Source organism: Leucobacter muris (assembly GCF_004028235.1).
GTDB classification, from domain to species: domain Bacteria; phylum Actinomycetota; class Actinomycetes; order Actinomycetales; family Microbacteriaceae; genus Leucobacter; species Leucobacter muris.
Genome location: NZ_CP035037.1, coordinates 625,377 through 681,037, shown reverse-complemented (window position 1 = coordinate 681,037; position 55,661 = coordinate 625,377). Strand labels below are relative to the sequence as shown.

57 protein-coding genes and 1 pseudogene (2 of these 58 cut by a window edge) are annotated in these 55,661 nt (G+C 70.1%); 23 read left to right on the top strand and 35 right to left on the bottom strand.

Annotation, left to right across the window (positions count from 1 at the left end; translation table 11 throughout):
* Positions 1–11, top strand: partial view of a metallophosphoesterase gene (locus Leucomu_RS03095; protein WP_128386303.1) — the final stretch only. 814 nt of this gene lie to the left of the window's left edge; 11 of the gene's 825 nt are visible here — the last part of the coding sequence; its start codon lies beyond the left edge, outside the window; the stop codon is at positions 9–11.
* The gene (locus Leucomu_RS03090) at positions 1–1,026 is read left to right on the top strand and encodes an ABC transporter substrate-binding protein (RefSeq protein ID WP_128386302.1); all 1,026 of its coding nucleotides are present in this window, start codon (positions 1–3) and stop codon (positions 1,024–1,026) included. The genes Leucomu_RS03095 and Leucomu_RS03090 overlap by 11 nt, the downstream gene beginning before the upstream one ends.
* Positions 1,010–2,686 carry an ABC transporter permease gene (locus tag Leucomu_RS03085; protein ID WP_194294578.1) on the top strand — a complete coding sequence of 559 codons (1,677 nt, stop codon included), beginning with the start codon at positions 1,010–1,012 and terminating at the stop codon, positions 2,684–2,686. Before Leucomu_RS03090 ends, Leucomu_RS03085 begins: the two co-directional genes overlap by 17 nt.
* An 8-nt stretch (positions 2,687–2,694) precedes the next feature.
* Complete coding sequence (locus Leucomu_RS03080) at positions 2,695–3,942, top strand: ABC transporter ATP-binding protein (protein WP_128386300.1); 1,248 nt, start codon at positions 2,695–2,697, stop codon at positions 3,940–3,942.
* On the top strand, positions 3,939–4,448 hold the full coding sequence (locus Leucomu_RS03075; protein WP_228407235.1) for a histidine phosphatase family protein: 510 nt from the start codon (positions 3,939–3,941) through the stop codon (positions 4,446–4,448). Before Leucomu_RS03080 ends, Leucomu_RS03075 begins: the two co-directional genes overlap by 4 nt.
* A gap of 122 nt (positions 4,449–4,570) precedes the next feature.
* Here Leucomu_RS03075 and Leucomu_RS03070 read toward each other — a convergent pair whose 3' ends face one another.
* The 16 genes from Leucomu_RS03070 to tilS form a co-directional block, all read right to left on the bottom strand.
* Complete coding sequence (locus Leucomu_RS03070) at positions 4,571–5,515, bottom strand: serine hydrolase domain-containing protein (protein ID WP_228407233.1); 945 nt, start codon at positions 5,513–5,515, stop codon at positions 4,571–4,573.
* On the bottom strand, positions 5,440–5,790 hold the full coding sequence (locus Leucomu_RS15400; protein ID WP_228407231.1) for a hypothetical protein: 351 nt from the start codon (positions 5,788–5,790) through the stop codon (positions 5,440–5,442). Before Leucomu_RS15400 ends, Leucomu_RS03070 begins: the two co-directional genes overlap by 76 nt.
* 21 nt (positions 5,791–5,811) lie before the next feature.
* A complete protein-coding gene (locus Leucomu_RS03065; RefSeq protein WP_128386299.1) occupies positions 5,812–6,813 on the bottom strand; it encodes a hypothetical protein in 1,002 nt (333 codons plus the stop codon).
* Positions 6,814–6,903: 90 nt separating this feature from the next.
* Positions 6,904–8,385 carry a cardiolipin synthase gene (cls, locus tag Leucomu_RS03060; RefSeq protein WP_128387760.1) on the bottom strand — a complete coding sequence of 494 codons (1,482 nt, stop codon included), beginning with the start codon at positions 8,383–8,385 and terminating at the stop codon, positions 6,904–6,906.
* Between the two features lie 92 nt (positions 8,386–8,477).
* Positions 8,478–8,657 (bottom strand): hypothetical protein, encoded by a 180-nt coding sequence (locus tag Leucomu_RS03055; RefSeq protein ID WP_128386298.1) that lies wholly within the window; start codon positions 8,655–8,657, stop codon positions 8,478–8,480.
* 150 nt (positions 8,658–8,807) lie between these two features.
* Positions 8,808–10,346, bottom strand: coding sequence for a lysine--tRNA ligase (gene lysS, locus Leucomu_RS03050; protein WP_128386297.1), 1,539 nt, complete (start codon positions 10,344–10,346; stop codon positions 8,808–8,810).
* Between the two features lie 285 nt (positions 10,347–10,631).
* A complete protein-coding gene (locus Leucomu_RS03045; RefSeq protein ID WP_017882928.1) occupies positions 10,632–11,348 on the bottom strand; it encodes a DUF2520 domain-containing protein in 717 nt (238 codons plus the stop codon).
* The gene (locus tag Leucomu_RS03040) at positions 11,345–13,234 is read right to left on the bottom strand and encodes a PH domain-containing protein (RefSeq protein WP_128386296.1); all 1,890 of its coding nucleotides are present in this window, start codon (positions 13,232–13,234) and stop codon (positions 11,345–11,347) included. Before Leucomu_RS03040 ends, Leucomu_RS03045 begins: the two co-directional genes overlap by 4 nt.
* Complete coding sequence (locus Leucomu_RS03035) at positions 13,231–13,749, bottom strand: PH domain-containing protein (RefSeq protein WP_017882926.1); 519 nt, start codon at positions 13,747–13,749, stop codon at positions 13,231–13,233. The genes Leucomu_RS03040 and Leucomu_RS03035 overlap by 4 nt, the downstream gene beginning before the upstream one ends.
* Before the next feature lie 160 nt (positions 13,750–13,909).
* Positions 13,910–14,428 (bottom strand): DUF3180 family protein, encoded by a 519-nt coding sequence (locus Leucomu_RS03030; protein WP_017882925.1) that lies wholly within the window; start codon positions 14,426–14,428, stop codon positions 13,910–13,912.
* The gene (gene folK, locus Leucomu_RS03025; protein ID WP_128386295.1) at positions 14,415–15,002 is read right to left on the bottom strand and encodes a 2-amino-4-hydroxy-6-hydroxymethyldihydropteridine diphosphokinase; all 588 of its coding nucleotides are present in this window, start codon (positions 15,000–15,002) and stop codon (positions 14,415–14,417) included. The genes Leucomu_RS03030 and folK overlap by 14 nt, the downstream gene beginning before the upstream one ends.
* Positions 14,999–16,315 carry a dihydropteroate synthase gene (gene folP / locus Leucomu_RS03020; RefSeq protein WP_128386294.1) on the bottom strand — a complete coding sequence of 439 codons (1,317 nt, stop codon included), beginning with the start codon at positions 16,313–16,315 and terminating at the stop codon, positions 14,999–15,001. Before folP ends, folK begins: the two co-directional genes overlap by 4 nt.
* On the bottom strand, positions 16,312–16,914 hold the full coding sequence (gene folE / locus Leucomu_RS03015) for a GTP cyclohydrolase I (protein ID WP_128386293.1): 603 nt from the start codon (positions 16,912–16,914) through the stop codon (positions 16,312–16,314). The genes folP and folE overlap by 4 nt, the downstream gene beginning before the upstream one ends.
* A 3-nt stretch (positions 16,915–16,917) precedes the next feature.
* Positions 16,918–19,182 carry an ATP-dependent zinc metalloprotease FtsH gene (gene ftsH, locus Leucomu_RS03010; RefSeq protein WP_128386292.1) on the bottom strand — a complete coding sequence of 755 codons (2,265 nt, stop codon included), beginning with the start codon at positions 19,180–19,182 and terminating at the stop codon, positions 16,918–16,920.
* A 110-nt stretch (positions 19,183–19,292) separates the two neighbouring features.
* Positions 19,293–19,844 carry a hypoxanthine phosphoribosyltransferase gene (gene hpt, locus Leucomu_RS03005; RefSeq protein ID WP_128386291.1) on the bottom strand — a complete coding sequence of 184 codons (552 nt, stop codon included), beginning with the start codon at positions 19,842–19,844 and terminating at the stop codon, positions 19,293–19,295.
* Positions 19,845–20,108: 264 nt separating this feature from the next.
* Entirely contained in the window at positions 20,109–21,356 is a 1,248-nt protein-coding gene (gene tilS / locus Leucomu_RS03000) for a tRNA lysidine(34) synthetase TilS (protein WP_128386290.1), read from the bottom strand.
* A 112-nt stretch (positions 21,357–21,468) separates the two neighbouring features.
* Between tilS and ppa the strand changes: the two genes are divergently transcribed.
* A complete protein-coding gene (ppa, locus tag Leucomu_RS02995) occupies positions 21,469–21,960 on the top strand; it encodes an inorganic diphosphatase (protein ID WP_128386289.1) in 492 nt (163 codons plus the stop codon).
* A gap of 153 nt (positions 21,961–22,113) precedes the next feature.
* Here the strand turns inward: ppa and Leucomu_RS02990 are convergent, their stop codons facing one another.
* The 3 genes from Leucomu_RS02990 to Leucomu_RS02980 form a co-directional block, all read right to left on the bottom strand.
* Positions 22,114–23,436: a murein hydrolase activator EnvC family protein gene (locus tag Leucomu_RS02990; RefSeq protein ID WP_128386288.1), complete on the bottom strand. Its 1,323-nt coding sequence runs from the start codon at positions 23,434–23,436 to the stop codon at positions 22,114–22,116.
* A gap of 104 nt (positions 23,437–23,540) precedes the next feature.
* The gene (locus tag Leucomu_RS02985; protein WP_164884593.1) at positions 23,541–24,722 is read right to left on the bottom strand and encodes an acyl-CoA dehydrogenase family protein; all 1,182 of its coding nucleotides are present in this window, start codon (positions 24,720–24,722) and stop codon (positions 23,541–23,543) included.
* 152 nt (positions 24,723–24,874) lie between these two features.
* Entirely contained in the window at positions 24,875–25,339 is a 465-nt protein-coding gene (locus Leucomu_RS02980; protein ID WP_017882915.1) for an Lrp/AsnC family transcriptional regulator, read from the bottom strand.
* Between the two features lie 208 nt (positions 25,340–25,547).
* Here Leucomu_RS02980 and Leucomu_RS02975 point away from each other — a divergent pair, with 208 nt between their 5' ends.
* Entirely contained in the window at positions 25,548–26,816 is a 1,269-nt protein-coding gene (locus tag Leucomu_RS02975; protein WP_017882914.1) for an MFS transporter, read from the top strand.
* A gap of 7 nt (positions 26,817–26,823) precedes the next feature.
* On the opposite strand, the gene Leucomu_RS02970 is transcribed toward Leucomu_RS02975, so the two are convergent.
* Positions 26,824–27,585, bottom strand: coding sequence for a FadR/GntR family transcriptional regulator (locus Leucomu_RS02970; RefSeq protein WP_017882913.1), 762 nt, complete (start codon positions 27,583–27,585; stop codon positions 26,824–26,826).
* 293 nt (positions 27,586–27,878) lie between these two features.
* Here Leucomu_RS02970 and Leucomu_RS02965 point away from each other — a divergent pair, with 293 nt between their 5' ends.
* The 5 genes from Leucomu_RS02965 (at position 27,879) to Leucomu_RS02945 (ending at position 34,638) form a co-directional block, all read left to right on the top strand.
* The gene (locus Leucomu_RS02965) at positions 27,879–29,399 is read left to right on the top strand and encodes an ABC transporter substrate-binding protein (RefSeq protein WP_128386285.1); all 1,521 of its coding nucleotides are present in this window, start codon (positions 27,879–27,881) and stop codon (positions 29,397–29,399) included.
* Between the two features lie 100 nt (positions 29,400–29,499).
* Positions 29,500–30,447, top strand: a complete 948-nt coding sequence (locus tag Leucomu_RS02960) for an ABC transporter permease (RefSeq protein WP_128386284.1) — start codon at positions 29,500–29,502, stop codon at positions 30,445–30,447.
* Between the two features lies 1 nt (position 30,448).
* A complete protein-coding gene (locus tag Leucomu_RS02955; protein ID WP_017882910.1) occupies positions 30,449–31,360 on the top strand; it encodes an ABC transporter permease in 912 nt (303 codons plus the stop codon).
* The gene (locus Leucomu_RS02950; RefSeq protein ID WP_128386283.1) at positions 31,357–33,159 is read left to right on the top strand and encodes an ABC transporter ATP-binding protein; all 1,803 of its coding nucleotides are present in this window, start codon (positions 31,357–31,359) and stop codon (positions 33,157–33,159) included. Before Leucomu_RS02955 ends, Leucomu_RS02950 begins: the two co-directional genes overlap by 4 nt.
* A gap of 75 nt (positions 33,160–33,234) precedes the next feature.
* Positions 33,235–34,638 carry an amidase gene (locus Leucomu_RS02945; protein WP_128386282.1) on the top strand — a complete coding sequence of 468 codons (1,404 nt, stop codon included), beginning with the start codon at positions 33,235–33,237 and terminating at the stop codon, positions 34,636–34,638.
* A 104-nt stretch (positions 34,639–34,742) separates the two neighbouring features.
* Here Leucomu_RS02945 and Leucomu_RS02940 read toward each other — a convergent pair whose 3' ends face one another.
* Positions 34,743–35,534 (bottom strand): SDR family NAD(P)-dependent oxidoreductase, encoded by a 792-nt coding sequence (locus Leucomu_RS02940; protein ID WP_128386281.1) that lies wholly within the window; start codon positions 35,532–35,534, stop codon positions 34,743–34,745.
* Positions 35,535–35,619: 85 nt separating this feature from the next.
* A complete protein-coding gene (locus tag Leucomu_RS02935; protein WP_128386280.1) occupies positions 35,620–37,113 on the bottom strand; it encodes an aldehyde dehydrogenase family protein in 1,494 nt (497 codons plus the stop codon).
* A gap of 172 nt (positions 37,114–37,285) precedes the next feature.
* On the opposite strand from Leucomu_RS02935, the gene Leucomu_RS02930 reads away from it, so the two are divergent.
* Complete coding sequence (locus Leucomu_RS02930; protein ID WP_128386279.1) at positions 37,286–38,416, top strand: 3-isopropylmalate dehydrogenase; 1,131 nt, start codon at positions 37,286–37,288, stop codon at positions 38,414–38,416.
* A 46-nt stretch (positions 38,417–38,462) separates the two neighbouring features.
* On the opposite strand, the pseudogene Leucomu_RS02925 reads toward Leucomu_RS02930, so the two are convergent.
* The 4 genes and pseudogenes from Leucomu_RS02925 to Leucomu_RS02910 all read right to left on the bottom strand — a co-directional run bounded on the left by Leucomu_RS02925 (position 38,463) and on the right by Leucomu_RS02910 (position 41,725).
* Positions 38,463–39,368, bottom strand: a pseudogene (locus Leucomu_RS02925) (DUF808 domain-containing protein).
* 179 nt (positions 39,369–39,547) lie between these two features.
* Positions 39,548–39,802, bottom strand: a complete 255-nt coding sequence (locus Leucomu_RS02920; protein WP_128386278.1) for a hypothetical protein — start codon at positions 39,800–39,802, stop codon at positions 39,548–39,550.
* A gap of 117 nt (positions 39,803–39,919) precedes the next feature.
* The gene (locus Leucomu_RS02915; RefSeq protein WP_128386277.1) at positions 39,920–41,041 is read right to left on the bottom strand and encodes a fatty acid desaturase family protein; all 1,122 of its coding nucleotides are present in this window, start codon (positions 41,039–41,041) and stop codon (positions 39,920–39,922) included.
* A 141-nt stretch (positions 41,042–41,182) separates the two neighbouring features.
* Positions 41,183–41,725, bottom strand: coding sequence for a YaeQ family protein (locus Leucomu_RS02910; RefSeq protein WP_017882901.1), 543 nt, complete (start codon positions 41,723–41,725; stop codon positions 41,183–41,185).
* Here Leucomu_RS02910 and Leucomu_RS15395 point away from each other — a divergent pair.
* Positions 41,724–42,062, top strand: a complete 339-nt coding sequence (locus tag Leucomu_RS15395; RefSeq protein WP_017882900.1) for a hypothetical protein — start codon at positions 41,724–41,726, stop codon at positions 42,060–42,062. The genes Leucomu_RS02910 and Leucomu_RS15395 overlap by 2 nt on opposite strands.
* Positions 42,063–42,149: 87 nt before the next feature.
* Here Leucomu_RS15395 and Leucomu_RS02900 read toward each other — a convergent pair whose 3' ends face one another.
* The 3 genes from Leucomu_RS02900 to Leucomu_RS02890 form a co-directional block, all read right to left on the bottom strand.
* A complete protein-coding gene (locus tag Leucomu_RS02900) occupies positions 42,150–43,118 on the bottom strand; it encodes a diacylglycerol/lipid kinase family protein (RefSeq protein WP_228407229.1) in 969 nt (322 codons plus the stop codon).
* 105 nt (positions 43,119–43,223) lie between these two features.
* Positions 43,224–44,324 carry a fatty acid desaturase family protein gene (locus Leucomu_RS02895; RefSeq protein WP_017882898.1) on the bottom strand — a complete coding sequence of 367 codons (1,101 nt, stop codon included), beginning with the start codon at positions 44,322–44,324 and terminating at the stop codon, positions 43,224–43,226.
* A gap of 36 nt (positions 44,325–44,360) precedes the next feature.
* Entirely contained in the window at positions 44,361–44,909 is a 549-nt protein-coding gene (locus tag Leucomu_RS02890; protein ID WP_164884501.1) for a hypothetical protein, read from the bottom strand.
* 172 nt (positions 44,910–45,081) lie between these two features.
* Between Leucomu_RS02890 and Leucomu_RS02885 the strand changes: the two genes are divergently transcribed.
* The 3 genes from Leucomu_RS02885 (at position 45,082) to Leucomu_RS02875 (ending at position 46,420) form a co-directional block, all read left to right on the top strand.
* On the top strand, positions 45,082–45,339 hold the full coding sequence (locus tag Leucomu_RS02885; protein WP_017882896.1) for a hypothetical protein: 258 nt from the start codon (positions 45,082–45,084) through the stop codon (positions 45,337–45,339).
* A 194-nt stretch (positions 45,340–45,533) separates the two neighbouring features.
* Entirely contained in the window at positions 45,534–45,947 is a 414-nt protein-coding gene (locus Leucomu_RS02880; RefSeq protein ID WP_128386275.1) for a DUF4383 domain-containing protein, read from the top strand.
* A gap of 83 nt (positions 45,948–46,030) precedes the next feature.
* A complete protein-coding gene (locus tag Leucomu_RS02875) occupies positions 46,031–46,420 on the top strand; it encodes a hypothetical protein (protein WP_128386274.1) in 390 nt (129 codons plus the stop codon).
* Between the two features lie 59 nt (positions 46,421–46,479).
* Here Leucomu_RS02875 and Leucomu_RS02870 read toward each other — a convergent pair whose 3' ends face one another.
* Positions 46,480–47,124 (bottom strand): Pr6Pr family membrane protein, encoded by a 645-nt coding sequence (locus tag Leucomu_RS02870; protein ID WP_128386273.1) that lies wholly within the window; start codon positions 47,122–47,124, stop codon positions 46,480–46,482.
* 164 nt (positions 47,125–47,288) lie between these two features.
* Between Leucomu_RS02870 and Leucomu_RS02865 the strand changes: the two genes are divergently transcribed.
* Together Leucomu_RS02865 and Leucomu_RS15665 are read left to right on the top strand one after the other, a co-directional pair.
* Entirely contained in the window at positions 47,289–48,029 is a 741-nt protein-coding gene (locus tag Leucomu_RS02865; protein ID WP_128386272.1) for an SDR family oxidoreductase, read from the top strand.
* A gap of 157 nt (positions 48,030–48,186) precedes the next feature.
* Entirely contained in the window at positions 48,187–48,312 is a 126-nt protein-coding gene (locus tag Leucomu_RS15665; protein WP_017882891.1) for a hypothetical protein, read from the top strand.
* Positions 48,313–48,367: 55 nt separating this feature from the next.
* On the opposite strand, the gene Leucomu_RS15120 is transcribed toward Leucomu_RS15665, so the two are convergent.
* Complete coding sequence (locus Leucomu_RS15120) at positions 48,368–48,472, bottom strand: hypothetical protein (protein WP_164884500.1); 105 nt, start codon at positions 48,470–48,472, stop codon at positions 48,368–48,370.
* Between the two features lie 34 nt (positions 48,473–48,506).
* On the bottom strand, positions 48,507–48,893 hold the full coding sequence (locus Leucomu_RS02860) for a DUF1304 domain-containing protein (RefSeq protein ID WP_128386271.1): 387 nt from the start codon (positions 48,891–48,893) through the stop codon (positions 48,507–48,509).
* Between the two features lie 300 nt (positions 48,894–49,193).
* Here Leucomu_RS02860 and Leucomu_RS02855 point away from each other — a divergent pair, with 300 nt between their 5' ends.
* Complete coding sequence (locus Leucomu_RS02855; protein WP_128386270.1) at positions 49,194–49,385, top strand: hypothetical protein; 192 nt, start codon at positions 49,194–49,196, stop codon at positions 49,383–49,385.
* Positions 49,386–49,424: 39 nt separating this feature from the next.
* On the opposite strand, the gene Leucomu_RS02850 is transcribed toward Leucomu_RS02855, so the two are convergent.
* The gene (locus Leucomu_RS02850; protein ID WP_017882887.1) at positions 49,425–49,763 is read right to left on the bottom strand and encodes a DUF7882 family protein; all 339 of its coding nucleotides are present in this window, start codon (positions 49,761–49,763) and stop codon (positions 49,425–49,427) included.
* Positions 49,764–50,329: 566 nt separating this feature from the next.
* The gene (locus Leucomu_RS02845; protein ID WP_228407227.1) at positions 50,330–50,944 is read right to left on the bottom strand and encodes a hypothetical protein; all 615 of its coding nucleotides are present in this window, start codon (positions 50,942–50,944) and stop codon (positions 50,330–50,332) included.
* A gap of 835 nt (positions 50,945–51,779) precedes the next feature.
* Between Leucomu_RS02845 and Leucomu_RS02840 the strand changes: the two genes are divergently transcribed.
* The 3 genes from Leucomu_RS02840 (at position 51,780) to Leucomu_RS02830 (ending at position 55,050) form a co-directional block, all read left to right on the top strand.
* On the top strand, positions 51,780–52,973 hold the full coding sequence (locus Leucomu_RS02840) for a tyrosine-type recombinase/integrase (protein WP_164884499.1): 1,194 nt from the start codon (positions 51,780–51,782) through the stop codon (positions 52,971–52,973).
* A 90-nt stretch (positions 52,974–53,063) separates the two neighbouring features.
* Positions 53,064–53,624, top strand: coding sequence for a hypothetical protein (locus Leucomu_RS02835; RefSeq protein WP_128386268.1), 561 nt, complete (start codon positions 53,064–53,066; stop codon positions 53,622–53,624).
* A gap of 748 nt (positions 53,625–54,372) precedes the next feature.
* Positions 54,373–55,050, top strand: coding sequence for a helix-turn-helix domain-containing protein (locus Leucomu_RS02830; protein ID WP_128386267.1), 678 nt, complete (start codon positions 54,373–54,375; stop codon positions 55,048–55,050).
* On the opposite strand, the gene Leucomu_RS02825 is transcribed toward Leucomu_RS02830, so the two are convergent.
* Positions 55,036–55,661 (bottom strand): IS3 family transposase gene (locus Leucomu_RS02825; RefSeq protein WP_128387728.1) (it continues 597 nt past the right edge of the window). Within the gene, positions 55,036–55,661 belong to an annotated coding region that runs on past the window's edge; the region does not span the whole gene. The two genes, Leucomu_RS02830 and Leucomu_RS02825, sit on opposite strands and share 15 nt — an antisense overlap.

The following is a 55,661-nucleotide window of genomic DNA, read 5'->3' as shown; positions in this document are numbered from 1 at the left end:
ATGTCTCGTAACCGTTCCCTCGGCGCCGTCGCGGCGCTCTCCCTCTCAGCACTCGCGCTCACCGCATGCTCGGCGCCGGCCGCCGACGCCTCCCCCGACGCCGCCGAGACGGAGGCCGCGAGCCTCACCCTCTACACCTCCGAACCCCAGGAGAAGATCGACGAGCTCATCGCCGCCTTCACCGAGCAGCACCCCGAGATCGACGTCGAGGTGTTCCGCGCCGGCACCGGCGACCTCACGGCCCGCATCGCCGCGGAGGAGAAGGCCGGCGACATCGGCGCCGACCTGCTGCTCGCCGCCGACGCCCCCACCTTCGAGGACTACGCCGAGCGCGACCTGCTGCTCGAGTACGAATCGCCCGAGGCCGCGAGCATCCAGCAGGATCTCATCGATCCCGAGCACTTCTACGTGGGCACGCGCCTGCTGCCGACCGTCATCGCGATCAACACGAACACGATCGCCGACGCGCCGACCTCGTGGAACGATCTCACCGACCCGGCCTACGCCGGCAAGATCGCCATGCCCAACCCCGACGTCTCGGGCGCGGCGGCCTACAACGCGGCCGTCTGGCTCGACGAGCCGAAGCTCGGCCTGAGCTGGCTCGAAGGCCTCGCCGCGAACCGCCCCCTGATCGCCGAGAGCAACGGCCCCGTGTCGCAGGCGGTCGCCGAGGGCAGCAGCCCCGTGGGCATCGTGGTCGACTCGCTCGTGCGCGACCTCGCCGCCGCGGGTTCGCCGATCGAGGCCGTCTACCCCGAGGAGGGCGTGCCATTCGTCTCGCAGCCCGTCGGGATCTTCGCCGACACCGAGCAGCCCGAGGCCGCGAAGCTGCTCGTCGACTTCCTGATCAGCAAGCAGGGCCAGGAGATCGCCGTCGCCCAGTCCTACCTGCCGATCCGCGACGACGTGCAGAGCCCCGAGGGCGCGCCCGAGATCTCGGACATCGTGCTGCTGAACCCCGAGCTCGAGAAGATCCGCGCCACCCAGGCCGCCGCGGTCGAGACCTTCAATAGCCTCTTCCAGTAGCCTGCTCGCCCCCGCGGGACCGGCCGTCGCCGGTCGGCCCCGCGGGGGCGCCGCGCGCCTCGACGGCCTCGGCGCCGTTCGCGGCGCGCTGTGGGTCGCGGTCGGCGCCCTCGTGCTGCTGCCGATCGCGGCGATCGTGGCGCTCGCCGCGACGGGCGGCGGATGGACCCAGCTCGCCGACCCCGCCGTGCTCGACGCGGCGGTGAACTCGCTCGTCTCGGCAGCCCTGTCCGGGGCGCTCGCCGTGGTCGTCGGCACCTCCCTCGCCCTGCTGCTCGAGCGCACCGACCTGCCGGGTCGCCGGGCGCTGCGCCTGCTCGCCCTGAGCCCGCTGCTCATGCCGCCGTTCGTCGGCGCGATCGCGTGGCTGAGCCTGCTCGGACCGAGTTCGCCGGTCAACGCGTGGTGGTCGGCCCGCTTCGGCGCCCCGCTCTGGAACCTCTACGGCGGCGACGGCGTCGTCTTCCTGCTCGCGGTGCACGGCTATCCCGTCGCCATGATGATCGTCACCGCGGCGCTGCGGCGCGTGCCGGCCGACCTCGAGCAGGCGGCGCGGATCGCGGGCTCCTCCGCCGGGCGCGCGATGACGGCGATCACGCTGCCGCTGCTGCGCCCCGCCATGCTGTCGTCGTTCACGCTCATCGCCGTCTCGAACCTCGCCGACTTCGGCATCCCCTCGATCATCGGCCTGCCCGAGCGCTACGTCACCCTGTCGACCCTCGTCTACCGCTACCTCCAGTCGGGCACGGTCGACGACCCGCTCGCGGTGGTCGCCGCGATCGGCTTCGTGCTGCTGGTGATCGCACTGCTCGGCGTGGTGGTCGATCTGCTCCGCTCGCGCACGCGCGTCGAGCTCGACGGTCAGGCCGCGGCGCCGGATCGGCTGCCGCTCGGCCGGGCGCGCATCCCGGTGGGGATCGCGGCCTCAGCGCTCGTGCTCGCGATCACCGTGCTGCCCCTCGTCACCCTGACCGCCCAGTCCCTGCTGCCCGCTCCCGGTGTGCCGTTCACGCCCGAGAACATCACCCTCGCGAGCTTCGAACGCGCCCTGACGGCGTCGGGCACGCTCACGGGCATCGGCAACTCGGTGATGCTCGCCGTCTCGGCGGCGGTCGTCTGCGGGCTGCTCGGGCTCGCGATCGGCACGCTCGTCACCCGCACGCGGGCCCGCGACAACGCCGGGCTGCTGGGGCTCGCGCTGCTGCCGCAGGCGATCCCCGGCCTCGTCATCGCGGTCGCCTGGCTGGTGATCGCCCCGAGCATCGGGCTCTACAACACGCCGTGGATCATCCTCTGCGCCTACCTCACCTCGTTCCTCGCGCTGGTCGTGCAGTCGGTGAGCGCCCCGCTCGCCGCGACGCCCGGCACCGCCGAGGAGGCCGCGCGGGTCGCCGGCGCCTCGCGGCTGCGGGCGCTGTGGGACATCTCGTGCCGCATGGCGGTACCCGCCGCACTGTCGGGGGCGGTGCTCGTCGCGCTCACCGCGGTGCGCGAACTCACCCTCTCGGTGCTGCTGCTCTCACCCGGCTCGCAGACCCTCGGCGTGGTCATCTTCAACCTGCAGCAGGCCGGCGCCTACAACGCCTCGTCCGCCCTCTCGCTCATCGTCGCGCTCGTCGGCCTCGCCGGCCTCGGCCTCACGGCGCGCAGCTCACGTTAGGAATCCCCATGTCCTCGGTCTCCCTCGCCTCGGTCAGCCTCGCCTACCCGGGCGGCCACCTCGGCCTTGCCGACGTCGACCTGCGGGTCGGCGACGGCGAGTTCGTCGCGCTCATCGGCCCCTCGGGATCGGGCAAGACGACGCTGCTGCGCACCGTCGCGGGCTTCGTGCGGCCCACCGCCGGCTCGGTGAGGGTCGGCGACGCCGTCGTCGCAGACGCGGATCGCTGGGTGGAACCCGAGCGCCGCGGTCTCGGCATGGTGTTCCAGCAGCACGCGGTGTGGCCCCACTGGAGCGTGGGCCGCAACATCGAGTACCCGCTCAGGCGCTCGGGCGTCCGGCGCGCCGAGCGAGCGCGACGCGTCTCGGAAGCGCTCGAGCTCGTCGGTCTCGCGGGCACCGAGCGCCGCAACCCGGCGACGCTCTCGGGCGGCCAGCGGCAGCGGGTGGCGATCGCCCGGGCCATCGTCGCTCGACCGCGGGTACTGCTGCTCGACGAGGCCCTCTCGGCGCTCGACGAGCCGCTGCGCGATCGGCTGCGGCTCGAACTGCGACTGCTGACCCGGGAGCTGGGCCTCACCGTGCTGCACGTGACGCACGACCGCAGCGAGGCGCTGGCGCTCGCCGATCGCGTCGTGGTGCTCGACGGCGGGCGGGTGCAGCAGCAGGGCGCCCCCGCCGAGCTGCTGCGGCGCCCGGCATCGGCCTTCGTGGCGGGTTTCATCGCCGACGCGACCGTGATCGAGGGCGCCCTCGACGCGAGCGGATTCCGGGCCCACCGGCCGGCGCTCCGCGTGGCCGCGGATCGCATCGAGCGAGGCCCTGAAACGGGTGCGGCAGCGGCCGGCGCCGCGGGGGGCGCCGCTTCGCCCGGGTGGGCTTCACCCGCGCCGGGCTCCCCCGTCGAGCTGGCGGTGCTCCCCGAGCACGTGCGCGTCGTGCCCGATTCCGAGGGGCCCGCCGCAGTGGCCTCCTCGCTGTTCGGCAGGGACGGCGACGACCTCGTCGTCGACTGGAACGGACTGCGCCTGCGCAGCCGAGGACGCGGGATCCGCTGCGCGGCGGGCACGCGGGTGCGGGTCGAGATCGAGCGCGCGATCGCCTACCCCGCGGCGTCGACCGGTCGGCGGGCGGCGGGAGCGGAGGAACCGGATGCGCACGAGCCCGCCGCAGCCGCACCGCCGCAGTCCTCGCGGACTCGACGGGGGTCGGGGGCAGCAGAGGCTCAGCCGGCACCGCCTATGGTGAGTGCATGATCTTCTCGACCGCGAACACGATCGCGCTGGTGCGCCACGGCGAGACCGACTGGAATCTCGAGCGCCGCATCCAGGGCCGCACCGAGGTGCCGCTCAACAGCACGGGGCGGGCTCAGGCCGCGGCAACGGCCGCACGCCTCGCCGAGCTCGCGGCGGATGGGCCGTGGCGCGGCATGCTCAGCTCGCCGCTCGGCCGGGCCGTCGAGACCGCCGAGATCCTCGCGACGACGCTCGGGCTCGACTCGGCGCGCATCGAGGAGGCGCTCTGGGAACGCGACTTCGGCCCGGCCGAGGGCCTGCTCGTGAGCGACGCGCACCAACGCTGGCCCGGGCTCGAGATCCCCGGCGCCGAGCCGCTCGAGCAGCTCGCCGAGCGCTCCGCCGGAGCCATGCTCGGCATCCTCGACCGCGCCCCCCGGCACCATCGTGGTCGCGCACGGCGCGCTGCTGCGCGCGGGGCTCGCGCAGCTCAGCGGCGCCGCGGTGCCCCGCATCCTGAACGGTGAGATCTGGCTGCTCAGCCGGGATCGGATCGGAGACGCGGCGAGCGACGGCCTCGGGACCGGCGTGCGAGCCGGCGACGGCTCGGCGGCGCTGAGCGTGGCGCGGGCGCCGGAGACGGCTGCGGCTACGCCTCTCCGCGGTTGAGCGCCCACGAGGCGACCTCGAAGGCGCGCACCGTCCAGAACAGCTTCTCGGCATCCTGCGGCGTGGGCCAGCTCGACACCTTCACTCCGACCACGCCCGTCACACGATTCATGTAGATCATCTGACCGTGGATGCCGAGCGCCAGCATCACGTCGCCGCTCTCGCTGGGGAACCAGAAGCCGTTGCGGTACATGCCGCCGCGCATGTAGGTGGCGTCCTCGGAGCTCGCGAACGCCTCTCTCGAGTCGGGGCCGCCCGCGAAGGTGTCCTCGACCCACCACTCGGGCAGCACCGCCGCGCCGTCGAGCGCGTAGCCCTTGTTGACGTAGAGGTTGCCGAAGCGCGCGAGATCCCGCATCGCCGCCGAGACGCCGCCGTCGAACATGCCGCCGCCGACGCTGTCGATGCCGACGTGCGCGTCGAACTCGGCCCCCATCGGCTGCCACAGACGCTCCGACATCACGTCGCCCGCGTGGCGGGCGGCTGCCCCCTGGATCACGAAGCCGAGGGCGTCGGTCTCGCACGACTTGTAGTCGAACAGGCCGCCGTGCGGTCGCTCCTGCCCCAGCGTGGACAGGAAGCCGAGCAGCGAGTCCGGCACCTCGGGGTGCTTCTTCGGCGCCCAGCCGATGGCCTCCTCGAGCAGGCGCACCTCGGCGTCCTCGTTGAGGTACTCCTCCGAGAACCGCACCCCCGTGCGCATGTCGACGAGGTGCCGCACGAGGGCACCCTCGTAGCCGGATCCCACGAGCTGCGGCACGTAGTCGGTGACCGGGGCGTCGAGGTTCAGCTCGCCGCTCGCCGCGAGCAGCCCGGCGGTCGTCGCGGTGAGCGACTTCGAGACCGACATCAGCAGGTGCATGCCCGCCGGCGCGAGGGTGCCGAGGTACTGCTCGCCCACGATCGCACCGCGGTGGGTGACCATCCAGCGTCGGTGTGGGTGGCGCCCATCACCTCCGTGAAGGTGGCGCTGCGGTCCTCCCACGGGTGCGGCACCGCGAGGGCGCCCAGATCGGCCGGGCGGAGCGCGAACTCGGTGGCTCGCGCCCCCCGGCTGATCGGATGCACGGGCAGGAACGACTGGATGTTCTGCATCGACCACTGCAGGTACGGAGCGAACTGCCACTGGTCGAGCGGCGGAACGACCTCGATGAACCCCGTCGTCGGTCCATTCACACCGTATCCGGTCTCAGCATTCATCCCTTCAGTATCCCACGCGGCTCACTTGCCTTTGGCGGGAGTCGGCTTCGGCGCGAGCTCGTCGCCGTCGATCACGGTCGTGCAGTACATGCCGCGGATCGCATCGATCAGGTACTTGGCGTGCAGCGTGAGACCGCCGTGGCCGGCCTCGAGATGCGCCTTCGTGACGAGGATGCCCAGGTCGGCGCCCTTCCATCGGTAGTCGCCCTCCTGATAGATGCGCAGGTAGAACGCGTCGGACTCGTTTCCCAGCAGGTGCCAGTCGTAGTCGTGGTGCGTGTAGACGAGGTTGCCGTAGTGGTCGAGCGAGTAGCGGCCCGTGCGGGGCGCCGCGTCGATGCGCTCCACCGTGCTGCTCGTGTGCTTGATCACCATGTGGCTCCACTCGTCCTCCGAGACGAGCTCCTCCCAGCGCAGGTTGATCTCCTCGACGTCGATCTCGAAGTCGATCCCCGAGTACTCGAGCAGGTGGAAGGCGAACAGCGGCACGTCGGCGTACGCTCCGGCCGTCACGTTCGTGATCGCCGAGGCCCCGCTGATGCGGGGGTTCAGCTCACCGAGGTAGACGTCGCCGGTGTCGGTGTCGAGCAGCACGTCGACCTCGAAGAAGCCGCGGTACCCCTCTTTGCCGAGCCGGTCGCCGAGCTTGCGCACGAGCTCGATGGCGGCGTGACGGCTCGTGTCGTCGAGCACCGTGGGGAACATCTCGTTGCCGGCCCAGCCTCCGCGGTACGGCGTGAGGTCGGCGTGACCCGTGATCTCGGTCATGCACGGCCCCACCACCGTGCCCTGGCGGGTCAGCACGGCCTCGATCGCGATCGGGCGGTTGTTGATCCGCTTCATCACCTTGATCTCGACACCGGTGACCTCGTCGGCCACGGCGGCGAACTCGGCCTCGCTCGTCACGAAGTACGTGGTCTTGCCCGAGTCGCCGTAGGCCGTCTGGATCACCAGATCCTGGCCCAACCCCGCCCGCTCCGAGACCTCGGCCAGCTCGCCCCAGTCCTGCACCGTGGTGAGCACGTTCGGCACGCTCGGAACGCCGACCGAGTCGCGAAACCGGAATCGCGCGCTCCTGCCCAACCGACGAACCTCGGCGACGAACCCCCGGCGCTACTGCAGCGCGGAGGTGAGGCGGGCCAGACCGTCGAGCAGCTGCGACGGCAGCGACTGCTGCTGCCACTCCTCGAGGGTGAGCTCGCGAGCGTTCTCGCGGTAGTAGTCGTTCACGCCGTCGAGATCCCGAACGAAGGCCGCGCCGTGCACCACCATCGAGATCTCCATGTTGAGCCCGAACGATCGCTGATCCATGTTCGAGGAGCCCACGACCGCCACATCGCCGTCGATGGTGAAGTGCTTCGAGTGGAGGATGTAGGGTGGCCTGAACATCCAGATGCGCACGCCGGCGCGCAGCAACTCCTCGTAGTAGGAGCGCTGCGCGTGGTACACCACGGCCTGATCGCCGATCTCCGAGACGAACAGCTCCACCTCGACGCCCCTCGCGGTGGCGGCGCGCAGCGCGTTCATGATCGAGCCGTCGGGCACGAAGTACGGGCTCGTGATGCTGATGCGGCGGTGCGCGGCGTAGAGCAGCGAGACGAACACCTGCAGGTTGTTCTCGGCGCCATACCCCGGGCCGCTCGGCACGATCTGGCAGTCGAGATCCCCCGGCCGCTCGACCGAGAGCGGACCCTCCGCGATGTTCGTGAGGTACTCGCCGGTCTCGAGGTACCAGTCGCCCTGGAAGACGGCCTCGAGCCCGAGCACGATCGGGCCCTCGACGCGCACCATCAGGTCCTTCCAATGCAGACCCCGGCGCCGGTTCGCCGGCTTGTTGTAGCTGGAGTCGACGAGGTTCTGCGACCCCATGAACCCGACCCGGCCGTCCATCACCAGCAGCTTGCGGTGGTTGCGCAGATCCGGCCGCTGGTATTCGCCCCGCCAGGGGCGCACCGGCAGCATGTACACCCACTCCGCGCCCATGTCGGTGAGGCTCTGCCGCGTGCGCTTCGCGCCGGGGTTCCGCACCGCCGAGATGTGGTCGAGCAGCACGCGCACCTTCACGCCCCGCGCGATCGCCTCGCGCAGCGCCGCGAAGACGTCGTCCGTCGTGCTGTCGTGCACGAGGATGTAGAACTCCACGTGCACGTACTCGCGCGCCTCGCGGATCGCCGCGGCCATACGCGCGAGCGACTCCTCGTAGTCGAAGCAGATCGAAGCGGTGTTGCCGAGCAGCATCGGCTGCGCGCCGAGGGATCGGCCGAGCTTGACGGCGTTGTCGACGCCGGGCGGCAGCTCCCGCTCAGGGGTGACGAGGCCGTTGTCCTCGCGACTCGAGATCTCGGCCACGAACTCGTTGACGGCCTCCTGCTTGCGCTCGCGCTTCTTCGGCAGCCGCTTGCTGCCGATGATGAGGAAGAGCAGCAGGCCGGGCACCGGCAGCAGGAAGATGGCGAGCAGCCACGCCATGCCCGCCGTCGGGCGGCGGTTGCGCGGCACCACGAACAGGGCGACGATTCTGATGACGATGTCGACGATCAGCACCGTCAGGGTCCACAGATAGGGCCAGTTGAACCCGGACCAGCTCAGATCCATGCCCGCCTGCCTCCCCTGCGCTTCGCCGAGCGCGCGTCTCACGCCCGTGACCACTCTATCGATGGAAGGCGGCCGCGAGGCGGCGGGGCGGGCTACGAATCGTCGTGCAGCGGCAGACCGGCCTTGGTGCGCTCCTCGTTCTCGATCTGCTGGTAGACGCGGCGCTCGGTGCGGTCGGCGCGCAGGATCAGGCGCATCACGAGCCAGAAGAATGCCCCGATGAGCACGGTCGGGATCAGCGACCAGATCGCGTTCATCCACCAGTTGTCCATGCCCACCAGGGTACCGGTCCTCCCCCGGTTCTTCCTGGGACCGCGGTGCGCGAGAACGGGAGTCACGCCCGACCGATCCATCTGCGACGAAGCAGCCGGGGGTCTCCGCTGAAGCACCCGCCGCTGCGGTGCGAACGAGGCGAACCGCCGCTACTTGACGAGCGGGAAGAGGATCGTCTCGCGGATCCCGAGCCCGGTCAGCGCCATCAGCAGACGGTCCATGCCCATGCCCATGCCCCCCGACGGCGGCATGCCGTGCTCGAGCGCGCGCAAGAACTCCTCGTCGACGCTCATGGCCTCATCGTCGCCGCGCGCCGCCTCTGCCGCCTGCTGCACGAAGCGCTCGCGCTGCACGACCGGGTCGACGAGCTCGGAGTAGCCGGTGGCCAGCTCGAATCCCCGCACGTAGAGATCCCACTTCTCGACCACACCCGGAATGGAGCGGTGGTGGCGCGTGAGCGGGCTCGTCTCGACCGGGAAATCCATCACGAAGGTGGGGCGGGTGAGCCCGTCCTTCACGAAGTGCTCCCACAGTTCCTCGACGAGCTTGCCGTGGTTCGGCAGCCGCACCTCGACGCCCTCGGCGTCGGCGATGGCCTGCAGCTCCGAAACCGGCGTCTCGGGCGTGATCTCGCGGCCCGCGGCCTGCGAGAGGGTGCCGTACATCGAGATGCGATCCCAGTCGCCGCCGAGATCGAAGAGTGTGCCGTCGGCCCAGCGCACCACGTAGGTGCCCTCGCGCTCGGTGCCCTCGTTCACCGCGAGCGCGGCGTTCTGGATGAGCTGCTGCGTCAGGTCGGCGATGCCGTTGTAGTCGGTGTAGGCCTGGTACGACTCGAGCATCGCGAACTCGGGGCTGTGCGTCGAGTCGGCGCCCTCGTTGCGGAAGTTGCGGTTGATCTCGAAGACCCGCTCGAGCCCGCCGACCACCGCCCGCTTCAGGTAGAGCTCGGGGGCGATACGCAGGAAGAGCTCGGTGTCGAAGGCGTTCGAGTGCGTGACGAACGGCCGCGCGGAGGCGCCGCCGTGCATGGTCTGCAGCATGGGGGTCTCGACCTCGATGAACCCGCGCTCGGCGAAGGTGCGGCGCAGGCTCGCCATCGTGCGGGCCCGGGTGACGACGTTGATGCGGGCCTGCTCGCGCTGGATCAGGTCGAGGTAGCGCTGACGCACCCGCGACTCCTCGTTGAGCTCGGCGTACATGTTGGGCAGGGGTGCGAGCGCCTTCGCCGCGACGCGCCACTCGCGCACCATGATCGAGAGCTCGCCGCGGCGGCTCGAGACGACCTCGCCGCTCACGAAGAGGTGATCGCCCAGGTCGACGAGTTCCTTGTAGGCCGCGAGCGACTCCTCGCCCACCTCGGCGAGACTCACCATCGCCTGGATGCGGGTGCCGTCGCCCGCCTGCAGCGACGCGAAGCAGAGCTTGCCCGTGTTGCGCTGGAAGACTACGCGGCCCGCGACGCCGACCGTCTCGCCCGAGGCGCTGTCGGGGGTCTGCTCGAGGCGGCCCCACTTCGCGCGCACCTCGGGGATGGTCGCCGTCACCGGCAGTTCGACGGGGTACGCGCCCCCGCCGAGGTCAGCGCCCTCGTTCAGCCTGTCCCGCTTCTCCAGGCGCACGCGCTTCTGTTCGAAGAGATCCTCTTCGGTCTCTGCGGACGCATTGGCTGCGGGCTGCTCGCTCATTGGGGCGGATCCTCCGTGGTGTCGGCTCGAAGCGCGCCGAACACGGCTGTTCCCGGCGCACCGATCCATCCTACCCGCCAGCCCCGCACGCGCGGGGGCCGTGAGACGAGCGGGTTCGCATATTCGAACTGCTCGCCGCACGTGCGCCGAAAGGCGAGTTTCGCATGTCGCGCGGGCGTAGAGGCCGCAGAATCCGCCTTTCGAGGGCGGGCCGGGCAGCGGAGGAGGGATGCGGAGGGACGAGCAGAACCGCGGAGAGCGCGGGGAGGCCTGCGCGACGGCGCGTCAGGGGGCGAGATCCGGCCCCGGCTCGCCGGCTGAGACCCGCAGCTCCTCCTCGATCGCGGCGCGCACCACCCCGCCCACCGTGCGGTCGGGCTCTTCGACGCCGATGGCGCGCAGCGCGTCGGTCGCCTGGCGCACGACCGCGCGCGAGAACTCGGCGGCCGCGTCGAGAGCCTCGGCGTACGCGGGCCGATCCTGCTCGCTGACGATCACGGGCTCGGCCCCCATCTCGACCGCGAGCGCCTGCCCGATCGGCAGCACCGGGGCGGGCGCCGTCACCGCCACGGTCGCGCCCGCGAGCCGCGTGAGGTCGAGGCTCGTGCCAGTGAAGACGACCGCGGGGTGCAGGGCGAGCGGGATCGCCCCGGCGGCGAGCGCCGGCGCGAACACCCCGTAGCCGTGCTCGGGCGCCGTGTGGACCACGAGTTGGCCGGGCTGCCAGGCCCCGGTGGCGGCGAGGCCGCTCACGAGGTCGGGCAGCTCGGATCCCGGGATCGCGAACAGCACGAGCTCGGATCGGCGCACGACCTCGGCCACCTCGAGCACCGGCACCCCCGGCAGCATGGTCTCGGCGCGCTCGCGGCTCTGCTCGCTGATCGCCGAGATGCCGGTGATCGCGTGACCGGCGCCGGCGAGGGCGCGAGCCAGCACGGGACCTACCCGCCCCGCGCCGACCACCCCGACGCCGAGCCGCGAGGCCTGCTGTCCCGCGCTCACGCCCGGTGCTCCCCGTTCTGCTCATCGGGTGCGGCGGCGGGGCCCTCGGCGGCACCGTCGACCTGCTCGGGGATCGCGGCCGGTGCGGTGCGATCGGCGTGCGCGCCGGGGTCCGTCTCGAGGGCCCCGGCCCGCTCACCCTCAGCCCGGGTGGCATGCTGCGTGTCGGGCACCGTCTCGGCCGCGCACTCGACCCCGGGCGCCGCACGGCCCCGGGCGCGCTGCTCGGCCTCGGCGCTCTGCACCCGCAGCACGGTCGCGGCGAGCTCGTCGAAGGTGCGCCGCGCCACGCCGAGCTCGAGGCCGCGCAGCTCGACGCGCACCGGGCCGAGCACGGTGTGCGCCTGCAGCGAGGCGAGCCCCAGGAAGCGATGCAGCAGCGGCCTGCGCAACTGCACCGACTGCGCTCGCAGCACCGGCATCACGGCGAAGGAGCGGGTGAGCGCGCCGCGTCGGATGCGCAGCGTGGCCTCGGCATGCTCGGCATCCGCGATCCGCACGCCCGCGCGCGAACGGCCCCACAGCAGCACCGCGGCTCCGCGCGGCCCCGCCCCCAGGTAGCCGTCGGCGGCGCCCGACAGCCCGTTGCGCAGTTCGGCGATCTCATGCTGCTCGTCGCCCACCCCGGGCAGCAGCGTCTCGATGACGCGCAGCACGTCGGGCTCCCGGCCGACGGGCAGCACCACGTTCTGCATCGCGTTCTGGCCGCCCTGCGAGAGCGAGTGCCCCGCGGTGGTGATGCGCACCTTCCACCAGCCGAACGGCCGCCACAGCAGCGGCTGCCTGGCTTCGATGGCGTGGATGCGCCCGAAGGGGATCGTCTCGGTGACGGTCGACGTGAGGCCCGCACCCGTGCGCGCCGCGTCGGCCGAGCGCGAGAGGGTGAAGTTGAAGCCCTTGTTGAACTGCCCGAACATGATGCTCGCCATCACGATGAGCAGGGGGATGACACCGAGGATCAGCGCCGGCTCGAGCACGGCCCCGCCCACCACCACCCCGACGATGATGATGATGAGCGTGATCACCGCCTCCCAGCTCAGCGCGATGCTGCCGACGAGCCTGCCGACGGGCACCTTGACCAGGGCTTGCGCCGCGAGCGCCGCGGGATCGACGTCGACGTCGACGAAGTCTTGGGCCCGGGCGGTGAGGCCGCTGCTCGGAGCGTCGTAGACGTAGCCGTCGGGGCCGACCGGAGCGGGGCCGACGATGGCGTGCGGGTCGGAGTGGCCCTCGCCCGGCAGGCGCACGGCGGCTCCGCCGCGCTTCGCCGCGGCTAGGCGCAGGATCTGCTCGCGCACCGTCTTCGCGTCGCGGTGGCTCAGGTAGGCCAGCTCGACCTTGCCGCCCTGGCCGCCGGTGAGCACCTCGATCTTGGTGAGGCCGAGGGCGCGGGCGAGCAGCGGACGCTGCAGGTTGACGCTCTGGATGCGGTCGAGCGGCGCGCGCCGGTGCTTGCGGAAGAGCACGCCGCTCTGCTCCTCCACCGCCTCGGCGCCGATGCGGTACGTGTGGAACCGCCAGGCGATCCACGAGAACAGCACGATCAGCAGGATGACGCCGAGGATGCCGCCCAGCACGAGCAGCAGCAGCCCCTCCTCTGCCAGGTATTCGTAGAGGGCGACCACGTCGCCCTCGGAGGAGACGTCGATCTCGACGCCGTCGCGGCCCCTCCAGACCTGGTCGGCGAAGAACAGCTCGACGAAGCGGTCTCGGAAGTTGGCGAGCACGATGCCCGCGATCACGATCAGCACCAGCCCGCCCCGCAGCAGCGGGGAGAAGGGGTGCAGGCGGCGCCACCCCTCGGCGTCGGCGGTGCCTGGCAGCACGGCATCCCCCGGCACCGTCACGGGAGGGGGCGTGCCCTCGGCGTCGTGCCGGTCGGTCACAGCCCCGACCTCCGGGTCTCAGCGAGCTCGACCAGACGATCGCGCAGCGCCTCGGCGTCTTCGAAGCGCAGGCCGGGCAGGTTGACGCCGGTCGCGGCCGACGCCGTGACGAACTTGAGGGTGGCCAGGCCGAGCGCGCGCAGCAGTGGCCCGCGCGTGACGTCGACCATCTGCAGGCGCCCGTACGGCACCGCGATCACCCGCTCGAACATGATGCCCCTGCGGAACAGCAGATCGTCTTCTCGCAGGATGTAGCCGATCGCGCGCACTCGGCGGAAGGCCAGCAGCGCGGTGACGAGCAGCAGCACGATCACGATCGGCAGGATGATGAGCACCGGCAGGGGCGCGTTCTCGCCCGGCAGCACGAGCAGCACGACGAACACCGCGACCGCGGCGAGCACCCACAGCATGTTGAGCGCGAGGTCGGCCCAGGCGTAGGAGGGCGAGACCCGCTGCCACTCGACGTCGCCGTTCGGCCACTGCGGTTCGCTGCTGATTCGCTGTTCGTCGTTCACGCCCTCAAGTGTAGAGGTCGCCTCCGACATCGATAGGGGCGCCCCGCGGTCGCGAAGGGACGGGGGGTCGCGCGGGCGTCGCCCGCGGCGGCGGTACCCTCGCCTCGGCATTGCGGTCTCTGCTCCGCGGCCCCAGGGCTGCGGCCTCAGCGCCACGGCCTCAGCCGCGGAACGCCGTCTGGTCGGCGGGGCCGCGACCCGGCGCGGGATCGGCGGTGTCGGGATCGGCATCGTCGTCTCCGGGCGGCACGCGGCAGCAGTGCTCGGCGAAGAGCGCGCAGCCGGTGAGGACCGCGCCCGCGGCGAGCGTCAGCAGCATCGGCAGCCACGTGGCGGTCGGCGCGGGCACGCTGCGCCCGAGCAGCGAGAGCGCGAGGCCTCCCCCGAAGCCGCCGAGCATCCCGCCGACGAGCTGCGCGGCCCGCGAGGCGACCAGCAGGCGCACCGCCTGGAAGGGGTTGACGGCGCCGGGCCCACGCTTGAGCGCGCGCCGCAGCCGGAGCGCGAACACGAGCAGCACCGCGGCGACGAGCACGAGGGTCAGCGGTAGCGAGAGCGGCGGCACCAGGGGCGCGTGGCCACGGTTCGACAGCACGAACTGCACGAGCAGCCCCGCCGCCGCGCCCATCGCGGCTGCGGCGGCCAGCACCGCCGGGTTGCTGCGCTCACCCCTGGGCATGGGCGCCTCCGGCTCGCGAGCGGTCGGCGGAATCCGGTTCGGGATCCGTTTCCGGATCCGGTTCGGGATTCGGTTCGACGAGGGGCCTGGTGGTGTCGCCGATACGTGCCAGCAGGTCGGCGACGCGGCCGTGCCCCATGAGCACTGCGCCGGGATCGAGGTCGAGCCAGGGGGCGAGCACGAAGTCGCGCTCGTGGGCTCGCGGGTGGGGCACCGTGAGCCGCTCGTCCGAGATCACGCGTCCGCCGTAGAGGATCAGGTCGATGTCGAGGGTGCGGTCGCCCCAGCGCTCGTCGCGCACGCGGCCGTGCTGCGCCTCGATGCGCTGCACGATGTCGAGCAGGGCGTGCGGCGGCATCGCGGTCTCGGCGATCGCGACGCCGTTGAGATAGCGGGGGGCGTCGGGATCGGGGCCGTGCGTGGTGAGGGCGATCGTCTCGCGCAGCGGAGAGGCCCGCAGATCGCGGATGCCCCCAGTCTCGGCGAGTTCGCGCTGCGCGGCCCGGATCGTCTCGCCGCGGTCGCCCAGGTTGGCGCCGAAGGCGAGGAGCACGGGCACGATCTGCGCGATCACGGGCGCACCACCGTCACCGAGACGTCGGCGAAGGTCGCCGCGATCGGGGCGTCGGGCTTGTGCACGGTCACGGTGGCGCTGCGCACTCCCTCGAATCCGAGGGCGACGGCGGCGACTCGTTCGGCGACGGTCTCGATGAGGTCGACGGGGTCTCGCTCGACCGCCGCCGCGATCGCCTCTGCGAGTTCGCCGTAGTGCACGGTGCGTTCGAGGGCGTCGCCGGCCGCCGCGTCCCGCAGGTCGACCGCGACCTCGGCGTCGATGACGAAGCGCTGGCCCTGCCGCCGCTCGAAGTCGAAGACTCCGTGGTGCGCGTAGACCTCGAGCCCGGTGAGCACGATGCGGTCGCCCGATCCACCCCTTGGACCCGACGCACCCGCCGGTATGTGGCCTGCCGTCGATATGGGATCCGCCATATCGACGGCAGATCCCATATCGACAGCAGGCGAGGTTTCGAAGCCAGGTCGAAAGCTGGGTCGAGAGCCAGGCCGAGCGGCCTCCCAGGCCCCGGCCACTGCAAGTGCCTGGACACTGCCTGCCACGTCGTGCACCCTGACCCCCCAGGCTCCGGACCCCGCGGCGAGGGCCGTCACGACCGAGGTCGCGAGGTCGCGGGCGGCCGGGTCGGCTTCGACACCGGATCGGGCGAGCGCCTCGGCGATCATCCGCTTGCGCGACGCGCCGATCAGTACGGGGTGGCCGAGCGCGGTCAGCTGGTCGAGGTTCGCGAGCAGGCGCCAGCACTGCTCGCCCGTCTTGTCGAAGCCGAGGCCGGGATCGAGCACGATGCGTCCGCGGTCGACGCCCGCCGCGATCGCGGCCTCGGCTCGGACGGCGAGCGCGTCGCGCACCTCGGCGACCACGTCGGCGTAGTCGGAGCGCTGGTGCGCGGGATCGGGGATGCCGCGCCAGTGGCCGATGATGAACCGGGCGCCATGCTCGGCCGAGGCGAGCGCCGCGGCGTCGAGCATGGCGGGATCGTGAGCGCCGCCCGAGACGTCGTTGATGCTGCCCGCTCCGGCCGCCACGGCCGCCAGGGCCGTCTCGGCGTGGATCGTGTCGATCGAGGTCTCGAGGCCCTCGGCTGCGAGCGCGCGGACGACCGGCAGCACGCGCCGCTGCTCTTCGTCGACCGGCACGGGGGTCGCGCCGGGCCTCGTCGATTCGCCGCCGATGTCGACGATGGCCGCCCCCTGGGAGAAGAGTTCGCGGCCGCGCGCGATGGCGGTCTCGGCGGCGGCGAAGCGGCCGCCGTCGCTGAAGGAGTCGGGGGTGACGTTGAGCACGCCCATCACGAGGGTGGGGGCGCTCATCGCCGCCCTCCCTCGCCGTGCCGTGCGCCCGCCCCTCCGATCAGGGCCATCGCCTCGCTGCGCGCCTCGGGTTCGGCGAGCACGCCGCTCGAGGCGACGGTCACCGTCACGGCCTCGGTCTGGCGCACGCCCCGGTCGGCGACGCAGCCGTGGCTCGCCTCGAGCACCACGAGCACCCCCTCGGGGGCGAGCCCGGCCTCGAGCGCGTCGACGATCTGCTGGCCCAGGCGCTCCTGCACCTGGGGTCGCGCGGCGAGCGTGTCGACCACTTTGGGAAGCGCGCTGAGCCCGACGATGCGGCTGCCGGGCCGATAGGCGACGTGGGCTCGCCCGCGGAAGGGCAGCAGGTGGTGCTCGCACACGGAGCGCAGCTCGATGTCGCGCAGCATCACCAGTTCTCCGGTGCGCTCGCCCACCGGCACGGCGTCGGCGAGGTGCTGCACCGGATCCTGGCCTACGCCCGCGAAGAACTCCGCGTAGGCGTCGGCGACCCGCGACGGCGTGCTCGCGAGCTCGACGCTGTCGGGATCGGATCCGATCGCGCTCAGCAGCTCGCGCACCGCCGCGGCGATGCGTTCACGGTCGACCGACTCAGCCATGCGCTACCGGGTGTCGTCGCGGTCGTCGTCCGACGGGCCTCGCACGCCGAGGTTGCGGGGCGGACGGCTGGTCTCGCCGGGTGCGAGCGGCTCGCCGCCGAGCTGCGTCTGCGGGTCGGCGGGAGCGGCCGAGCTCGCCGTCTCGTCGGCGCGGTCGTCGGAAGCCGGGCCGGTGTCGGAACGCCGGTCGGAGCCCGAGACCTCCGCTGCCGCTGCGCTCGGTGCGGCGTCGCCCCGATCGGCGCCCCCGGCACCGGGGAGGGTCGACTCGACGCCCTCGGCGTCGGGCGTCTCCACGCTCGGGCCGTGGTCGCCGGGGTGGCGGTTGTCGGTGCGCACCGCGACGGGAACCTCGATGGGCGGGCGGTCCGAGACCGGGCGCAGATTGTTCGACAGCCAGGTGGGCCGCTCAGGCAGCTTCTGCACGTCGCGGAAGATCTCGGCGATCTGCACGTGGTCGAGTGTCTCCTTCTCGAGCAGCTCGCGGGCGAGCGCGTCGAGGGTGTCGCGGTTGGTCACGAGGATCTCGTAGGCCTCGTTGTGGGCCTGCTCGAGCAGCGCGCGCACCTCGGCGTCGATCGAGACCGCGACCCCCTCGGAGTAGTCGCGGCTCTGGCCGAACTCGCCGAGGAAGGCGCCCGGCTGGGCCTGGCCGAGCTTCACGGGGCCGACCGAGGCCGACATGCCGTAGTCGGTGACCATCTTGCGGGCGGTGCCGGTGGCCTTCTCGATGTCGTTGCCCGCGCCGGTGGTGGGGTCGTGGAACACGAGTTCCTCGGCCACGCGCCCGCCGAGCGCGTAGGCGAGCTGGTCCTGCAGCTCGTTGCGCGACACCGAGTACTTGTCTTCGAGCGGGATCACCATCGTGTAGCCGAGGGCGCGGCCTCGCGGCAGGATGGTGATCTTCGTGACCGGGTCGGTGTGGTTGAGGCCGGCCGCCACGAGCGCGTGGCCGCCCTCGTGGTATGCGGTGATGAGCTTCTCGCGATCCTTCATCACCCGGGTGCGCCGCTGCGGGCCCGCGATCACGCGGTCGATCGCCTCGTCGAGGGCGCGGTTGTCGATCAGCTGCGCGTTCGAGCGCGCGGTCAGCAGCGCGGCCTCGTTGAGCACGTTCGCCAGGTCGGCGCCCGAGAAGCCCGGGGTCTTGCGCGCGACGACCTCGAGGTCGACGTTCTTCGAGAGCGGCTTGCCCTTCGCGTGCACCTGCAGGATCTTGAGGCGACCCGGCATGTCGGGGGCGTCGACGCCGATCTGGCGGTCGAAGCGGCCCGGGCGCAGCAGGGCCGGGTCGAGCATGTCGGGGCGGTTGGTCGCCGCGATCATGATCACGTTGGTCTTGGGGTCGAAGCCGTCCATCTCGACGAGCAGCTGGTTGAGCGTCTGCTCGCGCTCGTCGTGGCCGCCGCCCATGCCCTGGCCCCGGCGCTGGCCGACCGCGTCGATCTCGTCGACGAAGATGATGGCCGGAGCGTTGGCCTTGGCCTCCTTGAAGAGGTCGCGCACACGGCTCGCACCGACGCCCACGAACATCTCGACGAAGTCGGAGCCCGAGATCGAGTAGAAGGGCACGCCGGCCTCGCCCGCGACCGCGCGCGCGAGCAGCGTCTTGCCGGTGCCGGGAGGGCCGTAGAGCAGCACACCCTTGGGGATGCGGGCGCCCACGGCCTGGAACCGCGACGCGTCTTGCAGGAAGTCTTTGATCTCGTGCAGCTCTTCGACCGCCTCGTCGGCGCCCGCGACGTCGGCGAAGGTGACCTGCGGCATGTCTTTCGACACGAGTTTGGCCTTGTTCTTGCCGAACTGCATGACCCCGCGGCCGCCGCCCTGCATGGACGAGAGCATCCACCAGATCAGCAGGCCGATGAGCAGCAGCGGCAGCAGGAAGCCGAGCAGCGACCACAGCGGATTGGGCTGCGGCACCTTGTCGGTGAAGCCGTCTGCGAGGTCGGCCTCGTTGACGGTCTCGACCACGGCCTCGCCGCGCTGGGAGACGTAGTAGAAGAAGACCTTGTCGGTGCCGGCCTTCTTGTCGGCCTTCTCGAGCGAGAGGTTGACCCGCTGGTCGCCGTCGATGATCTCGGCCTGCTTGACCTGCCCCTTGGTGATCATCTCGAGGCCGCGCTCGGTGGTGACCTCGCGGGTGTCGCCGCCCGACAGCAGCGACCAGCCGAGCAGCACGATGAGCGGCGCGACGATCAGGTACAGCAGCGGGCCGCGGAAGAGCTTGCGGCTCTTCGACGTGCTCTTCGTCGGTTTCTCTGCCAAGTCAGGGCCTTTCGAGACGGGCGTTGCGGGTCGCAGGTGCAAGCGTAAGCGTAGCCAATACCCCTGACATCGGGCTGCGCCGGGGCGCTTGTCCGCTCAGGGCGCAGCGCTCAGCTGTAGACGTGCGGCGCGAGCACGGCCACGTCGCGCAGGTTGCGGTAGTTCTCGGCGTAGTCGAGGCCGTAGCCCACCACGAACTCGACGGGGATGTCGAAGCCCACGTAGGCCACGTCGACCTCGACCTTGAGCGCCTCGGGCTTGCGCAGCATGGTGCAGATGCGCACCGACTTCGCGCCGCGGCTCTCGAGGTTCTCCTTGAGCCACGAGAGGGTGAGCCCCGAGTCGATGATGTCCTCGACGATCAGCACATCGCGGTCGGTGATGTCGCTGTCGAGATCCTTGAGGATCTTCACCACGCCGCTCGACTTCGTGCCGGCGCCGTACGACGAGACCGCCATCCAGTCCATCTGCGCGTGGAAGCGCAGCTCGCGCGCGAGGTCGGCCATCACCATGACGGCGCCCTTGAGCACGCCGACCAGCAGCGGGGGCTCGTCGCGGTAGTCGGCTTCGATCTCGCGCGCCATCTCGGCGAGGCGGGAGTTCAGTTCGGCTTCGGTGTGCAGTACGACGGTGAGGTCGTCCCCCAGCTGTTTCGCGTCCATGCGACTATTCTTCCACTGCTCGGGCCGGTACCGGATCGCCCCGCCCCGTTTCGCCCGTTCGACCGGTCCGCGCACCTCCCGCGTTCTCGTCCGGCCTCGCGTGCGCTCGGACCATGCCGCGGTCGGACGGGTACTGCGCCCCACCTGCCCACCGTTCTCTCGCTCCTCGGCCGCATTTCGGAGGAGCTGCGGGGTTTTCGTCCGAAAGAGCGGAGAGCTCCGAAGAACGGGTGGGGTGGAAGGGCGGGTCAGGGCGGGCGCGGATCAGCGGGGCGCCCGCGGAGAGCCCGTCTGATGCGAGAACTCGAGCCGTCCGGCCGCTCGCGAGACCCGCACGCCGGGCACGTAGACCGGCCCCTGCCCGCGCCAATCGGTGACGAGCGCGGCAATCGCGGAGGTGTGCTCGCGGCTCAGGTGCGCACCGAAGCGACGTGCCGCGATCACGCGGATCACCCGCCCGAGCAGCGCAGCCGGTAGCGCGGCGAGGGCTTCAACCGCCACCCCGGCGCGGGGCGGGGAGGCGCGACCCGCGACCGCGGGCGTTCCGGCCGCCCCCTCCCCCTCGTCTGATATCCCCGCGAGCGCCACGGCCGCGATCCCTTCGGCGATGGCGTCGAGGGCGTCGGCGTCCTCTCGGGCGAGGTCGGCGCTGCGTGCGAGCGCGGCGGGCACGCCGGGGCCGAGCTCGCGCACGAGCACGGGCAGCACCCGCTCGCGCACGCGCACGCGGGAGAAGGCGGCGTCGCGATTGTGCGGATCCCGCCACGGCTCGAGGCCGGCCTCGGCGCAGGCGGCCTCGGTCGTGGCGCGCGTGATCTCGGGCGGCGCGGTGAGGAACGGGCGCAGGATCGCGACGCCGGGATCCTGGGACGAGTCAATCTCGCCGGGTCGACCGCCTCCGTCGGACCGGCCGTCCCGGGCCTCGCGGCCGGGCGCACCGCCCCCGGCAGCCGGGCCGCCGTCGAACGCGAGCTCGCGCCGGGGAGGGATACCCGCGAGGCTGCGAAGCCCAGACCCCCGCGCGAGCGCGAGCAGCACCTGCTCGGACTGGTCGTCGCGGGTGTGCGCGGTGAGGATCGCGGCGGCACCGCTGCACTCGGCCGCCTGGGCGAAGGCTGCGTACCGGGCGGCGCGCGCCGCCGCCTCGGGCCCGTCGCCCCGCCCCTCGCCCACGCGCACCCGATCCACGATCACCGGCGCGAGGCCCAGCCGCTCGGCCTGCTCTGCGGCGCGGGCCGCGACGAGCGCCGACCCCTGCTGCAGCGCGTGATCCACCACCACTGCGCCGGCTCGCAGGCCCGCGCGCTCGGCCTCGTACGCGGTCGCGGCGGCGAGCGCCAACGAGTCGGCCCCGCCCGAGAGCGCGACCAGCACGAGCGGCGCGGATCCGGCCCCCTCGCCGGCCGCCGCGCGCTCCGACCGCGCCGTCGCTCCGGTTGCGAGCGCCGTCGACCAGGCTGCGAGCGCGCGCCGCACCGCCGCCCTGGTCTCGAGAACCGCCCGCTGCACCATGCCCCCACGCTACCGCGGCGGCGAGCCTCGGCGATCGGGTACCCTGAGACCGGCAACACACACCGAGGTCGGGACGCCCCGCCTCACGCGACAGAAAGCAACGGAGGAGCGCATGACCGCAGCATTCGACGCCGTCATCGAGATCCCGAAAGGGAGCCGCAACAAGTACGAGGTCGATCACGAGACCGGTCGCGTCTACCTCGACCGCGTGCTCTACACGAACTTCGTCTACCCGACCGACTACGGCTTCTTCGAGGAGACGCTCGGCGAGGACGGCGATCCGCTCGACGTGCTCGTGCTGCTCGACTACCCCGTGTTCCCCGGCGTGGGCATCAAGGTGCGCCCGGTCGGCGTGCTGCACATGAGCGACGAGGCCGGCGGCGACGACAAGGTCATCGCGGTGCAGTACAAGGATCCGCGCTGGTCGCACATCCAGGACGTCGACGACATCCCCGAGTACACCCGCAAGGAGATCCAGCACTTCTTCGAGCGCTACAAGGACCTCGAAGAGGGCAAGTGGGTGAAGGTCGACGCCTGGGGCTCGGCCGCCGACGCCGAGCAGCTCATCACCGAGGCGCAGCAGCGCCTCGCAGACGAGCACTGAGGCTCAGCTCGGCGAGGAACGAGCCGCGCGCGCAGCAGCGCCTCGCGAACGAGCACTGAGGCTGAGCGCGGCGGGGCACGAGCCGCGCGCGTGGCCGAGGGGGCTCGGGATCATGGATCCCGAGCCCCTCCCCGTGTGAGTTCCGCCCGCGCGCTAGAACGCGATGTAGAACGCCGGGTTGACGAAGTCGTACCAGCCGCCGTCCTGGTTGGGGCGCATCTCGAAGTGCAGGTGGCAGCCGGTGCTGGCGCCGGTGGTGCCGACGAAGCCGATGGTCTGGCCGGCGTTGACCCACTGGCCGCCGCTCACGCTCGCCCACTGCACCATGTGGGCGTAGCGGGTCTGCCAGCCGTTGGGGTGGTTGATGTTGACCATGTTGCCGCCCCCGCCCGGATCCCAGTAGGCCATGGTGACGGTGCCGGCCTGGGCCGCCACGATCGGGGTCCAGCAGGCCGTGGCGAGGTCGATGCCGGTGTGGTTCCATCGGCCCGGCGATCGGAAGCCCTCGGAGACGTAGTAGCCCGAGGTGGGCAGCACCCAGCCGTTGCTGGTGGCGGGTGGCGGGGGCGCGATCACACCGCCGCCTCCACCGCCTCCGCCGCCACCGCCGCCGCTGTTGGCGGCCTCCTGGGCGCGGCGCAGCGCCTCGGCGGCTTCGGCGGCCTGCCGCTGGCGTTCCCGCTCGGCGGCGATGCGCTGCTCCTCCTCGATGCGCAGGCGCTCGCGGTACCCGGTGACCGTGGTGGTCGTCTCGTCCTTCAGCGCTTCGAGCTGCAGCTGCAGCTCGCGCTGCTGGGCCTCCTGAGCGCGCACGCGCTCCTCCTGAGAGGCGGCGGCCTCGGCGGCGGCCTGCTGCTTCGCCGCGTACTCCTGCCGCAGCACCTCGCGCTCGGCGCGGGCGCTCTCAGCCTGCTGGCTCAGCGCGTCGGCGGTGTTCGCGGCCTGCTCGGCCTGCTCTGAGAGCTGCGTGTTGCGCTCGGTGGCCTTCGACATCGAGGCCATGCGCTCGAGCAGCGCATCGGTGGTGCTGCCGTCGGAGTCGAGGAAGAGCTCCATGCTGCGGTCGACGCCGCCCGAGCGGTACATCTGCGCGACGATCACGCCGGCGCGATCCGCGGCCTCCTCGGCCTCCTTGCGGCTCTCCTCGGCCTGGCGCTCGAGGTTCTGCAGCTTCTCGGTGGCGCGCGAGAGGTTCTCCTCGGCTGTGTTCAACTCGGCCATGGCCACGGAGGCGAGGTTGCGCAGGCGGTCGAGCTCCTGCTCGCTCGCGGCGAGGAGCCCCTCGATCTCGGTGACCTTCTTGCTCGCGCTCGCCTCGTTCTGCTTCGCCCGCTGCACGTCGTCCCAGGTGGGGAGGTCGAGTGCGTGAGCGGGCGTCGCCGCCGCCTGCCCTCCGACGAGCAGTCCGGCGGCGAGCACGCAGCTGCCGAGCACACCGATGGCGCGCCTCAGCGCCCCCGAGTTCTTCTTCGCCATATCCCCTGACCCGTCTTCGGACTGTGTGATCCCAGCCAACGGTAACACTCCCGTTCCTCGAGCGCACCGCGGCCGGCCCGCACCGCCGATATCCGACGCACGGCTCAGTCGTTGAGCAGGGCCGCCGCGAACATGGGTCGGGCGGCGTCGACGCCGGGCGGATGGAAGATGCCGGCCGCCGCGTCGCGGTAGAGGCGGCTCGCCTCGTGCTCGCCGTCGAAGCCGGCTCCGCCGCAGCAGATCAGCGCGGTCTCGGCGCAGCGGCGGGCGGCGTTGCCGGCGTTGATGCGCGTGCTCACGAGGTGCAGGGGCCAGCCGGCGCCGTGGTCGATGAGCTCGTCGAGATCCCGAGTCACGGCATCGAGCTGCGCCGGCACCGCGAGGAACTCGAGGTGCGCATCGGCGAGTCGGGTGCGGTGCTCGGGCACCTCGGCGAGGCTCGTGTCGCGGCGGGCGGATCGGCGCTGCCGCAGCCCGTCGGCGGCGACGTCGAGGGCGCGCCTCGCGAGGCCCGTGTAGACCGAGGCGACGAGCAGCTGGAAGTTGCTCGCGATCGCGAAGGTGAGCAGGTCGGGGTGATCGCCGGCGGGGATGCGGCGCGCCACGCGATCCGCGGGCATCGGCGCACGGTCGAGCGCGGTCGCGCGGCTGTGCGAGGCGCGCATGCCGAGCACGTCCCATCGCTCGGAGACCGTGACGCCCCCGCCGTCGCGCTCGAGGAAGCCGAAGACGAGGGTGGGCTGCTCGGGGTCGCTCTCGTCGAGCCCATGCACGATGAGCCTCGTCCAGACGGGAGAGAGCGAGGTGAAGATCTTGACGCCCGTCAGGCGGTAGCCGCCCGCGCCGTCGGGTTCGGCGCGGGTGGCCGAGCCCTGCAGCACCCAGTCGTTCGACGGCTCGCTGATGCCGAACGCGAAGATCTCGCCCGCCTTCGCCTCCTCGAAGACCCGCCCGAGCGAGCGGTCGCCGCGCGCGAACATGGCATGCACCACCCCCGTGCACATGAGGTGCATGTTGACGGCGAGCGCGGTGGCGGGGGCTGCGGTGGCGAGCCGCTGCTGCAAGCGCGACACGTCGGGCAGCGTGAGGCCCGGCCCGCCGTACTCCTCGGGCACGAACAGCTCGAGGTAGCCGCGCTCGCGCAGCTCGGCGAGATCGTCGTCGCAGAAGCCGTTCTCCCGATCGGTGACGGCGGCGCGTTCGCGGAAGCGGTGCAGCAGCTCATCGGGCAGGTAGCGTTCGGAGAGCCGCGCGTGGCGGGCCTCGCGATCCTCGGTCGCGCTCATCGTGCTTGTCGTGCTCGTCGTGCTCGCGTTCTCACTCACCCGGCCATGCTATCGAGCGGCCTCCGCGGGGCGCTGACCGAGAGCGGAGACGGGGTCGGGGCACACCGGGGTCTTGTTCGGGATCGGGATCCGGCTTCCCCGATCGCCCTCGCTCACTCCCCCGCCGCGAGCAGCGCGGTGACCCGGTACGGGATGACCTCGCGCAGGAAGAGGCTGGTCGATGTGCGGTTGATGCCGGGGCAGAGGCGGATCTCCTCGCTCACCCGGTAGAGGTCGTCGGGGTCCTTCGCCACCACGCGCAGCAGCAGGTCGGTGCTGCCGGCCGGCGCGAAGCACTCGAGCACCTCGGGGATGTTCGCGAGCGCTTCGACGGCCTCACCGATCTGGTGCTGGTCGAGCTCGACCTGCACGCTCGCTCCGACGGGGCGGCCGAGCGCGGCCGGTGCGATGCGCGCGCTGTGCAGCCGCAGCGCCCCCGACTCGCGAAGCCTCTCGAGTCGTGTCTGCACGGTGCCGCGCGCGAGGCCGAGACGCATGGCGATCATGGCGGTCGGCATGCGGCCGTCTTCGTCGAGCAGGGTCAGGATGCGTCGGTCTGTCGCGTCGATCCCGTTCACATTGCCCACTTTCTGCCCGTCTAATCCATTCATTATTGACCATATTGATCAATGGGACCAGATTCGCTTGCGCGATTCGTCGCATACCGCTGTACTGGCTCGCAGGGCGCGGTCAGCGCACCGACCCGGCACCGCGAGCGCAGCACCCCGCGCTCGCGGTTCGAATCGCAGCACCACCCCCGCTGCAGAACCGAAAGCGAACACGCACGTGAGCACCACCCCCGCCCTCACCTCCCCGGAAACCGAGGCCGCCGGTGCGACCCCACCCGGCATCGCGCTCCATCGACCGAGGCTGCGCGCGACGCTGACCGCCCTCACCCTCTTCAGCCTGCTCGCCGCGGCGAACCTGGCGACCCCGCTCTACCCGCTCATCGAGCGGCGGCTCGGCATCGACAGCTTCGGCGTGACGATCGCGTTCTCGAGCTACGTGCTGAGCCTGCTCGCGGGGCTGCTGCTCTTCCGCCGCCTGAGCGACGTGCTCAACCGCCGCACCGTGCTGGTCTGCGCGCTCGCGGCGACGGCGACGGCCACCCTCGCTCTCGCGTTCGCCCCCACCCTCGCGTGGTTCTGCGCCGCGCGGGCCGTGCAGGGCCTCGCGATCGCCGCGGCGACCGGCACGGGTTCGAGCGCCCTGCGCGTGCTGCTGGCGGGGCGCTCCGATCTCAGCGGGCGCCTCACCCTGCTCGCCACCTCGGGCGGTGTCGCCGCCGGGCCGATCCTGGGCGGGCTGCTCTCGCTGCTCGGGATCGAGACCGTCGCGCCGTTCATCGGCTGGTCGATGCTGCTGCTGGTGCTGGCGCCCGCGATCCTGCTGATCGCCCCGCACCGGGAATGCCGCCAGGAGGCGGGGGCGCGCATCGCCGCGGCCTCCGCCGAGATGCGCGCCGCGGAGCCCGACCCCGCAGCCGAGACCCGCACCGACGCGAACTCGGCGATCCGCTTCGCTGCCGTCGTCGGCTTCGCGAGCTTCGCGCTCTTCGGACTGTGCCTCTCGCTCGCCCCGTCGCTGCTCTCCGAGATGCTGGCGACAGACTCGCTGCCGCTGCTCGGCCTGCTCGCCTCGCTCGTGCTGCTGGCATCGGCGACGATGCAGCTGCTCCCCCTGCGCGGTGCGTGGCGCGCCCCGCTCGGGCTCTCGCTCTTCGCGGCCGGCATGCTCGCCCTGGGCTCGGCTCCGACCGCCTCGGCGCCGGCGCTCTTCGTCGCGGGCAGCCTGCTCGCCGGAGCGGGCCAGGGCATCGCGTTCCAGGCGGCGTTCGGCGCGGCGGTCGCCGCGGTGCCCCAGTCGCGTCACGCGTCGACCGTCAACCTGGTCTACGCCGTCACCTACCTCGGCAGCGCGCTGCCGGTGCTGGGGCTCGGCCTCGCCGCCCGCGGCGTCGGGCTCGCGCCGGCGGTGCTGGGCTTCGCGATCCTCGTCGCGTGCGGCTGCGCGCTGCTCGCGATGCGCGCGGGGCGCCGGATCGCCCGGCGCTGAGCGCGGCCTAGGCGCGCCCGAGGAACCGCTCGAGTGACTGCTGGTCGGCTTCGCTCAGCATGGAGCTGAAGCGGTCGGCGAGCGCGGTGCGGGCGATCCGCCCGGCCTCCGCAGCGTCGCGGCGCTCGATCGCCTCGAAGAGCCCGGAGTCGATGCGCACCGATTCGAGCTTCACGCTGTTGTCGCCCGGGCTGCGCTCGGCGTCGCGCTGCAGCAGGCCGCGCAGCGCGCCCCACACGGCGTGTCCGCTGAGCGCGAGGATCTGATTGCCGCTCGCCTCCCACACGCGCTCGTGGAACGCGAGGTCGGCGTCGGCGAAGTCGGGGGCGTCGGCGTCGGCCGCGTCGCGCATGCGATCGATGGCCTCTCGCATGAGCTCGAGCTCGGCGTCGGTGTGCCGGATCGCGGCGAGCTCGCTCGCGGATCCGTCGAGGATGATGCGGTACTGCAGCAGCTCGGCGAGGTCGAGGGAGGCGGTGCCGAGCATCGTGCGGAACGAGCGTCCGAGCGTGTCGGGCGACGGGGCCAGCACGACGGGACCGCCACGGGTGCCGGGCCGGGGTTCGAGCAGGCCCATGCTCTGCAGCACGCGCAGCGCCTCGCGCACGGTCGGGCGGCTCACCCCGAACTGCCCCATGAGGTCGCGCTCGCTCGGCAGCTGGGATCCCACGGGGAACTCGCCCGAGAGGATCGCGTGCTCGATCTGCTCGACGATCCGCTGGTAGGTGTAGACCGGCGAGGCGGCGGTGAAGCTGTGCGAGGAGGTCAACGCTGAGGCTCCTTGGGGCGCGTCGGCTGGCAGAGGCGCCTTCAGTCTAGTGCCCGGCGCGGGCCGGGCAGTCGGGGTTTCCCGTTCCCGGCCTATGCGCCGGCTCTGTTGCACCAAGTGGCCTTACCATCTATCCTGTTGCTTGTCTCTCAGTGCTGAGAGCGTGATCGACGGCATCCCTGTTCGATGGCTCCTCGCACACCGACGACAATGGCCTGGGGCAGGTATCACGCCCCGACGCCACATGCCCGATACGCCGACCCGGTCGGCACTCCCTGCGACAGGAAGCAAAGATGCGACGCAAGACACCACTCATCCTCACCGCGGCACTCGCCACGGCCACGGCGCTCGTGCTCGCGGGCTGCTCGGCCGGCTCCGGCGGCAGCACCGGCGCGGGCGACACCGCCGAACGCACCTCGGCCACCGTCGCGCTCACCGCCGCACCCGTCAACCTCGACTTCACCACCACCGCCGGCGCGGCGATCCCGCAGGCGCTCATGTCGAACGTCTACGAGGGCCTGGTCGAGATCAACCAGGAGGGCGACATCGTCCCGCTGCTCGCCGAGGATTGGAGCCTCAGCGACGACCGCAAGACCTACACCTTCAAGCTGCACGAGGGCGTCACCTTCTCGAACGGCGAGCCCTTCACCGCCGAAGACGTGAAGTTCAGCTTCGACCGCGTCAAGACCGACTGGACCACCACTCTCAAGGGCAAGATGGACGTCGTCGAGAGCGTCGAGGCGCTCTCCGACACCGAGGTCGCCGTGCACCTGAGCCAGCCCTCCAACGCCTGGCTGTTCGACATCGCCACCCCCATCGGTGCGATCTTCACCCCCACCGGCGTCGACGACCTGGCGAACGCCCCCGTCGGCACCGGCCCCTACGAGGTCTCCTCCTGGACCCAGGGCGAGAGCCTCGTGCTCGACACCCGCGACGACTACTGGGGCGACGCCCCCGGTGTCGAGCAGGTCACCCTGAAGTACCTCGCCGACGCGACCGCGACCACCAACGCCCTGCGCACCGGAGACGTCGACGCGATCGTCAACCTGCAGGCCCCCGAGCTCGTGAGCACCTTCGAGGAGGATCCCGCGTTCGAGGTCGTCTCGGGCACGTCGAGCGGCGAGATCTCGCTCTCGCTCAACAACCGCATCGCGCCCTTCGACGACGTGCGCGTGCGCCAGGCGGTGCTGCACGCGATCGACCGCCAGGCGATCATCGACACGGCGTGGAACGGCTACGGCTCGCTCACCGCGACCTACGTGACCCCGCTCGAGCCCTACTACGTCGATCTCAACAACGCCTACGAGTACGACCCCGAGAAGGCCAAGGATCTGCTCGCGGAGGCCGGCGCCGAGAACCTCGACATCACCTTCAAGGTGCCGACCCGCCCCTACGCGCAGGCCGTCTCCGAGATCGTGGTCTCGCAGCTCGCCGAGGTGGGCATCAACGCCAAGATCGAGTCGTCCGAGTTCCCCGCCGTGTGGCTCGACGACGTGTTCACGAACCACAACTACCAGATGACCACGGTGCTCGCTGTCGAGGCGCGCGACCTGCTCACCGTCTTCAACAACCCCGATTACTACATCGGCTACGACAACTCGAAGATCGCGCCCATCGCTGCCGAGGCCGACGCCGCAGACGAGGCCGGCTACATCGAGGGCATGCAGCAGGTGCAGCAGCAGATCGTCGACGACGCCGCGAGCGGCGTGCTGTTCCTCTTCCCGAACATCGTGATCACCGCCGCGGGCCTCGAGGGCGTGCCGGAGAACGCGATCGTCGAGGCGCTCGACCTCACCGAGCTCTCCTGGAAGTAGCGACACCCGGTCCCCGGTCGCAGCTCCGAGGCGCTGCGACCGGGGGCCGCCCCGTACCCCCGTTCCGAGCCCGCCGACCCGGGCTGCGACAAGGAGCCCCATGGCCATACGACTACTCGTGAACCTCGCCCGCTTCGCGGTGACGTTCCTCGTGGCGACCGTCGTCGTCTTCCTCTTCATGCGGCTCATTCCCGGCGATCCCGCGCAGGTCGCGCTGGGCGTCAACGCCAGCCCCGAGCTGCTCGCCCAGATGCGCGAGCAGTTCGGCACCGACCGGCCGCTCGCCGTGCAGTACTTCGACTGGGTCGGCGGCCTGCTGCGCGGCGACTTCGGGGTCTCCTACGTCACGCGCCAGGACATCAGCCCGCTCGTCATCGACCGGCTGCAGGTGAGCCTCATCCTCGTGCTCACCGCCATGGCGGTCGCCCTCCTCGTCGCGATCCCGCTCGGCACCATCGCCGCCGTGCGCCACCGCGACTTCTCGGGCATCGCGATCGGCGCCGTGTCGCAGATCGGCGTCGCGATCCCCGGCTTCCTCGCGGGCATCCTGCTCGTCATCGTCTTCTCCCTCCAGCTCGGATGGTTCCCCGCCGGCGGCTGGACGCCGCCGAACCAGGACTTCGGCGAGTTCCTGCGCCGGCTGTTCCTCCCCGTGCTCGCCCTCGCATCCGTGCAGGGCGCGATCCTCACCCGCTACGTGCGCAGCGCCGTGCTCGAGATCATGAGCGAGGACTACCTGCGCACCGCCCGCGCGAAGGGCCTCAGCAAGACCGGCGCGCTGCTCAAGCACGGCATGCGCAATGCGGCGATCCCCGTCATCACGGTCACCGGCGTGCAGATCGCCGCGCTCATCATCGGCGCCGTCGTGATCGAACGCGTCTTCGTGATCCCGGGCCTCGGCTCGATGCTGCTCGACGCCGTGGGCAACCGCGACCTGCTCACCGTGCAGTCGCTCGTGATGGTGCTCGTCGCGATCACCCTGCTCATGAACCTCCTCATCGACGTGATCTACACCATCGTCGACCCGCGCATGCGAAAGAGCTCCTGACATGGACACCACGCAGAACCCCGTCCCCTCCAGCCAGGCCCCGCGCACGAGCGCGATCGCCGCTCCCCGCGTGCCCCGCCGCCGCATCGGCCGCCGTCGCCTCTCCCCCACGCTCATCGCTGGCCTCGTGCTCGTGGGCGTCGTGGCGATCACCGCGCTGCTGTCGTTCGTGTGGACGCCCTACGATCCCGTGCAGGCGAACCCCGCCGACCGGCTGCAGGGGCCGAGCCTCGCCCACCTCTTCGGCACCGACAAGTACGGCCGCGATCTCTTCTCGGGCATGCTCGTGGGCGCCCGCATCACCCTCTTCGTCGGCCTCATCTCGGTCGGCATCGCGCTGCTCATCGGCACCCCGCTCGGCATCATCGCCGGCATCCGGGGCGGCTGGATCGAAGAGGTCATCATGCGCACCTCCGACATCGCCCTCGCCTTCCCGGCGCTGCTGCTCGCGATCATGTTCGGCGCGGTGTTCGGCCCGTCGACGGTGTCGGCGATGATCGCGATCGGCATCTCGACGATCCCGGGCTTCGCGCGCGTCGCAAGATCCGGCACCCTCCAGGTGATGAGCACCGAGTACGTGCTCGCGGCGCGCGCCGCGAGCCAGTCGCGGTTCCGGATCGCGGTGCGCCACGTGCTCCCCAACATCATCGGCATCGTCGTGGTGCAGTGCTCGGTCGCGTTCGCGCTCGCCGTGCTCGCGGAGGCGGCCCTGAGCTTCCTCGGCCTCGGCACCCCGCCGCCCACGCCCTCCTGGGGGCGCATGCTGCAGGAGTCGCAGCAGTTCCTCGGCACGCACCCCTCGCTCGCGATCTTCCCCGGCGTGGCCATCGCGATCGCGGTGATGGGCTTCAACCTGCTGGGCGACGGCCTGCGCGACCGATTCGATCCGAAGCTGAACGGAGGCCGCTCATGAGCGCCACCCCCGAGGCGGCCGGCGCGCCGCTGCTCACCGTCGACCGCCTGCGGGTCGCAGCCGGCGAGCGCACGCTCGTGCACGACTTCTCGCTGCACATGCAGCGCGGCGAGCGCATCGGCCTCATCGGCGAGTCCGGATCGGGCAAGTCGATGACCACCACCGCGCTGCTCGGCCTGCTGCCCTCCGGCGTCACCGCCACGGGATCGGTGCGGTTCGGCGACTCGCCGCGCAACCTGCTCGAGACGCGCGACTCCGAGCTCATGAAGATCCGCGGCAACGACATGGCGATGGTCTTCCAGGAGCCGCTCACCGCGCTCAACCCGCTCATGCGCGCCGGCGACCAGGTCGCCGAGATCATGCTGCAGCACCGCACCGTGTCGAGCAAGGCCGAAGCGCGCCGCCGCGCGATCGAGATGCTCGACGCGGTGAAGCTGCCGAACCCCGCCGAGGCCGCGCGCGCCTACCCGCATCAGCTGTCGGGCGGCCAGCGCCAGCGGGTGATGCTCGCGATGGCCCTCGCCAACGACCCGAGCCTGTTGCTCTGCGACGAGCCCACCACCGCCCTCGACGTCACGGTGCAGCGCCAGGTGCTCGACCTGATCCTCGAACTCGTGCGCGAGCGCGGCACCGGCCTGCTCTTCATCACGCACGACCTCGCGGTGGTCGCGAACATGTGCACACGCGTGCTCGTGATGAACCAGGGCGAGATCGTCGAGGAGGGACCGACCGAGCAGGTGTTCACCCGGCCCCGGCACCCCTACACGCGGGGTCTGCTGGCGGCCTCGGATCTCGAGGCGACCGACGCGAACGGACGCCTCTTCACCGTCGCGAGCGCCGCGTCGTACGTGCCGCCGACGCCAGAGGAGGAGCGCGCCGCCGAGGCCGCACTGGTCGAGCGCGAGGCGCAGGCCGCCGCCGAGGCGGCCGACACCCTGGAGGCCGGGGCCGGCACGACCGGCACCGACCCCGCGGCGGCCGCCCACGCCGAGCCGGTGATCCGCGTCACCGACCTCGTGCGTACCTACTCCCGCGGCCGCACCAGCCTCCTCAAGCCGGCGCCCCTCGTGCACGCGCTCAAGGGCATCTCGTTCGAGGTGCCCGAGGGCGGCCGGCTGGGCGTCGTCGGCGAGTCCGGATCCGGCAAGTCGACCCTGCTGCGCATCCTCGCGGGCCTCGACCAGCCCACATCGGGCAGCGCCGTGGTCGCGGGCAACGAGGTCTCGGGTGCGCGCGAGTCGCAGCTGCGCGAGCTGCGCCAGAACCTGCAGATCGTGTTCCAGGACCCGATGGGCTCGCTCGACCCGCGCATGACCGTCGAGCAGATCATCTCCGAACCGCTGCTCGTGCGCGGCCGCGACGAGAGCGCCGCGCAGCGCTCCCGCATGGTCGCCGAGATGCTCGAGGCCGTGGGGCTGCCGGTCGACTCCGCCGAGCGCTATCCGCACCAGTTCTCGGGCGGTCAGCGCCAGCGCATCTCGATCGCCCGCGCGCTCATCTGCCGGCCGAAGGTGGTGGTCGCCGACGAGCCCGTCAGCGCGCTCGACGTGTCGGTGCGCGCGCAGGTGCTCAACCTGCTCGCCGACCTCGTCGAGGAGTACGGGCTCACGCTCGTGTTCGTGTCGCACGACCTCGGCGTCGTGCGACATCTCTGCGACTCGGTCGTCGTCATGCAGTCCGGCGAGATCGTCGAGGCCGGCGACACCGAGACCGTCTACAACGCACCCGAGCACCCGTACACGCAGCGCCTGATCGACTCGTCGCTCACGCTGAGGCAGGAGCTCGCCGGAGCCCGCTGAGGCGACCGCCGCTCCACCGCTCCAGCCCTCCCGATCCGCAGCCCCGCGGCCCCGCGCCGCAGTGAGGAGATCCACATGACCGACCCGCAGCAGATCATCGCCCTCGACGCAGGCGCTCTCTCGGCGGCCTACGAGACCGGCGAGCTCACACCCGGCGAGGCCGCAGAGGCGGTCATCGCCCGCGTCGAGGCCCGCGAGCCCGAGCTGGGCGCCCTCTACCTGTTCGACCCCGAGCAGGTGCGCGCCGACGCCGCGGCGTCGACGGCGCGGTGGCGGTCCGGGCAGCAGCGGGGCCCGTTCGACGGCGTTCCGGTGACGGTCAAGGAGAACATCGCACGGGCCGGGCAGCCGAAGCCCTCGGGCACCGCGATCCCGAACCCGCCGATCGCCGATCGCAACGCCCCCACCACCGACCGACTGCTCGAGGCCGGCGCCGTGATCGTCGGCTCGACCACGATGCCCGACTGGGGCATGCTCTCGTCGGGCGTCTCGAGCCTGCACGGCATCACCCGCAACGGCCTCGACCCCGCGCTCACCGCGGGCGGCTCCAGCGCCGGCGCGGGCACCGCGGCCGCCGCCGGCTACGGCCCCCTGCACGTCGGCACCGACATCGGGGGCTCGATCCGCCTGCCCGGCTCGTGGCAGGGACTCACCGCGCTCAAGCCGAGCGAGGGCCTCATCCCCCTCGACGTGCCCTACACCGGCCGCGCCGCAGGGCCCCTCACCCGTACGGCCGCCGACGCGATCCGCCTCATGTCGATCGTCGCGCAGCCCGACCCCCGCGACTACCTCACGCGCCCCTACCAGCCGATGGACTGGTCGACCGAGCCGCTCTCGCCCGCCGGCATGCGCGTCGCGCTGCAGCTCGACGCCGGATCGGGCCTGCCCGTCGAGGCCGAGACCCGCGCCGCCGTCGAGCGCGCCGCGCAGCTCTTCGCCGACGCGGGCGCCACCGTGGTGCCGCTCGATCCGTTCGTGCCCGCCGAGGTGCTCGACGGGCTCGTCGACTTCTGGCGCAGCCGATCCTACGCCGACTACGAGGCGCTGACCGAGGCCGAGCGCGCCTGCGTGCTCCCCTTCATCGCCGAGTGGTGCAGCGCCGGCGCCGGCATCAGCGCGGCGCAGACGGTGCGCAACCGCGGCTGCGCCGACACGATGGCGCAGCTCACGCGCGCGGCGACCGAGCCGTTCGATCTCGTGCTGTCGCCCGTGACCCCGGTGGCCGCGTTCGCCGCCGAGGATCCGATGCCCATCACCGACCCGCTGCAGACGATGGGGCACATCTCGTTCACCGTGCCCTACAACATGTCGGGGCAGCCCGCCGTGTCGGTGAACGCGGCGGTGCAGGCCGACGGCCGCACCGTGGGCCTGCAGATCGCGTCGCGGATCGGCAGCGACGATCGTCTCCTGCGCGTCGCCCGCTGGTTCGAGACCGTGCGCGGCGAGGCCGCCGCGGTCGACTGGGCCTCGATCGCGTAGCACTCGGGTCGCATCCCCGAGATGCAGCGGAGCCCCGTATGGCAGTCTCCCGTGGGAGGCTCCCATACGGGGCTCCACTGTTGCTGCGCCGGCGAGGCGCGGCGCTACGCGGTGGGCGGCGTGAAGCGACCGTCGATCGCGGTCCAGCCCCCGTCGACGAACAGCGTGGTGCCGGTGACGAAGCTCGAGGCCTCCGACGCGAGGTAGACGACGGCGCCGGCGAGCTCGTCGGGGCGCGACCAGCGGCCGAGCGCGCTCTTCGTGGCGTAGGCGCGATCCCACTCCTCGTCCTGCTTGATCTGCACGGTCAGCGGGGTCTCCACGATGCCGGGCGCGACGACGTTGACGCGCACGCCCTGCGCGCCGAACTCGGCCGCCGCGGTCTTCGCGAGCTGCACGAGGCCGGCCTTGGTGGCGGCGTAGACGCCCTGGCCGGGCTCGACCACCTGGGCGCGGATCGAGGCGAAGCCCACGATCGAGCCGCCGCCGTTCGCCGCGAAGGCCTTGCCGAAGTGGCGGATCAGCTGGAACGACGAGCGCAGGTTGAGGTTCACGACCCGGTCGTACTCCTCCATCGTGTAGTCCTCCATGCGCTTGCGCACGTTCATGGCGGCGGTGAACACGAGCGCCGAGGCGTCGCCGAAGCGCTCGGCGGCGGCCTCCACCTCGGCGTCGTCGAGCACGTCGAGGCGGGTGGCCTCGGCGATGCCGCCGCGTTCGGCGATCGCGGCGGCGGTGGCCTGGGCCGCGTCGAGCGAGAGGTCGGCGACGACGACGCGCGCCCCGTGGGCGGCGAGCGCCAGGGCGGCCTCGCGGCCGATGCCCCCGGCGCCCACCACGACGGCGGTGCGGCCGTCGAGGCGGAAGAGCTGGGAGTAGTCGGGGGTGCTGGTCATGCTGTACTGCTTTCTGTCGTTGGGCGGGTGCGACGGGTCGGCCGGGAGGGGTCGCGGCCGAGCGGGGCCGGCTGCGGCGGGATGGTCAGCTGCGGGCGACGGGTCGGATCATCGCCATGCGGGTGACGGTGAACTCCTCGATGGCGTAGCGGGGGCCTTCCCGGCCCACCCCCGAGTCCTTCACGCCCCCGTACGGCATGATGTCGGATCGGAAGCCGGGGATCTCGTTGACGACCACACCGCCCACCTCGAGCCGGTCGAGCGCCGCGAAGGCGCTCTCGAGCGAGGCGGTGAAGATGGCGGCCTGCAGGCCGTAGCGGGAGTCGTTGACCACGTCGATCGCCTCGTCGACCGAGTCGACCACGGTGAGGCAGACGACGGGGCCGAAGATCTCTTCGCGCCACACCTCGACGTCGCGGGGCACGGAGCCGAGCACGACGGGCGGCACCGCCGCGGCGCGGTCGGCCTGCGCGAGGGCCTCGGCCGAGGGGGCGAGCAGCTCGGCGCCGGCGTCGAGGGCGCGCGCGACGGTGGCGCGGATCCGGTCGCCCGAACCGTCGTTGATGACGGGGGCGACGTGGGTCTCGGGGTCGCGGGGGTCGCCGACCACCAGCTCTGCGAGGCGCTCCGTGAGCCGCGCGGCGAAACGGTCGGCGATGCCGCGCTGCAGCACGATGCGCTGCACCGAGATGCAGGCCTGCCCGTTGGCGTAGAAGCCGCCCGTCAGCACCGCGCCGACCGCGGCTTCGACGTCGGCGTCGTCAGCGACGATGAACCCGGTGTTCGAGCCGAGTTCGAGCAGCGCCTTGCGGGGGGCGGCCTGCTGGGCGATGAGGTGGCCGATCTTGGCGGATCCGGTGAACGAGACCACCTGGGCGCGGGGGTCGCGCACGAGCAGCTCGCCCACCTCGGGGCCGCCGTTGACGAGCTGGGCCGCGGCTCCGGTCACTCCGTGGGCGGCGAGCACGTCGCGCACGATCGCGAACAGCTCGATCGTGGCGAGGGGCGTGTTGGGCGCGGGCTTCACGATGATGGGGCAGCCCGCGGCGATCGCGGGGGCCAGCTTGTGGGTGGCGAGCAGCACGGGGTAGTTGAAGCCGGCGATGCCGACGACCACGCCGGCGGGCTTGCGGGAGTAGTAGCCGACCATGCCTCGGCCGAGCTCCTGCAGGTCGAGGGGCACGGTCTCGCCGGTGACGTGCGAGGCCTCCTCGGCGGTGGCCTCGAAGGTGACGATGGTGCGCGCGACCTCCACGCGGCAGTCGCGCAGCGGCTTGCCGGTCTCGAGCACGAGCAGCTGCTCGAAGTGCTCGCGGTCGGCGCGCAGCCGGTCGCAGATGCCGGTGAGGATCGTCTTGCGCTGGGCGGTGGTGAGCGCGGCCACCTCGGCTCGCGCCGCCTCGGCGGCGTCGAGGGCGTCGGCGGAGTCGGCGACCGTGCTCTGCGGGGCCTCGGAGACGACGCTGCCATCGAAGGGGAACACGATCTCGGCGCGGCCCGAGACCTCGCGCCAGCCGGCGCCGATGGGCAGGCTGCCGGCGGGTGCGCGCAGTTCGATGGGGTGCGGGGATGGGTGCATGGTGGGATCCTTCACAGCCGGAGGCCGCACGGGTCGCGTCTTCGCGAGCTCCCCCTGCGACGGGGATCGGTGCCGCCGCTCTCGGCGGTCCGCCCGCGGGCGGCCTCGCGCTCGAGTGGCCTTACCATTAATATAGGTGAAAAGATCCGCCGCAACAAGGAACGAGACCCCGATGACGCGCTCCCACTCCATTGCTGTCCTCCCCGGCGACGGGATCGGCCCCGAGGTCGTCTCGTGCGCGCTCGAGGTGCTCGACGCCGCCGAGCAGCGCTTCGGCTTCGCCACCGAGCGCAGCGAGTTCTCCGCGGGCGCGGGCCACTACCTCGCCACGGGCGAACTCTTCGACGCCGTCGAACCCCGACTGCGCGACAGGGACGCGATCCTCTTCGGCTCCATGGGCGACCCCCGCGTCACCCCCGGCGTCCTCGAGCGCGGCTTCATCCTCGAGATGCGCCAGCGCTTCCAGCAGGCCGCCAACGTGCGCCCGGTGCGCCTCTACCCCGGCGTCCCCTCCCCCATCGCGGGTCTCACCCCCGAGCGCTGCGAGATGGTCATCGTGCGCGAGAACACCGAGGGCGCCTACGTGGGCCGCGGATCCACGGTGCACGCCGGCACCCCCAACGCGGTCGCGATGCAGGAGTCGCTCAACACCCGCGCCGGCATCGAGCGCGTCGTCGACTTCTCGTTCAGGCTCGCCCTCGGACGCCGCCGCCGCCTCACCCTCTGCCACAAGACCAACATCCTCGTCGCCGCCGGCCAGCTCTGGCAGCAGGTCGTCGCCGAGGTCGGCGAGCGCTACCCCGAGGTCGAGGTCGACTACGTGCACGTCGACGCGATGTGCTTCCACCTGCCGCTCGCACCCGAGCGCTTCGACGTGGTCGTCACCGACAACCTCTTCGGCGACATCATCACCGACCTCGGCGCGGTCATCCAGGGCGGTCTCGGCGTCGCCACGAGCGCCAACCTCAACCTCGACGGCAGCGCCCCGAGCATGTTCGAGGCGATCCACGGCTCCGCGCCCGACATCGCCGGCACCGGCCGGGCCAATCCCGCGGGCGCGATCCTCTCGCTCGCCCTCATGCTCGGGCACCTCGGCGAGGGCGACGCCGCGCGCGCCGTCGAGGCCGCCACCGTGGAGGTGCTGGGCGGGCTGCCCGCGCTCTCCGGCGCGGAGATGGGGCTCAGCACCCCCCAGATCGGAACCCGGATCGCGCAGATCGTGCGCGACGGGCGCGCCGACGCGTCCCTCGTGCCCGACTCGCTGCTCGGCGTGCTCGCCTCGCTCGAGCCGTCGCGCCTCTGAGCGAGGGCGCGGACCCCGCGCACGGGCCGACTCCCGCGATCCGCCGCTACCGCACCTCGGGCTTCGCGAACCGCAGCCGCGCCACCACCGCGAGCACCGTCACCACGACCGCACCCCAGATCAGACCGAACACCGCCGACAGCCCGCTGTCGATCAGCCAGATCACGAGGCCGGGCGCGTGCACCGAGTGGGTGATCGCGTGCAGCAGCTCGTACGGCCAGGGCACCCCCACCTCGGCGAGGTTCACGATCAGGATGTGCCCTCCGACCCACAGCATCGCCACCACGCCGACCACGCTCAGCAGCCGGAACACCACCGGCATCGCCTTCACGAGCCACGTGCCGAGCACCTTCACCCAGCGGGGGCGACGACGGCGCATCTAGAAGCCCACGTCGTCCATCTTCACGAGCAGCGCCACGCTGCCGTAGACGATGGCGGTCATGAGCACACCCACCACGACCAGGATCGCGAGCCGCATCAGCCACGAATCGGCGTCGATGTTGGCCAGCGAGATCAGCATGATCTCGATCGAGAGCACCAGATCGGTGCGCACCGCGCTCGCGACGATCTGCTTCTCGTCGGTCTGCGTGCGCTCGATGATCTGCTCGACGGTGTGCTCGTCGCCGTGCCCGCGCAGCCTGCCGATCCAGTGCCACACCTTCTCGGCGCCCTCGTACGCGAGATAGGTGCCGCCCACCAGCAGCAACCACGGGAACACCCACGGCGCCCAGATGCTGAGCAGCATGATGCCGACGATGATGCCGGCCTTGTTGAGCAGCGATCCGCGCGTGATCTTCCACACCACGGGCAGCTCGCGCTTCGGACTGATGCCCTGCACGTACTGCGGCGACACCGCGGCGTCGTCGATCACCACGCCCGCCGACTTCGCCGAGGCCTTCGCCGCGCCGGCCACTACGTCGTCGACCGAGGCGGCCGCCGCCCGCGCGAGCACGGCGATGTCGTCGAGCAGGGCGAAGAAGCTACCGGCCACTGGGATTCCTTGCTGGTCTCGGAGGACGTTCGCGGCGCGCCTGCGGCAGCGCACCCCGCACGGGCCTCTCTGCAGTTGAGGGGCGGATCGCCGATACGATCCGCCCCTCAACTCTAGGGCCAGAAACCCTCAGATCGCCGCTACTTCTCCTCATCCGGCGTCGGCGTCTTCTCGCCGGTCTCGGGATGCCGGACCAGACCCGGATCATCCATACCGTAGCGCGGGTTGTCGGCCTTCGCCTCCCGACCGTAATCGACGGTGGATCCGTCGAGGATCGGGCGGTCCTGCGTGCCGCCCTTCGGCGGCGATGCCGCCGTGCCCTTCCCGTTGCTGGCCTCGGTCGCGGTCTCCTCGTGGACTTCGTTCTTGTCCGCCTCGGACATCTCTGCCTCCATCTCTATTCCTCTAGCCTGGGGGCCCACGCTACGCGGACGCGCGCGACGGAGAACACCCCGTTGACTCCGCGAGCAGCAGAGGTTACAAGACGAACGGGCGGCGGTACCGCCGCCCGGCTACGCGCGTCGGTACTCCGCGGTGATCGGGCAGTCGAACGGGTCGCGCGCCGCGAGGCCCACCCGGTTGAGGTAGTCGACCACGATCGCGTACGAGCGCCACAGCGAGGTCTCGGTGTAGGGCACGTCGAGCGTGCGGCAGTGCTCGCGCACGATCTCGCGCGCCTTCGACAGGTGCGGTCGCGACATGCTCGGAAAGAGGTGATGCTCGACCTGGTAGTTGAGGCCGCCCATGAGCCACGTCGCCCACCAGCCGCCGCGGATGTTGCGCGACGTGCGCACCTGCTTCGTGAAGAAGTCGAGCTTCGCGTCGTGCGCGATCACCGGCATGCCCTTGTGATTGGGAGCGAACGACGCGCCCATGTAGACCCCGAACACGGCCAGCTGCACACCCACGAATGCGAAGGCCATGCCGAGCGGCAGCAGCAGGAACACGGGCACGAGCACGACCGCGAAGCGGGCGGCGATGATCCCGAGCTCCGTCCAGCGGCCCTTCACCGGGCCGCGGCCGAACAGGTGCTTGAAGCTGTGGAAGTGGAGGTTCAGGCCCTCGAGGGTGAGCAGCGGGAAGAAGAGCCAGCCCTGCCGCTTCGTGATCGCGCGACGCAGACCCCGTGCCTCGACGGCATCCTCCTCGATGAAGGAGATCGTGTCGACCTCGATGTCGGGATCCTTGCCCACGCGGTTCGGGTTGGAGTGGTGACGGGTGTGCTTCGAGTCCCACCACGAGTAGCTCATGCCGATCAAGCCGGCGAGCAGGCGCGCGAGGCGGTCGTTCGCCGGGCCGAGGGAGAGGATCTGCCGGTGCGCGGCCTCGTGCGCGAGGAACGCGATCTGGGTGAAGATGATGCCGAGGGCGGCGGCGATGAGCAGCTGGAACCAGCTGTCCCCGAGCAGGATGAAGCCGGTCACCGCGCCCCCGAAGGCGATCGCGATCGCCACTCCCACCATCGCGTAGAACCATGGGGCTCGGCGCAGCAGGCCCGACTCGCGCACGACCTCGGACACCCGGGTGTACGCCTTGGCGATCGGGGGGGGGAAGTCTTCACGGCGGGCTCTCGTGGGCCGGAGGGGTCCCAGCCCGTCGAGACGGGCGGCCTGGTGGGTAGGAGCGTTCAACATGCGCGGCACCTTGTTTCTGCGTGAACCGCAGGAGAGCGATTCGGTGAAGCCAAGGGCGGTTGCCGATCGCTGCTCTCACGCTACCGGTCGCACCATACGAGGGCCTGCATGCGTCGGAATGCTCAGGGGATCCTCAGGGCGTCACTCGAGGCGATGCTCGTGGATCCCGGTGTTCAGCGCCGTCCCGCCCAGTTCGAGATACAGCTGCCCCTCGATCACCGACACCGTCATCGCGTTGCGCCGCTCGAGCTGCGCGACGGCCGCGTCGATGAAGCCGGGATCGAACGAGCGCAGCGGAATGTCGCCGATGCTGTGGATCGGCTTCCCGCGCCACGAGGCCAGCAGTCTCGACGGGTCTCGGTGGGTGTAGACGACCGCGCGGTCGGCGAGCTTGCTGCCGAAGTGCAGGCGCTGCGCGTCGGGCGCTCCGACCTCGATCCACGTCGTGATCCTGCCGGTGAGATCCCGCACCAGCACGGCGGGCTCCTCCGTCGACGAGACGCCGCCCGCCCCGAAGGCGATGCCTTCCTCGTGCTCGAGGCAGTACGCGAGCAGCCGGGTCATCATGAACGGATCCGTCTCGGAGGGGTGCTTGGCCACGCGCAGCGAGAGATCCTCGTAGACCCCGCGATCCACATCGGCCAGCTGCACCTCGAAGGTGTGGATCGTCGCACCAATCGCCATGACTCAGGAGCCTACCGCGGCAGGCAAGGCGCTCGACGTCGGCCCGGCGCGAGGATTCGTCCTCGGCATCGGCCCGCAGAGGCGGGGCGCGAGGCGCTGGGCCGCGAGGCGAGTTGCTGTGAGTATTGCCGGTTTCCCCATCGGCGACGACGATCGGCGTATCGTGACGAGTATGTGGACAGTAATTCTCATCCTGCTCGTGCTCTGGGCCGTGCTGTCGATCGTCGGATTCGTCTTCGAGGGCCTGCTGTGGCTGGCCATCATCGGAATCGTGCTCTTCGTCGGCACTGTGATCTTCGGAATCATCCGGCAACGCGCGAGGCGGCCGAAAGCCTGAGCGCGACGAGCCACGCCTCCTCCGACTCCCGCGGCCGACGGAACACTTCCCCGTCGGCCGGTGGAAGCCGGCGTCTGACCGCACGGGTCAGCCCGCGGGTGCCGGATCCCGCACCTGGAGCGCCCCGCCGCGCACGCTGATCCGCACCCGAACCACGGAACCGAAACCGTCTCCGTCGAGCTCGATTCCATGGGGGCTGTCGAAGCGCGCCTCGAAGCGCTTTCCCTGTGCGTAGGCGAGCGCCTGGAGGGCGGGGGCGGATCGGAGCATCTTCCGACTCAGCCGAGACCGGCGCGCGATCCCCTGCACGGTCAAGCGGGTCCCGATCCGGGCCCACCCGAGCCTGCCCTTCGGGCGCATCATCACGACGTCGAGCAGCCCGTCATCGACCACCGCCGCCGGTATCAGCAGCATGTTCCCGGTGAGCGTCCCGCAGTTGCCGACAATGATCGTGTGGGCGCGCGTCGATCTGACGCGGCCGTCGTCCACCCGGTACTCCAGGTGGAAGAGGCGATTCGCGATGATCGACCGAGCGATCGGCGAAACGTAGGCGAGCCAGCCGAGACGTCTCTTGGCGGAGGCGCTCGTGCGCTCGGCCATCTCGGCATCCAGGCCGATCCCCGCCATGACGAGGAAGACGTGGCTGCTTCGAACCCCCGCCTCGTCTTCCAACTCGGCGACACCGACGTCGACTGCTCGGTTCGCCCCCGAGAACGCGGCGGCGACGGAGGCTTCGAGATCGTTCAGCGGCACACCGAGATTGCGGGCGAGCAGGTTCCCTGTGCCGAGCGGGACCAGGGCGACCGGGATCCCGCGCTCGTGCACCACCTCCGCCACCGCACGCACGGTGCCGTCTCCGCCCGCGACGATCACCGCTGCCGGCCCACCCGAGACCGCCTGTTCAGCGGCGCTTCTCCCTGCGTCATCGCTCCCGGTCGCATACCACCGTGTGGCGTCCCACCCGTGGCGCTGCTCCATCTCGGCGGCAGCGCGGCGTATCCGCTCGAGCGGTGTCTTGACCGGGTGGTACACCACGGCCGCATGCTTGGCCCGCATGCTTTCGAGACTATGCGACATCGTGGGTGAGCGCTGCGCACGACCGCGGCCCTCGATCCGCGAGAACTCCTCTCGCAGCGCGAAGCGCGACGCGGGCTGAGGTGCTCATGCAGACGGCGCGAGGTGACTGCGCTGCTCCATCAGCGGGCAGCTGAACACGTCTCGCTCGCCGAGTCCGACGCGATTGATGTAGTGAACGACGATCGCGTACGAGGCGAACAGCCCGACCTGCGCATACGCCACGTCGTGCGATCTGCAGTAGGCCTCGATGATAGGAGCGGCCTTTCGAAGATGCGGCCTTGGCATCGACGGGAACAGGTGGTGCTCGATCTGGTAGTTCAGCCCGCCCATCGCGGTGTCGAGCAGACGCGACCCGCGGATGTTGCGGCTCATCAGCACCTGGCGCCGGAGAAAATCGAGACTGGCGTCACGAGGCACGATCGGCATCCCCTTGTGATTCGGCGCGAACGACATGCCCATGTAGAACCCGAATATCCCGAGTTGAATCCCGAGGAACGCGAATGCGATACCGGGCGACAGCACGAGGAACACGAGAGTCGGGAACCCGATCAGGCGGATGATCAGCAGCCCGATCTCCGCCCATCGGCGCTCGAGCCGCCCCCGGGCCACCACCCGGCGGATCCCGGACGCATGCAGTGAGATCCCTTCCAGCAACAGGATAGGAAAGAAGAACACGCCTTGATGCGCGCGGATCCAGGAACGCAGACGGCCACTGGCAGCGCGGCGCCCGGGAGCCACGACGATCACCGGCAGTTCGATATCCGGATCCGATCCCAGCTTGTTCGGGTTATCGTGGTGCCGCGTGTGCTTGAACTGCCACCAGCCGTAGCTCATGCCCACCATCAGATCACCCAGGATGAGGCTGACCCAGTCGTTCCACTTGCCCGAGACGAAGATCTGCCGGTGCGCAGCGTCGTGGCCGAGAAACGCGATCTGAGTGAACAGCAGCGCGAGGAACGCGGCGGTGAGCAACTGCCACCAGGTGTCCCCGATCAGCACGAATGCTCCGAGCGCCCCGGCGAGCAGCAGCGGAAAGCCGACGAGCTTCGCCCAGTAGTACCCGTAGCGGCGACGCATCAGGCCGCTGTCGCGGATCGACCTCGCGAGTTCGGAGAACTCGTTGGGGCTCCGTCTACCCTTCGGCCGACCCTCCGCGGACGGCACCGTAGGACGGTACTCGTTCATGATGCATCTCGTCTCTTCCTGATATCACCGACGCCGTCAACGCCCGTGACCCCCTTCGTCGGCCCAGACGTTGAGGCGAGCGCTCTCGTCGCGCTCGCCGAGAGAACCGTTCGACGACGGAGCGGACGCCGCGCGATCCGGGCTCGGTCTGAAACTTACTTCTTGCGCAAGAGCCGCCGCTGCAGCTGCACGGTCGTGCTCGCTCTCGGCGGTCTTCCGGAACTCCGCGGCCGCAGCCTCCTGGCGCCTTCGCACCTCGGCGGTGACCTCCGCGAGCCTGTCGGCGAGCACCCGTGCGAGCCCGTCCCGCAACTCTTCGAGGTTCGTGCCGCCGATCTCCAGGCGCCGGTCCGAGACGGTCAGCTCGACCCCAGCGTATCCGGCCCTCGTCAGCGCATCGCGCGTACTGGCCCCGAGAATACCGGCGACCTCGTCTGCTTCGGGACGTCGAGTGAACACCGCTTCTACCGTGTATCGCCGCGGCGCCCCAGCGGTCATCAACGTGGTCGGCAGGGAGTCGACCAGCACCGAACCCAGCCCCAGCGGCCCGACAGCGGTGCCGCTCGCTCGTGTGTGTGTCTCCATGACTGCACGATACGCCCGAAACATGTGGGACTCACAGCTTCGACCGAGACCCCCGTCGAGCGGCAGAGCACCGCGCCGCGGCATCTCAGGCTGGATCTGAAACTGTGGGGGTCCACATGTTGAGGGAGCATGCTTACGAGTCACAACACTATGCATGGAACGGGGCCCGATCATGAGCCTGCACGACGACACCGGCCGCAGCGATCTGGAGGCTCTGCAGGAGCGGCTCCGGAGACGCATGGAGAACGAACACCTGAACCACCCGTTTCCGGAGCCGCAAGCGGACAGGCTCGCGCGCGAGCGCCAGGAGAGATGGGACGAGGTGCTTTCCGAGACCTGGCACCCGTACGAGCCCTCGCCGGAGACCCGGCTGCGCAGACAGACCGAGCTCTTCAGGGCGGGTGCGACCGTCGAGCCACGCGCAGAATAGGGGCGCGAGCTCGGCTTCTCGATCCTGCAAAACTGCCCGGGCCGACAGCCTGCTGCGGGGAGTAACACACGAGTAGTCGGCGCACAACCGCCTTTCCCGGCGCGCCCTCGCACTGGAGACTGAGGTGGGAACAGCACCGCATGTGCGCACGGCGGATTCCGCCGGTTCTTCAGCGATCCCAAAGGAGCAGTATCGTGAAAAACTCACCCAACCGACTCGTCGGCGTCATCTTCGGAGCGGTCTACCTGTTGGTCGGCATTCTCGGATTCACCGTCACGAGCGGCGTCGATTTCATCGCGACCGAGGGCGGTCTGCTGCTCGGACTCTTCGAGGTGAACCCCCTCCACAACGTCGCCCACCTGCTCATCGGCGCGGCGCTGCTGATCGGCGGCCTCGCAGGAGTGCGAGCCGCCAAGGCGGTCAACGGCGTCGTGGGCGCGGCCTACATGCTGCTCGGCATCGTGGGCTTCTTCATCGCCGACACCGGCGCGAACATCCTCGCGCTGAACACCGCCGACCACATCCTCCACCTGGGCAGCGCGCTCATCCTGCTGGGGGTCAGCATCGGAGCGGACAAGGCGCGCCTCACGGCCTCCCCCGCCGTGTGATGATCGGCCAACTCTGGTCCGCTCTCGCGGCCATCGGGTCCGGACTCGTCCTGACTGCCGTGGCCGCGGGAGCGGATCCGTGGGTGGCCGCGCCCCTGCTTACGGCGGCCGCGCTCGAGGTAGTGTGGGGGGTGCTCGTCATGCGCGCCGGCAGGATCCTCGCCCCGGGAACCGCGATCGGCGTGTGCGCCGTGCTCGGTCTCGCCGCGATCCTCATGCTCTTCACCCGAACCATCGGGCTGGCCCCGTGCCTCGCGCTCGTCGGCCTGCACTGGATCACGGCCGTGTTCGCAGCGGTGAGCCTGCGCGGGGAACGCCGGGAGCAGCGCCCCAATCCCCGTCCGAGGGCGTTCCTACTGACACTGACGGCTCAGGCGATGATCGTGGCGGCGATCACCACGCCCGCGCTCGCCGAGACCGAGCCCGGGGCGTCGGCCGTTCCGCACGGCACCTCGACGCACAGCCACCACTGAGCGGCGGTGGGGCGTTCTGGCTCGAGGATCGCAGGAGCCTCCGCCCGCCCGCGCGCTTCTCAGCCGCGGAGGCCCCGGTTCCAGCGCCGCGACCACCAGACGACGGTGAACGAGACGACGGCGAACACGGCCGCGATGACCACGACGTAGAGCAGCACCGTCGCGTAACCCTGCTGCGGGTTCAGGAACGGATAGGGCACCCACCCGTCGGTGGCGCCCCGCAACAGCACGACAGCGGTCCAGACGACCGGGTAGGCGAGCTGCCACCATGCGATCCTCCAGGGCAGCGGCCCGCGATCCCGGGCGATCACCCAGTCGAGTGCCACGAGCACCGGCCCCGCCACGTGCATGACCCAGTTCGCCCAGGCGACCGGCACTCCGCCCGCAGCCCCGAGCGGGGCGAGCAGCACCGCGTAGACGAGGCCGACGATCACCATGCACATGGTCGCGAGACTGCGCGATACCACCAGCCAGCGCGGCTGCGGGCCGGGCCGCAGCAGGCCGAGCAGCCCCGCGCCGATCGCCACCGCGACGAGCAGCGAGTTCGACTGAATCGTGAAGTAGCCGAAGAAGTTGAACGGGTTGACCGGGCCCTCGCTCGCGGTGTCGACGAAGGTGGCGACGATCGCGGCCAGCGTCGCGGCGCCCCAGGCGACCCTCGCTGCGGCGAGCAGGTACCCGCCGGGGCGAGACGACTGGTGCATGCCCCCAGCGTAGCGCCGCGGTTGCGGGCCCGGGCGCAGGCGCTCTCGGCCCGCGCCCTCGAGCCGGCCCCTCCCCCTCGCCGCGCACGGCGGCCAACGCGGCCTCGCGACGAATCCCGACGACGTGCTGGATGTGCAGGCCGAGAATTGGGATGATGGTCGCCATGAGGATCGCTGTTGCCGGAGGAACCGGCGTGGTGGGGAGCCTCACCGTGCAGGCAGCACGTGAGGCGGGGCATGACGCGGTCCCGCTGAGCCGCTCCCACGGCGTCGATCTCGTCACCGGGCGGGGCCTGCATGCCGCAATGCGCGATGCCGACGCCGTGATCGACGCGTCGAGCATCACCACCCTCGACGGCGCGAAGGCCGTCGACTTCTTCACCGCGGCGACGGGCAACCTCCTCGCTGCCGCGCAGGGCGCCGGGGCAGGACACGTGGTGGTGCTCTCGATCGTGGGCATCGACGAGGTGCCCTACGACTACTACGCCGGCAAGCTCGCTCAGGAGCGCACGCTGGCTGCATCGGGGGCGCCGTCAACGATTCTCCGCGCGACGCAGTTCCACGAGTTCGCCGGGCAGATGTTCGAGCGAGCGAAGATCGGCCCCCTGCACACGGCGCCGACCGCGCGAGTGCAGCCCGTGGCCGCGCGCGAGGTCGCCGAGCGGCTGGTCGAGCTCGCGACCGGAGCCCCTCAGGGCCGGGCCCGCGATCTCGCGGGCCCCCGCGAGGAGCAGCTGGCCGACATGGTGCGCGCCTTCGCGCGCGCTACCGGTCGTCGCGGTTGGATCCCGTCACTGAACGTGCCGACCCGGCAGATGAGAGGGATGCGCGCGGGCGGCGTACTCCCCGGCCCCGACGCTCAACTCGGCCGTCAGACGTTCGACGAGTGGCTCGCGCTGCTCTGAGGCGAACGTCGGCCGGCCCGCCACCCACGCACGGGGCTACGCCTTACTCAGTAGAAATTCCCGTTCAGAATATATTTTCTTTTCTGCTGGAACTGGGCTATGGTCCAGTCATGGCACATGCTTCTTGATCCACCCAGAGTCGACGAGAGGAGTTGATGTGTCCGGTAAGAACCGCGGCCAGAAGTCCGCGAAGAAGCCTGCTGCGCAGACGCTGAAGGAAAAGCGTACAGCGAAGCGGGAGAAGCTCGAAGCGGAGAACAGCCTGCTGAGCAAGCGCAAGTAGGGCGCGGCGGGTGCGCAGCCGGGCTGCGCACCCGCCTTGCCGCCCCGTGCCCCCGTCAGCGATCGCGCCGCTGCTTCTTGTAAGCGAGGACGGCAGTCACGATGGCGGCAGCGACTCCGGCTGCGGTGAAGATGGTCCAGAAGACGAGGGGCGCGGTCACCGCTTCACGATAGCAGCCGGCCTCTCGCCGGAGATCATCCCAGCAACCCGATCATCAGGATCACGACGCCCAGCAGCGGAAGGGCGCCCTGCTTCACCGCCGCGCCCCGCTTGCCGCGGGAAGAGAGGAACAGGACGAGGGCAGCCGCGAGCATCGATCCCGCACCTGCGAACACCAGGGCCGCACCCACCGAGGTATGGCCGCTCAGGTATTCGACGATGCCGACGCCCGTGACGATTGCGAGGAACAGGTTGTAGAAGCCCTGGTTGAACGCCAGCTCTCGAGTCGCGGCCGCCTCGGTCTCGGTGGTGCCGAACGTCGCTCTGACCCGCTCGCTCGTCCAAGCGACCGACTCCATGTAGAAGATGTAGACGTGCAGCAGGGCGGCGAGACCCGCGAAGATGAGCCCGATCATCGTCATGGGGCGAGTCTATACGCCGTTGCCCTCCCCGGCGCCGTTCGGCGCGGTCCCGGATCATCAGGGCCGAACCGCCCCCGATTTCTGAGGCATCGGGGCGTCCGCTGGTGAGCGCCGGGTCGCCGCTGAGATGACGCGACTCCTGCGACCGCGCGAACAACAGTGCATGATGAGCGAGCACTACTCGATGGATGAGGTCGCCGCCTGCGAGCTCAGCGACTGGTGCAGGGGGGAAGAATCATGACTAGGCTACTGGCAGATCTGCGCTGCCTCGCTCGGACCGCGCTCCGGGAGGCGCACGAGATGCGTGAGTACGGCGGACACTCCGAGGCCGACTTCGTCGACCTGCTCGCCAGGGCGCTCGACCAGGCGGCCGACCGCATTCTGACATTGAGTCGCAGCGATGCGGCAGCACGCGACATCGAGCGTCGGGGCCCGCTTCTGAGCTGTCGAGTCACGCAACGGGTCAGAGAAAGCATCCGGTGGCGACGGTGACCGGTCGCGACGGGGATCGCCGCGCGACCGGACCCGACGCTACGCCCACGCCGAGGCTGTTCCGGGTGCGCGCATCACCTGCATCGCTTCCTCCTCCGAGAGGACGACCATGCCGCGCGGCGTGTTCGACATGTGCTCCATGACCCGCACCCAGTGCTCGTTCAGCGTGGGCCGACGACTGCCCGCGAACTGAAATGTGAGCGGAATCTCGGGCGACATCCAGACCGAGATGCGTCCCATGGAGTGCTCCGCCTGCACCCAGCTCATCAAGAAGCACTCGTGCATGCGCAGCTTGTGCTGCACCGCCGCCTTCACGTGCGCGAGTTGGCGGTCGTCGAACTCGTAGCGCTGCCATTCACCGTAGATCAGTAGCCCCATGACCCAAGCGTGCCACACCCGTAGCCAAACGGGAAGAGGGAGCCGCCGAGGCGCGCGGTGGCCGGCGAACCGACACTCGCTCACACATACAAGAACCCCCGCAAGTAGAGGGCGACACCGCGAGGCTCTCGGCGTCCGGACCGGCCTTGCTCCCGTTTACTTTCACCATCGAGGCGCTGCGACCAAAGCCCTGGCTCGCCTTTCATCCGCAGGCAATCATTTCGAGCTACTTGAGAATTCGACCCCGAGCAGCACGCTGCATCGATATACATCTTCCCGACGGGAACTCGTGGAACTCTTCGAGCCAAGATCGGTGTTCGAAGGCGCCGCGGCCCGGCTTCTCGCCAGCCGCGGTGCCTGCTCGAAGCTCAATGCACTCGAAGAGAACATCCGGCTCGCACCTCAACGCTAGCCGTAGGACTCTCTTCGTAAAGCTCCCTGCAGCCGAGGAGGAGACTCACCCGACTGCATCGAAGCGGAACCGGCCAAGCCCATGGGCCCACCCGTCGCCAGACGCGTCTGGTTCAAGACGTCGTGCTCGGAAGCGACTGCCCATCCGGGCGGTGCTACTCGACACCTTCGAGCAATTCGGAGAGGGCGTTCGGCTTCGCACCGGAAGCCTCTGCGAGTTCACCGAAGCGGGCATCAGTCGCCGCGTTCTCGACGTCGCCCGCATTATCGAAGAGCGATAGATATTCCGCGTCGCCCCCGGTTTCCTCCACCGACTGCACTCGGATGAGCCAGCAGGTCGCCTCAGGAGTGAAGCCCGCATGGACTTCCCATGCGAGTGCGAGCGCACCGACGCAAATGGTGTTGGCGTCAAGGAGATCGGTGGCCGTGGCATCGTCCTGCACCAGCGCGAGTTCGAACAGATCGGCCATGGTGTGTGTGGGTGAAGTAGTCGCGTCGTTTGAGAGGAACTCGTCCGCGACCTCGCGGTGTTCCTCGCAGAGAAAGCGTGCTGCGAGCCACGTGATTGCCGGATCCTCGAGCTCTGATGCGTTGACCGCGTCATCTGCCCGGATACAGGCGTCGAGCCCCATTCCCACCACGGTCTCTCGTACCGTGGGGTCAGCATCATCCCACGCTGCCGGCTCGACCGAGGCCCAGGATGATGAGGGATCAAGGCTTGCGACCATCGGGACCATGAGCATCACATTGTCGAAGAACTGCTCGTGCACGTCTGTATTTCCACGTTCATCCGCTGTACGTGACTCAGCTGGAGCGTCCGAAGAGCTCTCGTCCGTGAGAAAACTGGGTACCAATCCACATCCGCCCAACACCGTGGATCCGGCAATCGCTGCGATGGCGACCAGCGCCGCCGACCATGTCCGCCGTGATCGTGATGGTGACACTATAGTTCTCCCCGTTCTTCGGCGATCCTCGTCAAAGATGACCTAGGAACCTCTTCTGGTCTCGTTTGCACTCTATCGTGGACGGCGTTGCTACTAATAGCGCACCCGACTACTGAGCGTGTAGAAGTATGCCGCTCGAGATTCGTGAAGCGATGGAGCCACGCGTTCCCACACCGGGCCCTGCTGCCCGCGAGCTGGTACGACGAGGGCAAACCCAGGTGGCCCCTCGCCGAGGGGTCAGCCTTCTGGATCGCTGCCATCACCTCGAGCGTCACGGACGACGAGACCGGCGAGTCGCGACTGACCTACGGCATGGTCACCCGGGGAGTTCCCGCCGACCGCTCCAACACCTCAAAGACGACCATGTTTCCATGCTTGAGCCGCAGGGAGTCAGCGATCTGCCGAACCCGCGAGAACCTCGGAATTATGCGGAAGAATAAAAGAACCCCCGCAAGTAGAAGCCTTGCGAGGGTTCAGTAGCGGTGTAATAGCCGCTACGTGGCTCCGACCGGCATCGATCCGGTGACCTTTCGATTTTCAGCCCATAATCCGACCACAAATGACGCCATTAAGTGTACGCTTGAAGTCCGCATAATCTCATATGGCACATACGGTCTCCGGCGCTTGGCGGCATGGTTGGCTGTACTCGGAGGGATCAAACATGGCTAGGTCGCAGCAATCACCGTTCTTCTGGCGCGAGGACAAGAAGCTCTGGGTTGCGGTACTCGAGCTCCCACAGAAGGGTGGGAAGCGCCGGCGCAAGTACATCTACGGGTCCACTACCGACGAACTCAAGAAGAAGCTCTCCGCTGAGCGCCGCATTCTTGAGGATCGCGGGGACCTCCCCACTTCCTCCCCCACTGTCGCGTGGTGGTTCAACTACTGGCTCAAGAACGTCGCCCCGCTCACGATCCGCCCCAACACCCTCGTCGGGTACGAGTCGGTCATCAGGAATCAGATCGTCCCGGAGATCGGGAAGAAGAAGCTCTCGAAGCTCACCCCTGACGACATCCACCAGGTCCATGAACGAATCCTCTCGACCCCGAAGCGCAAGGATGACCCGGACGGGCCGAAGCTCTCCAGCAGCTACGCCCTCAACGCTCATCGCATCATGGCACGCGCTTTGAAGATCGCGGAACGAGAGGGGAAGGTCGGCCGCAACCCCTGCGACCTGATGGACGCTCCGAGGAAGCGGAAGCCGCAGCTCAAGGCGCTTGACATCACCGAAGCGAAACAGGTCCTCAAAGCCGCAGCTGCAGCCCTCGACGCTGACGGCGAGTACGACCCCATGCCGATGCTGTACGCCTTCTACCTGCTGACAGCGAACCGGCGTGGCGAAGCGCTCGGCCTGCAATGGGATCGAGTCTCCACCTACCTCGACGTGAACGTGCAGTTGCAGCGCATCCGGGATCTCAGCGAAGCGCCCGCCGACTACGCCGTCAAACACCTCGTTGGGAACTTCTACCTCGCAGAGACGAAGACACAGGCCGGAAACCGTGTGCTGCCCCTGGTGGACCCGCTCAAAACAATGCTGGCCTTGCATTCCGAGCGCGCCGGCGTCTCGCCTCATGGGCTTGTGTTCTGCCACGCGGACGGCTCCCCCATCGACCCGGACAGCGTCACGATCGGGTGGCAGCGGTGGCTTACCCGATCGGGCATCACCGGGAAGCACGTCCGCCTGCACGATCTCCGACACACAACCGTGGACCTGCTCTACGAAGCGCACGTCCCGGAGGATCTCATTATCGAGATCGTGGGCCACTCAACACGGATGCAGTCTCGCGCGTATAAGGTGCGGCGTTCTGATCCGCGCCTGACTTCCGCGATGGAAGCACTCAGCGGGCTACTGAGCTAATGCTTCGCCGCTATCATTCGGGTACACTGGATAGCACAACAACATAGCCGAGCACTGGTGGTTGGGGCTCGAGCACGCAGGAACCACAGCATGAACACCACGCTGGATAACCTCACCGTTCTCGATCACACCGGACATGCAGAAGCAGGCGTCGGCTACCTCGAGATGCGCGAGTTCAACCGATTCGTCTGGGCATGGGCCGAGGGCGCACGCATCACCACATGGCTGTATTCGGCCGGCAACCTGAACAGCACGAGCGAAACCGACGTGCGAGTCGACTCCTCAGCAACGGCGTCGATCAACCTGCCCGCCACGTGGCTCGCCGCAGACGAGATCTCCCGACTGCTGCAGCAGCTCAACCGCTTCCCCACCCCGGAGGATGCAGCGAACAACAAGATCGGCGCCTCACTCGCGATCGACCTCGGGAAGGCCGTCGCCACCGCAGATTATCGGTGGCCCCGTGAGGAGAAGCCGCACTACGTGCACCACATGCGCTGTGGCGGGTGCGAGCAACTGACCCTGACGTTCCGTCCCCCACGTTGGGCTGGCGACAAGATCAAGGTCGACTGCTGGTGCGGATACGAGCTCACTGAAGCTGAGTTCGCACTGGCCGCGTTGATCATCAAGACCGACCTCGAGGCCGCAGCATGATCCGGCAGGCAACTCTCGAGGACCACCTGGTGAAGCTCAAGGATGCCCCTGCCCGAGTCGGCCGGTCGCGGGCAACGATCTACCGCTGGATCCAGGAAGGACGCGTCAAAGTCCTCCGCCCAGGTCGAGAGAAGTACGTGTTCGTTGCTAATCTGACTCGCGCTGAGCAAGAAACTGGCGGTCGCGGCTTGCGTTGAGGTGAGACATGTGAGAAAGTAAACGTAGATGGTGGAGTTCTATACCCACACACCATGGCCCCGACAGCGAACAGCGTCGGGGCTTTCGTGTTTCTAGAGCCACTGTCTCGACAACTGAATAGTGTCCCTCGACGGTAGAAGCCGGTCACTAATTGAATGGTGCGGCAGCGTGGTTCAACTCCACGCGAGGGAACAATGCGTGAGCCCTGCCGAGAGCGGGGCTATTGACGGCCGTCCACGCAGAAGTCCACGGGTCCGGTGATCAAGATAGCCGGAGCAACGCAGGGGAATCGACCTTTCGCGCCCCAACTTTTGGCGACCTGTGGCAAGTCTTCCCGCGCGTGACGGGATTTGTTCAGTAGCTCCGTTGCGGCGCTGCTGCTCGAAGCGGCTGTGCACGGTCGCATCATGCACCGCCAGCACGCGCCTCTGCACGGTCTTTCCCCGCGCCGCCTCTGCTGGCACACATTCTTCCCGTGCCGCGCCACACTCACTCAACGCTGATAACCAGGGCGTCCGAGCACGGGGAACACTTCACGCCGGGAGGCTTCATGTCGCGTAATCCTGGCCAGATCGACGATACTCGCGTCGCTTCCCTCATCACGCAAGGCATGTCGAACTCGGCTATTGCCCGTGAGCTCGGATGCAACGAAGCGTCGGTGCGCCGGGCGAGGAAACGCCTCAAGGCTGCACCCGCTCCCCCAACGAACGGCGGTATGCCCGCTAAGCCGGGACGCACGGAGTTCACTCTCACCGGGGACACGGGCAGCTTCACCGGCTACGTCTCCGAGACCCCGCTGACTGACTTCTCCGACGTGTTCCGCCTCTTCAACCGCGACCCCGACGAGTTCGTGATCGTTGACGACAGCGTGTCAATGAAGGCGTGGCAGCAGTCCAAGGGCCTCGAGGACGGCACCCGGTCTACGGTCACCCTGTATTCGTACGGGGCGCGCTTTCGCCGTAAGACGGACATCGACAACCTCGATCTTCCCGCCTTGTATGCCGCGGCGCAGGCCACCTTGCGCCCCGCTGCTGAAGCGCGCGCTGACCGTACGACCGTGGTCGTGTGGTCTGACCCGCAGGTTGGGAAAGTCGCGTCGCGTGGTGACACGGAGGCCCTGATCGCTCGCAGTGTCGAGAAGCGCAGCAAACTTGCCGAAGAGCTGCGCCGCCGCGCTGAATTGGCCTGGTTTGAGTTCCGACCGGTTTTCCTGTCAACCTGTCGGTGACAGAAGTTCCTCGGCCTCAGCATAGTAGGCCTGCTCGACCTCGATCGGGGTACGCATATCGAGCTCCCCGTGAAGGCGCTCATGGTTCCACCACCACACGTATTCGAGGGTCGCGAGTTCGACCTGCTCAACCGTCCGCCAGGGGCCCTGCTGTCGGATCAGTTCGGTCTTGTAGAGGTTGTTGACCGCCTCAGCCATGGCATTGTCAAAACTGTCGCCGACCGTCCCGGTCGAGGGCACTGCTCCGAGTTCCGCAATGCGATCCGTATAGACCATGGCGGTGTAATTCGACCCGTGATCGGCGTGATGGATCAGGCCATCGAGCCTGCCGCCCGATTGCCACGCAGCCATATCGAGTGCCTGCATCGGCAGAACCTCAGATTTCAGCGTCGCAGCGACATTCCAGCCCACGATTCTGCGCGAGTACACGTCAGTGACGAACGCGACATAGGCGAACCCAGACCAGGTGGCGACGTAGGTCACGTCGCACACCCAGAGCTTGCGCGGCCCGTCAGCGGCGAATCTCCGGTTGACGAGATCGGCAGGCAGTGCCGCCGTTTTGTTAGGGCGTGTGGTGAACACGCGCTTTGATTTCCGTACCCCGCGCACGC

Bases quoted from the DNA above. Each gene is read 5' to 3' on its own strand.
- Leucomu_RS03090 (WP_128386302.1), top strand. From the start codon at position 1: ATGTCTCGTAACCGTTCCCTCGGCGCCGTCGCGGCGCTCTCCCTCTCA.
- Leucomu_RS03080 (WP_128386300.1), top strand. From the start codon at position 2,695: ATGTCCTCGGTCTCCCTCGCCTCGGTCAGCCTCGCCTACCCGGGCGGC.
- Leucomu_RS03075 (WP_228407235.1), top strand. From the start codon at position 3,939: ATGATCTTCTCGACCGCGAACACGATCGCGCTGGTGCGCCACGGCGAG.
- Leucomu_RS03070 (WP_228407233.1), bottom strand. From the start codon at position 5,515: ATGGTCACCCACCGCGGTGCGATCGTGGGCGAGCAGTACCTCGGCACC.
- Leucomu_RS15400 (WP_228407231.1), bottom strand. From the start codon at position 5,790: ATGAATGCTGAGACCGGATACGGTGTGAATGGACCGACGACGGGGTTC.
- cls (WP_128387760.1), bottom strand. From the start codon at position 8,385: ATGGATCTGAGCTGGTCCGGGTTCAACTGGCCCTATCTGTGGACCCTG.
- Leucomu_RS03055 (WP_128386298.1), bottom strand. From the start codon at position 8,657: ATGGACAACTGGTGGATGAACGCGATCTGGTCGCTGATCCCGACCGTG.
- lysS (WP_128386297.1), bottom strand. From the start codon at position 10,346: ATGAGCGAGCAGCCCGCAGCCAATGCGTCCGCAGAGACCGAAGAGGAT.
- Leucomu_RS03030 (WP_017882925.1), bottom strand. From the start codon at position 14,428: ATGCCCAGGGGTGAGCGCAGCAACCCGGCGGTGCTGGCCGCCGCAGCC.
- folP (WP_128386294.1), bottom strand. From the start codon at position 16,315: ATGAGCGCCCCCACCCTCGTGATGGGCGTGCTCAACGTCACCCCCGAC.
- folE (WP_128386293.1), bottom strand. From the start codon at position 16,914: ATGGCTGAGTCGGTCGACCGTGAACGCATCGCCGCGGCGGTGCGCGAG.
- hpt (WP_128386291.1), bottom strand. From the start codon at position 19,844: ATGGACGCGAAACAGCTGGGGGACGACCTCACCGTCGTACTGCACACC.
- tilS (WP_128386290.1), bottom strand. From the start codon at position 21,356: ATGGTGCAGCGGGCGGTTCTCGAGACCAGGGCGGCGGTGCGGCGCGCG.
- ppa (WP_128386289.1), top strand. From the start codon at position 21,469: ATGACCGCAGCATTCGACGCCGTCATCGAGATCCCGAAAGGGAGCCGC.
- Leucomu_RS02990 (WP_128386288.1), bottom strand. From the start codon at position 23,436: ATGGCGAAGAAGAACTCGGGGGCGCTGAGGCGCGCCATCGGTGTGCTC.
- Leucomu_RS02985 (WP_164884593.1), bottom strand. From the start codon at position 24,722: ATGAGCGCGACCGAGGATCGCGAGGCCCGCCACGCGCGGCTCTCCGAA.
- Leucomu_RS02965 (WP_128386285.1), top strand. From the start codon at position 27,879: ATGCGACGCAAGACACCACTCATCCTCACCGCGGCACTCGCCACGGCC.
- Leucomu_RS02960 (WP_128386284.1), top strand. From the start codon at position 29,500: ATGGCCATACGACTACTCGTGAACCTCGCCCGCTTCGCGGTGACGTTC.
- Leucomu_RS02955 (WP_017882910.1), top strand. From the start codon at position 30,449: ATGGACACCACGCAGAACCCCGTCCCCTCCAGCCAGGCCCCGCGCACG.
- Leucomu_RS02950 (WP_128386283.1), top strand. From the start codon at position 31,357: ATGAGCGCCACCCCCGAGGCGGCCGGCGCGCCGCTGCTCACCGTCGAC.
- Leucomu_RS02945 (WP_128386282.1), top strand. From the start codon at position 33,235: ATGACCGACCCGCAGCAGATCATCGCCCTCGACGCAGGCGCTCTCTCG.
- Leucomu_RS02940 (WP_128386281.1), bottom strand. From the start codon at position 35,534: ATGACCAGCACCCCCGACTACTCCCAGCTCTTCCGCCTCGACGGCCGC.
- Leucomu_RS02935 (WP_128386280.1), bottom strand. From the start codon at position 37,113: ATGCACCCATCCCCGCACCCCATCGAACTGCGCGCACCCGCCGGCAGC.
- Leucomu_RS02930 (WP_128386279.1), top strand. From the start codon at position 37,286: ATGACGCGCTCCCACTCCATTGCTGTCCTCCCCGGCGACGGGATCGGC.
- Leucomu_RS02920 (WP_128386278.1), bottom strand. From the start codon at position 39,802: ATGGAGGCAGAGATGTCCGAGGCGGACAAGAACGAAGTCCACGAGGAG.
- Leucomu_RS02915 (WP_128386277.1), bottom strand. From the start codon at position 41,041: ATGTTGAACGCTCCTACCCACCAGGCCGCCCGTCTCGACGGGCTGGGA.
- Leucomu_RS15395 (WP_017882900.1), top strand. From the start codon at position 41,724: ATGACTCAGGAGCCTACCGCGGCAGGCAAGGCGCTCGACGTCGGCCCG.
- Leucomu_RS02910 (WP_017882901.1), bottom strand. From the start codon at position 41,725: ATGGCGATTGGTGCGACGATCCACACCTTCGAGGTGCAGCTGGCCGAT.
- Leucomu_RS02900 (WP_228407229.1), bottom strand. From the start codon at position 43,118: ATGCGGGCCAAGCATGCGGCCGTGGTGTACCACCCGGTCAAGACACCG.
- Leucomu_RS02895 (WP_017882898.1), bottom strand. From the start codon at position 44,324: ATGAACGAGTACCGTCCTACGGTGCCGTCCGCGGAGGGTCGGCCGAAG.
- Leucomu_RS02890 (WP_164884501.1), bottom strand. From the start codon at position 44,909: ATGGAGACACACACACGAGCGAGCGGCACCGCTGTCGGGCCGCTGGGG.
- Leucomu_RS02885 (WP_017882896.1), top strand. From the start codon at position 45,082: ATGAGCCTGCACGACGACACCGGCCGCAGCGATCTGGAGGCTCTGCAG.
- Leucomu_RS02870 (WP_128386273.1), bottom strand. From the start codon at position 47,124: ATGCACCAGTCGTCTCGCCCCGGCGGGTACCTGCTCGCCGCAGCGAGG.
- Leucomu_RS02865 (WP_128386272.1), top strand. From the start codon at position 47,289: ATGAGGATCGCTGTTGCCGGAGGAACCGGCGTGGTGGGGAGCCTCACC.
- Leucomu_RS02860 (WP_128386271.1), bottom strand. From the start codon at position 48,893: ATGACGATGATCGGGCTCATCTTCGCGGGTCTCGCCGCCCTGCTGCAC.
- Leucomu_RS02855 (WP_128386270.1), top strand. From the start codon at position 49,194: ATGCGTGAGTACGGCGGACACTCCGAGGCCGACTTCGTCGACCTGCTC.
- Leucomu_RS02850 (WP_017882887.1), bottom strand. From the start codon at position 49,763: ATGGGGCTACTGATCTACGGTGAATGGCAGCGCTACGAGTTCGACGAC.
- Leucomu_RS02840 (WP_164884499.1), top strand. From the start codon at position 51,780: ATGGCTAGGTCGCAGCAATCACCGTTCTTCTGGCGCGAGGACAAGAAG.
- Leucomu_RS02835 (WP_128386268.1), top strand. From the start codon at position 53,064: ATGAACACCACGCTGGATAACCTCACCGTTCTCGATCACACCGGACAT.
- Leucomu_RS02830 (WP_128386267.1), top strand. From the start codon at position 54,373: ATGTCGCGTAATCCTGGCCAGATCGACGATACTCGCGTCGCTTCCCTC.